Source organism: Sphingomonas mali NBRC 15500 (assembly GCF_001598415.1).
In the GTDB taxonomy this organism is placed as follows: Bacteria; Pseudomonadota; Alphaproteobacteria; order Sphingomonadales; family Sphingomonadaceae; genus Sphingomonas; species Sphingomonas mali.
Genome location: NZ_BCYX01000013.1, coordinates 1 through 54,297, shown reverse-complemented (window position 1 = coordinate 54,297; position 54,297 = coordinate 1). Strand labels below are relative to the sequence as shown.

Genomic DNA, 54,297 nt, shown 5'->3' with positions numbered 1-54,297 from the left:
GGTACCGCCAATGAAAGCGCCCAGGAACAAGCCATCGGGTTTGAGCGCGTGGCGGATCTGCGCCAGCGCGCCGGGCACGTCGTTGACGCTGTCGAGAACGCCCGCCGAGACGACCAGGTCGAAGCTCTCCGGATCGACCGGCAACAGGTCTTCGTCCGCCTGAATGCCGCTCGCTTGCGCGGCGAACAGGCGCCCGGCGTCGATCCGCGTTACCGCGCTGTTCGGTGGCGGTACGAATGCTCCGTCGAAGCAGCCGAGATCGAGCACGTCGGCAAAGCTGCGCTTCACCCCATCCAACCGCTCGGCGATGCCGTCGAGCATCGCCGCGCGCAGGAAATCGTGATTGGCATAGACCGGCGCGGCGCGATCCCGGCGGTAGCGCCGTGCATTGCGGTCGAAGATTTCGGGGGAGTCCATCGAGCGGCTTGTGCCGCCGCGGCGCGCGCGCGACAAGAGCGTGATGGGGGTGAAAGAGGTCTTCGCCGACACGCTGTCGCTGGCACTGCCGCCGCGCTGTCCGGGCTGCGGCGCGGTGGTAAGGGGCGACCACAATTTTTGCGCGGCGTGCTGGGATTCGCTCGATTTCCTGGGTGCGCCCTGGTGCGCGACATGTTGCGCACCGTTCGAGACCGATCGCGGGCCCGATGCGCAATGCGGTGCTTGCCTTGCCAATCCGCCGGCGCATGCCGGCGCGCGTGCTGCGGTTGCTTATGGCCCGGTCGCGAAGACGGTCGCGCTGCGGCTCAAATATGGCGGCCGACTCGCCTTTGCGACGACGGCGGCGCGGTTGATGGCGCGGCATTTGCCGACGGACGCCCGTTTGCTGGTGCCGGTTCCGCTTTATCGCTGGCGGTTATGGGGCAGGGGATTCAATCAGGCCGCGCTGATCGCCGATTCATTGTCGGCGGCGAGCGGCATTGCCCACGATCCGTTGCTGTTGCACCGCACGAAGCGGACGCCAGCGCTGCGCGGAATGAATCCGCGCCAGCGGCGCGATGCGGTTCGCGCCGCGTTCACCGTCGGACGCCGGATAGAGGAGGGACATGTCGTATTGGTCGACGATGTCTATACCAGCGGTGCCACGGCCGACGCCTGCACGCGCGCGCTGCTCAAGGCGGGTGCGGACAAGGTCACCGTCCTGTGCTGGGCACGAGTCGTTGGCGACACGTCCGATTGACAAGCCGCGCGACGCTCTCCACCTCTCTCACACTATGGCCAAGGTAGAAATCTACACCAAGGCGTGGTGCCCTTATTGCGTGCGAGCGATGAAATTGCTCGAGTCAAAGGGCATCGAGCCGATCGAATATGATGTCACGATGGGCGGTCCCAAAAAGGCCGAGATGGTCGATCGCTCGGGCGGTCGCATGACGATGCCCCAGGTGTTCATTGACGGAAAGCATATCGGCGGGTCGGACGATCTCGCCGCGCTCGATGCGCGGGGAGGGCTCGATCCGCTGCTTGCGGTATGACTCCTGCTGGAAAAATCGCCGTCCTTCAGATGACGAGCGGGATCGATCCCGCCGCCAATCGGGCGACGATGGTCGATGCGGTCGCGGCCGCGGCGGCGGGTGGCGCGAAAATGCTGTTCACGCCGGAAGTGTCCGGGCTGGTCGACCGAAATCGTGAACGTGCGGCACCGAATTTGTTCAGCGAAGCGGACGATCCCGTATTGGCGGCGATGCGCGCCGCGGCTACCGATCACGGCCTTTGGATACATATCGGGTCGCTGCTCATCCGCCGCGATGATGGTAAGCTGGCCAATCGCGGTTTCGTGATCGACGCGGCGGGCGAGATTCGAGCCCGATACGACAAGCTTCATATGTTCGACGTCGATCTGCCGACGGGCGAAAGCTGGCGCGAATCCGCCTCCTATACGCCAGGCGAGGGTGCCGTGGTGGTGACGACGCCGGTCGGCCGGCTGGGCATGTCGATCTGCTACGATATGCGTTTTCCCGATCTCTATCGCGCGCTGACGAACGCGGGGGCAACGATTCTCGCGATGCCGGCGGCCTTCACACGGCCGACCGGCGCGGCGCACTGGCATGTGCTGCTGCGGGCGCGCGCGATCGAGGGCGCCTGTTTCGTCGTCGCCGCCGCGCAGACCGGCGTGCACGAGGATGGTCGCGCGACCTATGGCCATTCACTGGTGATCGATCCCTGGGGAGAGGTGTTGCTCGACATGGGGGAGGCGCCTGGACTGGGCTTTGCCGAGATCGATCCGGCCCTGCAGGAAGACGTGCGGGCGCGCGTCCCCGCGCTCAAGCACCGGCGTTCGATTCCCGAGGTGGTGCGGGCATGATCGTGTTCGACCTCAAATGTGGCGGCGGCCATGTGTTCGAAGCCTGGTTCGGCTCGTCGTCGGACTATGACGACCAGCGCGGGCGCGGGCTGGTCAGCTGTCCAATGTGCGGCAATAGCGCGATCGAAAAGGCCGTGATGGCGCCCAATGTCGCTGCCAAGGGCAATCGCCAGGCTGACGTCACGCCGGCCGCAGTGAAGGCCGCGATGGCGACGTTGGCCAAGGTGCAGCAGCAGGCGCTGGCCAATTCCGAATGGGTCGGCACCGCCTTCGCGTCGCGTGCCCGGGCGATGCATTCGGGTGAAGAAGATCATGCGCCGATTCACGGTCAGGCCTCGATCGAGGAGGCCAAGGCGCTGGTCGAGGAGGGCGTCCCGGTCGCGCCCTTGCCCTTTCCGGTCGTCCCGCCTGAAGCCTGCAATTGACCGGTTCACTTGCGCCCGGTACCAGACCCGGCGTGGTTCCGTAGCTCAGCCGGATAGAGCGCCACTTTCCTAAAGTGGGCGTCGGGGGTTCGAGTCCCTCCGGGACCACCATCCAGCCCTCGCTACGGTCGATGCCGCTGCGCAAGCCCGCGTTTCCAGCGCGATCGCAATTCGCCGGGACGCGCGGGATAATGTTCGTCGAGAAACTGGGCGGCGACGATGCGGTCGGTGCGGAAGTGGCGGAAATCCTGACGCAGTTCGCACCAGGCGGCGATCATTCGCGCCTGGTCGAAAAAGCCGACGATTACCGGCCAGATCACGCGATCGCTGACCTGCCCGTGCTCGTCGCGATAATCGATGCGGATCTTGCGCCCCTCCCGGATCCAGGTGCGGGCAATTCCCAGATCGATCGCGTCGGGTGGGACCTTTGATCGGGGCGGCGTGCCGATCGAGGGATCGGCGATGAACGGCCGCAGTCGCTCGGGCACGACCGAGGTGATCTTGGCGATCAGGTCGCGCGCGGCTGCCGCCAGTGCCGGGTCGCCGCGTCCGGCCACCCATTGCGCGCCGAGCACGGCGGCCTCGATTTCGTCGGGCGTGAGCATCAGCGGCGGCATGTCGAACGCATCGTCGAGGATGTAGCCGAAACCCGCTTCGCCGCGGATCGGCACACGCTGGCCGATCAGGTCGGCGACGTCGCGATAGATCGTTCGGGCAGAGACTTCGATCTCCGCCGCGATATCCTGCGCCGTGATCGGGCGCGACGACCGCCGCAGGATCTGGATGATCTGGAACAGCCGATCGGCGCGGCGCATGGTTAGGTCTATGCTCCCAACTTCCTACTGACAGGATGCTGTCAGTAGGGTCGGCTTACAAGCCTTTTCATCGGGCGCGGCGATTGGCCGCCGCCTCGAAGCGAAGGAGCCGCCACTATGATTACTCTCTACCACGCCCCGCAATCGCGATCGTCGCGCATGATCTGGCTGCTCGAGGAATTGGCGGTGCCTTATGAAATCCGCCCGGTGTCGATCTTCCGGCCGATGACCGGCGAGGGCGCTCCCGATCCCGCCAATCCACACCCCGACAAGCGCGTGCCGGCGATCGAACATGACGGTGCGTTGGTCGCCGAATCGGTCGCGATCCTCCTTTATCTCACCGACGCTTTTCCGAACGCCGGGCTGGGGCCGCGCGTCGGGGCCCCGGAGCGCGGTACTTACCTCACCTGGCTCGCCTGGTATGCGGCAGAGATGGAGCCGGCGATGTTCGCCGCGATGATGGGTGAACTGGTCGGCGCACCACGCAAACAGCGCAATTATGATGCGGTCGTCGAAAGGCTGGAGCGGGCGCTGGCGGATGGCTCCTATGTGATGGGCGCCGATTTTTCGGGCGCAGATTTCCTGATCAGCAGCGCGCTGGCGTTCGCACGCCAAGCTTTCCCGCCGAGCGAACTTATCGATGCCTATATCGAACGGTGCCGGACCCGGCCGGCGGCAGTGCGCGGCGCGGCGTTGGACGACGCGTCGGGCATTCAGATCGTGCAGCCGGTGGAACCCGTCGCGGCCTGAACGCTTTTCCGAAAGCAAAAAGGGCGTCGCGCGGTCTCCCGTGCGGCGCCCTTTCCGGTTTGAGGTCTGGCTTACGCCTTGACGTGCTTGGAGATGTGCTTGTTCATCTCGAACATCGTGACCTTGTCGGTGCCGAAGACCTTCTTGAGCTTGTCGTCGGCCAGAATCTCGCGCTTGTTGGCGGGGTTCTGCAGATTGTTCTTCTTGATGTGGTCCCACACCTTGCTGATCACCTGGCTGCGCGGCAGCGGCGCCGTCCCCACGATCGCGCCCAGTTCAGGCGACGGGGTGACGGGCGCGTGAATTCCGCCGGTCTTGGGTGCAGTAGCCATTGCATTCCTTCCTGTTCATTTGGCCGGTGTTCCGGCCCCAGACTCGTTACGCCTCATGGAGCGCGCGCCTCTTGTGCGCTGCCTTTTTGCGCTTGTCACGCCTTAGGATAGGGCGCTGACCGACTTTTGACGCACAGATGACATGACTGCGACACGCGAGACGCCGATTTGCGTCAGCGCGGTGCCGGCGGTGGGCAGTGTCGATCCCTGCAGTCCGGAGCGTGCGACTGGCAGCATCCGACGCCATCTCCAGGCGCTCCTCCCGACGCTTCGACCATTCGTGAGCGGGCAGGCGCATGATTGTCGAATTAAGGGTATGCTGAGAGGTTGCCCCCGCCGCGCCAGTGATTAGAAGCGGGCGCGATAACCAGGGAGCCGATACCGATGAAGACCCGCGCCGCCGTCGCATTCGAAGCGAAGAAACCGCTGGAAATCGTCGAGGTCGACCTGGAAGGCCCCAAGGCGGGCGAGGTGCTGGTCGAAATCATGGCGACAGGCATTTGCCATACCGATGCCTACACGCTCGACGGCCTTGATTCAGAAGGGATTTTCCCGTCCATCCTGGGTCACGAAGGCGCCGGTATCGTTCGTGAGGTCGGCCCCGGCGTGACCAGCGTGAAGCCCGGCGACCATGTCATCCCGCTCTACACGCCCGAATGCCGGCAGTGCAAAAGCTGCCTGTCGGGCAAAACCAATCTGTGCACCGCGATCCGCGCGACGCAGGGCAAGGGGCTGATGCCCGACGGCACGACGCGCTTTTCGTACAAGGGGCAGCCGATCTTTCATTATATGGGTTGCTCGACCTTCTCGAACTTCACCGTCCTGCCCGAGATGGCTGTGGCAAAGATTCGCGAGGACGCGCCGTTCCAGACGAGTTGCTATATCGGCTGCGGCGTGACCACTGGTGTGGGTGCCGTGGTGAAGACGGCGAAGGTCCAGGCGGGCGACAATGTAATCGTGTTCGGATTGGGTGGAATCGGCCTCAACGTCATCCAGGGCGCCAAAATGGTCGGCGCGGACAAGATTATCGGCGTCGATCTCAACGATTCGAAGGAGGAATGGGGCCGGCGATTCGGCATGACCGACTTCGTCAATCCGAAGAAGGTGGAGGGCGACCTGGTCGCGCACCTGGTCGCGATGACCGATGGCGGCGCCGATTACACGTTCGACGCGACCGGCAATACCGACGTCATGCGCGTTGCGCTCGAGGCGTGCCATCGCGGCTGGGGCACCAGCATCATCATCGGCGTGGCTGAGGCGGGCAAGGAAATCTCGACGCGGCCGTTCCAGCTCGTCACCGGGCGCAACTGGCGCGGCACCGCGTTCGGCGGCGCCAAGGGCCGCACCGACGTGCCCAAGATCGTCGACTGGTACATGCAGGGCAAGATCGCGATCGATCCGATGATCACCCATGTCCTCAAGCTCGATGAGATCAACAAAGGGTTCGACCTGATGCATGCGGGCGAGAGTATCCGCAGCGTCGTGGTCTTCTAAAAAACGCAGTCATCTTGGGAGGATAAACCATGTTTTCACACATGATGGTCGGCAGCAACGACCTCGACCGATCGAAGAAATTCTACGACGCGCTGTTCGGCGCGGTCGGCGGGAAGGATGCCATCGTCGATCCCAAGGGACGGCTGATGTATTTGCACAATGGCGGCATCTTCATGGTCACCGCACCGATCGACGGTGCGCCCGCTTGCCACGCCAATGGCGGCACGATCGGCTTTGCGATGGACAGTCCGGCGCAGGCCGATGCCTGGCATGCCGCCGGCGTCGCCAATGGCGGCACCGCGATCGAGGAGGATCCGGGCGTTCGGGAAGGGGCGGGCATGAAATTGTACCTCGCCTATCTGCGCGATCCCGATGGCAACAAGCTGTGCGGGCTTCATCGGCTGGGCTGATCGCGTGTCGCTGACCGTCAAATCGAGCAATCGCGCCTTCGGTGGCGTCCAGGGCGTGTATGAACATGCCTCGGCCGCCACCGGCACGCCGATGACCTTTTCGGTGTTCGTGCCTGAGCACGAGGCGGGCACGCAGCTGCCGGTCCTCTGGTATCTGTCGGGGCTGACCTGCACGCACGCCAATGTCACCGAAAAGGGCGAGTTTCGTCGCGCCTGCGCCGAGCACGGCGTGATTTTCGTCGCCCCCGACACCAGCCCGCGCGGCGACGACGTGCCTGATGACGAAGCCTATGATTTCGGCAAGGGCGCGGGTTTCTATGTCGACGCGACCCAGGCGCCCTGGTCAGCCAATTTCAGGATGCGCTCCTATATCGAGGACGAACTCCCCGCGCTGATCGCGGCCGAGTTCGCCGCGGCCGACATGACGCGCCAGGGCATCACCGGGCATTCGATGGGCGGCCATGGTGCGCTGACGATCGCGTTGCGTAACGCGGGGCGCTTTCGCAGCGTCTCGGCCTTCTCGCCGATCGTTTCTCCGCTTCATTGCCCTTGGGGTGAGAAAGCGCTGGGCGGCTATCTCGGCGGGAATCGCGCCGATTGGCGGTCCTATGATGCCTGCGCGCTGATCGACGACGGCGCGCGGGTGCCCGACATTTTGGTCGATCAGGGCGACGCCGACGCGTTTCTCGCCGACCAGCTCAAGCCAGAATTGCTGGCGGACGCTTGCCATCGCGCCGGGATCGACCTGACGCTGCGGATGCAGCCGGGCTATGATCACAGTTATTATTTCATCTCGACCTTCATGGCGGACCATATCGCCTGGCACGCGGCGCGGCTGAACTAAGCCTTTCCGGCGAAGCAGAGCAGATTGCCGTCGGGGTCGGCGACGATGAAGGTGCGCGCTCCCCAGGGTTCGGTGCGGAGCGGCTGGTGGAACGTCACGCCGGCCTCCTCGAACTCGCGGAACAGCGCTGCGGCATCGTCGACGGTCAATGTTGCCGATAGCGCATCGGGCTCGTCGGCGCGAAAACCGATCGGGCCGTCCGACGCGCGCAGGTTGATCCGCGCGCCATCGCGGACGACCTGCGCATAGAAAGCGGGCTCGCCATGGGTAAAGGCGAGCGCGAAACCGAGCTGGCGAGCAAAGACATCGACCGCCGCCGCGATGTCCGTGACATAAAGCTGCGGCTCTGCCGCGATGATCGTGGCGCGGGGAAGACTGTCGATCATCGTATCCTCTCCTGGCGGCGGCCCTATGGGCGGTTCTTCCGCCACGGCATCGGCGAGAGCAAGAAAAAGGCTCCGGGGGGTAGACCCCGGAGCCTTTCAGAGTGCGAGGCTGGCGCCTCCCTTTTTAGAACTTGAAGCCGGCAGCAAGACCATAGCGGCGCGGTTCGAGCGTGAACGCGTTGGTGAACAGACCGGACGACTGGTCGGTCACGTAGAGGCCGGTGATCGCGTTGTTGTTGGCCACGTTCTGAATGAAGGCGCGGACATAGAATTTGTCGCTCGGCCCGTTCAGCTGGAGCTGGGCGTTGATCACCTCATAGCCCTGGATGCGGTTGACGTTCCCGTTGAAGATGCTGCCATAATAACCGCCGGTATAGGCCAGGTCGACGCGCGGGGTAATGTTCCAGTCATTGCCCAGCTGGCCAGTCCACTGAATGCCCGCCGAGAATTTGTAGTGCGGCGACTGCGGCAGTTCGTTGCCCTTGATGTTCACGGCGACACCCGAGCCCAGCACGGTTACCGGGGCAGCGGTGGCGGCGGCAAAGGCAGTCAAAAGATCGCAGACACCGAACGCGCCGGTCGTGTTGGTGCCCGGGATCGGCGTCGTGCCTTGGAGGTTGCCCGGTTGGGCCGGGATGCCTTGTGCCGCAAACGCCCCGGCGTTGATCGCGGCGTTCGCCGAGTTGACGAAGCCATTCGAGATCGCCGCGTTGCGCGAATTCGACACCACCGCACAGTTCGAACCGTTGGTGATATCCTTAATGATCACTGCATCGGCGCGGCCGCCCGACGGATCCTGCGGATTGCCAAGGAACTTGTCGCTGGCGACCTTGGTATGCAGATAGCTCGCGGTCAGATTGATCAGCACCGAATTGCTCGGCTTGATGATCGCCTCCGCCTCGGCGCCGTAGATGTCGGCATCGACGTTATCGTTGACCGAGGTGCGCGCGACGATACGGCTCAACTGGAGCTGCTTGTACTGGTAATAGAAGGCAGTGAGGTTGAGGCGCAGCGTGCCGCCCAGGAAGGTATTCTTCGAGCCGATCTCGAATGCATTGACCGTTTCCGGGCCGAAGGTCAGCGGGACGCTGAACCCAGCGGCCAGCGACGGATTGATGCCGCCCGATTTATAGCCGCGCGAATAGGATACGTAGAGCAGGTTGCGCGACGTGATCTGCCAATCGAGAACCGCGCGGCCAGTCAGGCGTCCGAAACTGACATTGTTGATTGCCAGCGGCTGGTTGCCCGAACGTGACGGATCGGCGTCGTAGCAGGCAAAACCCGGCGCCGCATAGGCATTGGCGGCGCCCACCGGAACCGGGCAGTTCAGCAGGTTGGTGCGCGACTGATAGTCCTTTTCGTCGTGGTTGTAGCGCAGACCGCCGGTCAGCTTCACCTTGTCGCTGAAGTTTACATAGGCTTCCCCGAAGAAGCCGTAGCTCTTCAGATGGTAGAATTCGGAGTCGTTGCGATAGAATGGCGTGCCGAGAACATTGCCGGCGCCCCCGCCGAGCAGGCCTGCTGCATAGTCGAGCGCGAACGAGTTCACATAATAACTATTGTCTTTGACCTTATAGTCGAGATAGCCCGCGCCGACCAGGAAGTTGAACGGTCCGTCGAGCTTCGACGAGATGATGCCTTCGCCGAACCACTGTTTGCCGCTCGCGGTCGAACGGTCGAAGTCGAGGCTGGTCGACGCGCAGACCTTGTGACCGCTATAGACGCCGGTGCCGGTCGGTTCGGCAAGCGACTGACAGAGGGTCGAGGTGTTGCCGTTGGGCAGCAGGATGTTGCGGATCGCCTGGTAACCCGGGCCCAGAAGGCCGGCGCCGGCAAGGGTGTTGAACAGGTTGAGGCCGGGGTTGGTTGCGTATGAGCGCTCGATGCCGACGTTATAGTCGACCGACGAGTCAGTCATGCCCTCGGTATAGCCACCGTCCAGCTTGAACAGCACTTTCCCGAAATCCTGCGAGAAGTTGACCAGGACCTGCTTCTCGTTGGTCTTGAACGTCGGCAGCGAGTCGATGTTGACCGTCCGCATGTCGGCCGGGTTGACGTAGCCGGTATAGCTGTCGCCATCGGTTCCATAGACGCTGCCGAGCGCGAAACCAGCGAGCGGCGCGGTCGAGGTGCGCAACCTGAGGAACTGGCTCGATGTCAGCACCGAGGCCAGCGTCGCGTCACCATTGACCTGCTCGAAGCCGAGACGGTCGGGCAAGCAGCCCAGCACGCCGGTCGGATCGCGATGGCAGAGCTGCTTCTGGATGCGCGAGCGATCGTCATTTTCTTTGAAATAGTGACCGACGATGTCGAGTGTGGTGTTCGAGGTCGGCTGGAAACGCAGCGACACGCGGACATCATACTGATCGCGGCCGTCGATGTTGCTGTTGGTGGACAGGTTCTTGGTGAAGCCATCGCGGTTCAGATAATAGCCCGCGACGCGAACGCCGAAGATGTCGCCCAAGGGTATGTTGAGCATGCCCTTGACGCGGACGCTGTTGTAATTGCCATATTCGACGTCGCCCGAGGCATGGATGCCCGACAGATCGGGCTTGGCGCTGATGAAGTTGATCACGCCGCCCGTCGCGTTGCGGCCGAACAGCGTGCCTTGCGGCCCGCGCAGCACTTCGATGCGCTCGACGTCGAAATATTCGTTCTGGAAGATCGGCGAACCGAGCACCGGCACATCGTTCACGTGGATCGCGGTCGCGGCGTCGCAGGTGACGCCGACGCAAAGGTCGCCGATGCCGCGAATGTTGAACGACGACGACGAGGTGAAGTTACCCTTGGTGAAGGTGATGTTCGGCAGCGTCAGCTGAAGATCGCTGGTCGTATTGATCTGCTGCTCTTTCAGCGTCTCGGCGCTGAACGCCGACACCGCGATCGGCACGGTCTGCAGCGTTTCGGACTGGCGCTGGGCGGTGATGACGATGTCGGCAATCTGGTCCTGATCGTCAGCCTGCGGTGCAACGGCCGGCGTCGCGGGCGCGGGTGCATTCTGCGCCATCGCGGGCGTGGCCGCGATCAGCGCGATAGCCGACGCGGCAAGCAGTTCGAATTTCTTCATGGTACATCCCCTCATGCATGCGCCCCCGATCTTGGTGCCGGTTGGCGTGGTTTCCGACGAACTGGCATCAGCCTAGGTAGCTTGGTCTTGCGGCGTCAATGGGCTTCAGGCACGGAAAACAGCGGGTTTCCTAGCCTGTTGCTTAAAAGAAACAGTATGGACCATACCCAAGGCTCGATTTTATGGCCCTGCCGTAACGTCAGCAAGGTTTGAAAGGCCGGATCGACAACCATGAATGACCATGACGATGATTTGAATGACGGCGATCTGGTGGCCCCCGCGCCGAAAATTCCGGTGCCTGACGAGGTAGCCGACGCGGTTCGCACACTGATTCGCTGGGCCGGCGACAAACCCGATCGCGAAGGGCTGGTCGATACCCCCTTGCGCGTGGCGCGTGCGTGGAAGGAGTATTGCGCGGGCTATCAGGACGACCCGGCAATGCATTTGAAGCGGGTGTTCGAGGAAGTCGGCGGCTATGACGACATCGTGCTGCTGAAGGACATTCCGTTCCAGTCGCACTGCGAACATCACATGGCGCCGATCATCGGCAAGGCGCACATCGCTTATCTGCCCAAGGATCGCGTGGTCGGGATCTCCAAACTGGCGCGCGTACTCCACGGCTTCGCCCGGCGCCTGCAGGTTCAGGAACGGCTGACCGCGGAAGTCGCCGATTGCATCTGGGATAATCTGAAGCCCCAGGGTGTCGCGGTGGTGATCGAGGCGACGCATGCCTGCATGACCGCGCGCGGGGTTCGCACGCCGGGCGTGTCGATGGTGACGAGCCGCATGATGGGCGTATTCCGCGACGACGAACGCAGCCGGCGCGAGATTCTGGCGCTGATGGACATGCAGGGCAGGGCGTGACGCGCACGCGCACTGTCCTGGTCACCGGCGGATCGCGACGGATCGGTGCGGCGATCGTCCGCGCGCTGGCCGGGGCGGGGCATCGCGTGGTGATCCATCACCACCATCCGTATGACGAAGATGCCGTATCGCTGGCGCAAGAGCTCGATCCATCCGGCGATCGCGTCGCGACGGTGGTCGGCGACCTCGCCGCGCCCGATGCCGCGTCCGCGATCCTGCGCGCGGCGCGCAATGCGATGGATGGTCCAATTGATGGCCTGGTCAATTGCGCGTCGGCCTTCGAGTTCGACCGGCCGCCGCACTTCGATCCTGCCTTGCTGGCCCGGCTGACCAATGTGAACTTGGCGGCACCGGTGGCATTGGCCTGTGCGCTGTCCGAGCAGGACGGACTGCAGGATGGCGCCGTGGTCAATCTGCTCGACCAGAAGGTGGCCAATCTCAACCCGGATTTCTTCAGCTACACGCTGACCAAGATCGCGCTCGAAGGCGCGACGACCATGCTGGCCCAGGCGCTGGCACCGCGCATCCGGGTCAACGCCATCTCGCCCGGCCTGACCTTGCCGAGCGGCGATCAGAGCGATGCGGAATTCCGGAGCGTTGCGGACGAGAATCTGCTGCGCCGACCGGTGCCGATCGGGGAGATCGCGCGGGCGGTCGATTATCTGCTAACCACGCCGGCGGTGACGGGGCACAATCTGTTCCTCGATAATGGCCAACGGTTCCTCAAGCGCGAGGGCGACGTGATGTTCTCCACGCCCGGACGCCGGGATGGCTGAGGCGACCTATACGATCCGTCTCGATGGGCTCGAGGTGTGGATGGGGCTCGGTATCCATGAGGTCGAACTTGCCGGCCCGCAGCGCGTGCTGGTGTCGGTGGCGATGACCTGCGCCTATCCGGCGGTGCCCGAGGATCGCATCGAGGCGGTGGTCGATTACGATCCTATCCGCGAGGGCGTCCGCGAGATCGCGGCGGGCGGGCATGTCATGTTGCAGGAAATATTGTGCGAGCGCATCGCGACCCTGTGTCTGGCCGATCCGCGCGTGGTCGCGGTGACGGTGCGATCGGTCAAGCCAGACATCTATCCCGACGCGCAGATCGGCTGCGAGGTTGTTCGCACGCGAGATTGACGTTCCCTGTCGTTTACGACGCAAATCCAGTAGGGAAAATGATATGACGCTGTCGCTCTATTCCGCCGTCGTTCCCAATTACGTTCAGATCCTCGGCGCCGTGCGGCGCCTGCTGGACAAGGCGGAGGCGCATTGCGCCGAGACCGGCTGCGATCCCGCAGATCTCCACAAGGCGCGGCTCGCCGACGACATGCTGCCCTTCGGTTATCAGGTGAAATCGTGCTCGGCACATTCGATCGGGGCGATCGACGGCGTGCGGGCCGGAGTCTTTTCGCCCGACATGAATCCGTGGCCGACGACCTTCGACGGGCTGCGCGAGGCGATCGATCATGCGCTTGCCGCTGTCGAAGCGCTCGATCCCGACGAGATCAACGGCTTTGTCGGCCGCGACATGAAGTTCACGATGGGCGAGATGACGATGCCGTTCATCGCCGAAGACTTCCTGCTCTCCTTCTCGCAGCCCAATTTCTATTTCCATGCGACAACGGCGTACGACATCCTGCGCTGGAAAGGCGTCAAGCTAGGCAAGCGCGACTTCATGGGTCGCCCGCGGTTGAAGGCATGACGGCCCTTTGCGGCGGCGGGGAGGCGGTCAACCGCGTTGGTCGGGCGGCGTGCCGGCTCGGTTCGCCGCACTGAGCACGGCGCGGACGCTGGCGGTCGCGACGTCCTCGTCGATCCCGACGCCCCACACCGTCTGGCCGTCCGCTGCGCGACACTCCACATAAGCCGCTGCCTGCACGTTGCTGCCGTGGCCGATCGCATGTTCGACATAGTCCACGACATCGAGTTCGATCCCGAAGCCGTCGCGGATTCCCGCGAGCACGCTCGAGATCAGCCCATTGCCGCGTCCGCTCACCGATTTGACGCTGCCCGTCTCGGCGATGCTGCCAGCGAAGATGCGTTCGCCATTGGGCGCGCGCGTCTCGTCATAGGCCTGGAGCTGCAGCCGCTCGCCGCCATAGGGCAAATAGGTGCGCTGGAAGAGTTGCCAGATATCCTCGGCGTCGAGTTCGCGGCTGGTCTGGTCGGCCAGGGCCTGGACGTGCTTCGAGAAATCGGCCTGCAGGCGCTTGGGCAGTTTCAGCCCCTTGTCCTGCTCCAGAATCCAGGCAACGCCGCCCTTGCCCGACTGCGAGTTGACCCGGATCACCGCTTCATAGCTGCGGCCCAGGTCGGCCGGGTCGATCGGGAGGTAAGGAACCTCCCAATAATCGTCATTCTGGCGTTCGCGCGCACCGAAGCCCTTCTTGATCGCATCCTGATGCGACCCCGAGAAGGACGTATAGACCAGCTCGCCGGCATAAGCGTGACGCGGATGAACGGGCAGGTTGGTGCAATAGGTCACGGTATTGATGATCTGATCGATGTCGGAAAAATCCAACCTAGGATCAACGCCTTGTGTATACATGTTGAGCGCGACTGTCACCAGATCGCAATTGCCGGTACGCTCGCCGTTGCCGAGCAGACAGCCCTCGACGCGGTCGGCGCCGGCCATCAGACCCAATTCGGCGGCCGCGACGCCGGTGCCGCGGTCGTTATGCGTGTGCAGGCTGATGATCACGCTGTCGCGGTTGGGAATGGTGCGCCCGAACAGCTCGATCTGATCGGCATAGACATTCGGCGTCGCGCATTCGACCGTCGCGGGCAGGTTGAAGATGATCGGCTTGTCGGGCGTCGGCTGGAGCACGTCCATCACCGCCGCGCACACCTCGACCGAGAAATCGACCTCGGCAGTGGAGAAGGTCTCCGGGCTGTATTCGAACCGCCAATCGGTGCTGGGCCGCGCGGCGGCGCAGTCGCGCAGCATCTTCGCACCCTCGACCGCGATCGCCTTGATCTCGTCCTTGGTCATGCCGAACACGATCTTGCGCCAGGCGGGCGAGACGGCGTTGTACAGATGGACGATCGCGGTCGGTGCGCCGATCAGGCTGTCGAAAGTGGTCTCGATCAGGTCGCGGCGCGCCTGGGTCAGCACCTGGAGCGTGACATCGTCGGGTACGCGGCCCGACCGGACCAGATTCTGGATATAGTCGAAATCGGTCGCGCCGCTCGCCGGGAAACCGACTTCGATCTCCTTGATCCCGGTCTTGACGATCAGATCGAAGAAGCGGGTCTTCTTTTCGGCGTCCATCGGGTCGATCAGCGCCTGGTTACCGTCGCGCATGTCGGTCGACAGCCAGATCGGCGCCTTGGTGATCGTCCGCGACGGCCATTGACGGTCGGGCAGGTTGATGGTCGGGAAGGGGCGGTATTTGGTCGATGGATCGCGCAACATGGCTATGGCTCTTCTCGTCGTCAGGAGCGGCGGGGAGGGTCAGGCCCTTAGGCGCGGTGCGCGCCGTCACCGGCACGCGGGATGAAGTACGCGCCTAAGGGCGCGTAAGTCGAAGCAGGGTAAGGCCGAGCCCGATCGTCATCTCAGGTTCAGCCCTAGCCGCCGATGGTTAAGAAAGTCCAGCCCGAAACAACATTGATCCACGGCAATGAGGCGCCGGACGCGTTGTGGCAGTCATGCTGCCCTGTAAGGAGTAGCCTGTGCGTCAGATCATCTATCGCAGCATTACCACATCGGAAAGCGGCCGCGCGGCTGACGACATCCCGGACATCGTTCGCGAAGCAACGGCGCGCAACGGGTTGGATGGAATTACCGGACTGCTCTACGCCGAGGAGGACGCGTTCCTGCAGGCGATCGAGGGACCTGCCGATAGCATGTCCGACCTGATGGAGCGGTTGGAGAACGACGCTCGGCATCGCGATCTGACTATTCTCGTCGACCGTTCGATCACGGAACGCGAATTCGGGGACTGGACGATGATCTATCGCGACCGCCGTGAATCGATCGACGCATTCGACGATCGTCTGCGCGTATTGCTCGCCGGCGTTTCGGACGAGACCGTACGTCATTTCAGAGCATTGCAGCCGGCTTAACGTTCGTTTTCGACAACCGAGGTGTTCCAACCGCGACGCGGGATCGGGCGAGACGTCAATCGCCGAACAGTGCGTCGAACGGACTCTTGGGCAAGCACCAGAGGAACGCAACGAGCGCCGCAGCGGCGATGCCGAGCCACGGCGACAAGAAGGTGAGCGCTGCGCCGGCGAGGTAGATCAGCACCGCAGCGACGCCCTTGCGCGATGTCTGGCGGTGATAAGTCTCCGCCTCCGGCCCGTGGACACCGGTACGCCGGATTTCGCCCTGAAGCGGGACGTAGAACACGCCCGGCAGGACCATCGACGCAAGGTAAACCAGCGTCGCGTCGCGGCTGAAATGCTGCTCGCCGAGATAGGCGGCGGTGAACGGGATCAGCGACAGCGTGAACAGCAGGCCGAGGTTCAGCCAGATCAACAGGTTGGTCACCCGCGTCGCATGGCTGAACAAGCGGTGATGGTTCGCCCAATAGATGCCGACATAGGCGAAGCTCAGCACATAGGCGAGGAAGACCGGCCAGAGATGGACGAGCTTGTCGAGCCCGGGCGCCTCAGGGGCGTGCAACTCGAGCACCATGATGGTGACGATGATCGCGATTACGCCGTCGGAAAACGCCTCGACACGCCCGATCCCCGGCCTGCCTTCCCCACCTTCGCTCATTCTGTGTCGGACCCCGCCTTGACGACGAGGCCGACATTACCAGAAACCGGCGGCACGTCAGTTCTTTTCCTTGTCCACCAGCTTGTTGGCACCGATCCACGGCATCATCGCGCGCAGTTCGCTGCCGATCTTCTCGATCGGGTGCGCAGCCGCCGCCTTGCGCGCTGCCTTGAGTTCTGGCTGCCCGGCGCGATTGTCGAGGACGAAATTCTTGACGAAGCGACCCGACTGGATGTCGGCCAGCACGCGCTTCATCTCGGCCTTGGTCTCGTCGGTGATGATCCGCGGGCCGGTGGTGATGTCGCCATATTCCGCGGTGTTCGAGATCGAATAGCGCATGTTGGCGATGCCGCCTTCATAGAGCAGGTCGACGATCAGCTTGGTTTCGTGGAGGCATTCGAAATAGGCCATCTCGGGAGCGTAGCCTGCCTCGACGAGCGTCTCGAACCCGGCCTGGATCAGGTGAGTGATGCCGCCGCACAGCACAGCCTGTTCGCCGAACAGGTCGGTTTCGCACTCTTCCTTGAAATTGGTTTCGATGATGCCCGACCGGCCGCCGCCGACGCCTGAAGCGTAAGCGAGCGCGATCTCATGTGCGTTGCCGCTCGCGTCCTGATGGATCGCGATCAGGCAGGGAACGCCACCGCCGCGGACATATTCGCTGCGTACGGTGTGGCCGGGGCCCTTGGGCGCGATCATGATTACGTCGATATCCGACGGCGCCTCGATCAGACCGAAATGCACGTTGAGGCCGTGCGCGAAGGCGATCGCCGAGCCGGGGCGCATATTGCCCTTGAGGTCGTTGTCCCAGATCGCGGCCTGATGCTCGTCGGGGGCGAGGATCATCAGGATGTCGGCCCAGGCGGCCGCATCCTTGTTCGACATGACCTTGAACCCGGCGCCCTCGGCCTTCTTTGCCGTGGCGGAACCCTCGCGCAGCGCGATCGCGACGTGCTTGACGCCCGAATCGCGCAAATTCTGGGCATGGGCATGGCCCTGCGAACCATAACCGACGATGGCGATCTTCTTGTCGGTGATCAGGTTCAGATCGGCGTCGCGATCGTAATAGACACGCATTCGAATAGCTCCCTTTGATTTCAGTCGTCATGCCGGACTTGTTCCGGCATCCAACTTTCCTCGGGCGATACCGCTTGAGGTGCGTTGGACCCCGGCACGAGGCCGGGGTGACGGTTGGTATTTCGGGTCGGATCCGGCTTTACGCCGCGTCCTTCCCCCGCGAAATGGCGACGATACCGGTGCGCGCGACCTCGATCAGGCCGACCTCGTTCATCAGTTCGACGAATTTGTCGATCTTCTCGGTCCCGCCGGTCACCTCGAACACGAAGCTCGCTATCGTCGCATCGACCACGCGGGCACGGTACACCTCGGCCAGGCGCAGGGCTTCGATCCGCGCTTCACCAGTGCCGCGCACCTTGACCAGCGCGAGCTCGCGCTCGACATGCGCGCCCTCCGTGGTGAGGTCGCGGACCTTGTGCACCGGCACCAGCCGATCGAGCTGCGCGACGATCTGTTCGAGGACATGGCTGCTCGCCGACGTCACGATGGTGATCCGGCTGACTTGCTTGTCCTCGGTGATCTCGCTCACCGTCAGGCTCTCGATATTATAGCCCCGCGCGGTGAACAGTCCGGCGATGCGTGCCAGGATACCCGGCTCGTTATCGACGATCACCGCGAGCGTGTGACGCTCGGCTTTCTCTTCTTTTATATGCATGGGATCAGACCAGCGCCTTGGCTTCGTCGTCGAGCGTGCCCGCCACCTGATCCGTTTGCAGGATCATTTCGACGTGCGATGCGCCCGAGGGGATCATCGGGAAACAATTCGCCAGCTTGGCGACGCGGCAGTCGACGATCACCGGGCCGTCATGCGCGAGCATGTCGGCGATACCGCCATCGAGCTGCGACATCTCCTCGATCAGGATGCCCTTCCAGCCATAGGCTTCGCCGAGCTTCACGAAATCGGGCAGGCTGTCCGAATAGCTTTCGGCATAGCGCCCTTCATAGGTCAGTTCCTGCCACTGCCGGACCATGCCCATATATTCGTTGTTCAGGATGAAGATCTTGACCGGCAGCCGGTATTGCGTCGCCGTCGCCAGCTCCTGGATATTCATCTGGATCGACGCTTCGCCGGCAATGTCGATGACCAAAGCCTTCGGATTGCCGAGCTGCGCGCCGATCGCGGCGGGCAAGCCATAGCCCATCGTGCCGAGCCCGCCCGAGGTCAGCCATTTGTTCGGCGCCTCGAAATCGAAATGCTGCGCCGCCCACATCTGATGCTGGCCGACTTCGGTGGTGATGATCGGCGCTCGGTCGTGAGTTGCTTCCCACAAGGCGCGGATCGCGCGCTGCGGCATGATTTCCTTGCCATTGCCTTCGGGGAAATCGAGGCTCTTGACCGCGCGCCAGCCCTCGATCCGGCGCCACCATTCGCTGGTGTCGGGCTTGGGATGCTGGCGCGCTTTCCACACGCGGACCATGTCCTCGAGCACGTGGCCGACATCGGCGACGATGCCGAGGTCGATGCGCACGGTCTTGTTGATACTCGAGCGGTCGATATCGACATGGACCTTGCGCGCATTGGGGGCGAAGGCGTCCAGCCGCCCGGTGACGCGGTCGTCGAACCGCGAGCCCAGAGCAAGGATCAGATCGGCCTGGTTCATTGCCCAGTTCGCCTCGTAGGTCCCGTGCATGCCGAGCATGCCGAGCCATTGCGGGCTGGACGCCGGGAAGGCTCCGAGACCCATCAAGGTCGACGTGACCGGCGCGCCGGTGATCTTCGCGAGTTCGCGCAGCAACAGCGACGCCGCGGGTCCCGAATTGATGATCCCGCCGCCAGTATAGAGGATCGGGCGCTCGGCTGCCGCCAGCATATCGACCAATTGCTCGATCACTGCAGGATCGGCCTTGATCTGCGGGCGATAGGTCTTGTGCTGGATCGGTCCGGGCCGGGTGTATTTGGCGGTCGCGACCTGGACGTCCTTGGGAATGTCGATGACGACCGGTCCAGGGCGGCCCGACGTGGCGATATGGAATGCCTCGTGGACGGTCGCGCCGAGCCGGGCAGGGTCCTTCACCAGATAATTATGCTTGGTGCAGTGCCGCGTGATGCCGACGGTATCGGCTTCCTGGAATGCGTCCGATCCGATCAGGTGCGTCGCGACCTGGCCGGTGATGACGACCATCGGGATCGAATCCATCAGCGCATCGGTGATCCCGGTAACTGCGTTGGTCGCACCCGGGCCGGAGGTGACGAGCACGACGCCGGGCTTGCCCGTCGAGCGCGCATAACCTTCCGCCGCATGGGTCGCTGCCTGTTCGTGGCGAACCAGAATATGCCGCAGCCGCTTCTGCTTGAAGATCGCGTCATAGATCGGGAGCACCGCGCCGCCGGGATAGCCGAACACGACTTCCACGCCGAGATCGCACAGCGCCTCGACCAGGATATCGGCTCCACTTTTTTCGGCCACGACAACGTCCTCCTTCTTCGCATGCGCAACATGATTGCAGACGGGCGGCTCTACGTGCATGAAAACTACGCGTCAACCGTCAATGTTATAATCTTATTGCTATTTCACTAATTAGATTGAAACTATCTGTCTCTTCGGTGTGTGTCCAGTCCGCCGGGGGCTGATTGCGGAACCATGTGTATTGGCGTTTGGCATATTGGCGCGTGGCAAGGCTGGCGCGCTCGATCGCTTCATCGAGCGTGATGTCGCCCAGCGCGGCGGCGGCGAGTTCCGGCATGCCGATCGCGCGGCGGATGGGTGCGTCGAGGGGGACGTCCTCGCGGGCGATCAGCGTCGCCACTTCGGTCATCGCGCCGGCATCGACCATCGCGGCGAAGCGGCGATCGATCCGCTCGTTGAGCCAATCGCGCGGCGGCAGCAGGATCGTCGCGATAAGGTCGATGCGCTCGCCGATCCCGCCGATGCGCTCGCGCCGCCACTCGGCGATTGGGCGTCCGGTGGAGCGGACGACTTCCAGCGCGCGGCAGATGCGCGTGGTGTCGGCCGGGTTGAGCCTTGCCGCTTCCGCCCGGTCGACAATAGTTAGTGCCGCATAGGCTTCAGGGAGGTTCATTGCTCGCACCCCGGCGCGAATGCCGGGATCGATCTCGGGCACCGGCGCGATCCCGTCGATCAGCGTACGGAGATAGAGGCCGGTGCCGCCGACCAGGATCGGCAAGCTGCCAGCCGCCACCGCGCGATCAATCTCGACCCGCGCTTCCGCCGCCCAGCGCGCGGCGGAATAGCCGGTGTCGGCGGCGTCGACATGGCCGAACAGGCGATGCGGCGCGCGCTCTTCCTCCTCGGGCGAGGGACGGGCTGTGACGATGCGCAACTCGCGATAGACCTGCGCGCTGTCGGCGTTGATGATCGTGCCGTCAAACCTTTCGGCGAGCGCGAGCGCGAGAGCGGACTTGCCGCTCGCGGTCGGCCCTGCGATGAGCGCCACTTTCGGACGAGCGGCCAACCCTACCACCGCTCGCCCTGAACCTGTCGAAGGGCGTGCCTACGTGCTTCGACAAGCTTAGCACGAACGGAGGGAAAAGACGGCAATCGGAGGTCCAGTTTGTTCATCGCCACCCTGATAGCTCCGACGCTGCCAAAGGGCGAGGTCGCCGCCGCGCTCGACCGGCTCGACGCCGCGGGTTGCCTGCCCGTGGCGCATGTCTGGGTCGAGCAAGGCGAAGCGATGGACCTCCAGTTCGGTCGCGATCCCGACGCCGCGCGCGGCGCGCTGGAAGGGCAGGGCTATGACGTCGTCGTCCAACCTGCCGAGCATCGCCGCAAGAAGCTGATCGTCGCTGACATGGATTCGACGATGATCACGGTCGAATGCATCGACGAGCTGGCCGATTATGCCGGGATAAAAGCGCAGATCGCGGCCGTGACCGAGGCGGCGATGCGCGGCGAGCTCGATTTCGGCGAGGCGCTCGATGCGCGCGTCGCGTTGCTCAAGGGGCTCGACGAAAACGTGATCGCACGCTGCCTTGCCGAACGCGTCAAGATCATGCCGGGCGCGCGCGAGCTCGTCCGCACGATGCGCGGCTGGGGTGCGACCGCGATCCTGGTATCGGGCGGCTTCACCCGCTTCGCCGAACCGGTCGCCGCCGAGATCGGCTTCACCCGCGCGATCGCCAATGTGCTCGAAATCGCCGACGGCAAGCTCGCCGGCACCGTCACCAAGCCGATCGTCGACGCCTCGACCAAGCTCGCCACCCTGTCCGAGGCGGTGCTCGACCTCGGCCTGTCGCGCGCCGAAACCCTCGCGGTCGGCGATGGCGCCAACGACCTCGCGATGATCACCCAGGCCGGGCTGGGCGTCGCCTATCACGCCAAGCCCGTGGTCGCCGCAGCGGCGGGCGCGCGGATCGATCATGGCGACTTGTCAGCGCTCTTGTTCGCACAGGGTGTTGCGCGGAAGGACTGGATTAGCGAATAGTGAGCGTTAACAAGGCTTGAGGGAGGGGGCGATGGACCGACGTAGTGCACTTGCGGTGATGGCGTCGGGGCTGGCCTTGCCGGCATTCGCGGCCAAGCGTCGTCTTTCTCCCGCTACCGCCGGATTGGCAATCGATCGCAACCGCATCGATGCCACGCTCAGGCAGATGGTATCGGCCAACCGCGCCGCCGGTGCCTCTTGCCTGATCTGGCAGCGCGGCGCGGAACGTTATTTCGGAGCCTTCGGCTTTGCCGATCGCGAGGCGAAGCGGGCGATGGCGCGCGATACGCTGGTGCAGATCTTCTCGATGACCAAGCCGGTCACGGGCGTCGCGCTGATGCAGCTCTGGGAGCAGGGTAAGTTCGGGCTCGACGATCCGCTGGCGAATTATCTTCCGGCGTTCGGCAAAGTGAAGGTGCTGGCGGGTGGCACTGGCGCCGACAGCAAGCCGTTGCTACGCGATCCGGCGCGACCGATCATTGTCCGCGACATCATGCGGCACACCGCCGGCTTTTCCTACGGGATGCGCGATACCGCTGCCGACAAGATCTTCCACGAGGTGGATCCTCTGGCGCTTACCAACACGCTCGACGAGTTCGGCGACAAGCTTGCGAGCGTCCCGTTGCTGTTCGATCCGGGTGCCGAGTGGAGCTACAGCGCTGCGGTCGATGTCCAGGCATTGCTGGTCGAGCGTCTGACCGGCGAGAAATTCGAGCCTTATGTTCGCCGCACGATCCTCGAGCCCTTGGGGATGAAGGACACCGCCTGGACCCAACCGCCGGAACGCCTTGCGCGGTTCGCAGCTACTTATACCCAGGCCGCGGGTGGCAAGCTGGATCGCGTTCCCGACGACAAGGCGCGTGCGCTCAATTTCGGTCCGCGCAAGCTGACGATGGGCGGTGCGGGGCTCGCTTCGACGCTTGACGATTATATGCGGTTCGCGCGGATGCTGCTTGGGCGCGGCACGCTCGACGGAACCCGTATCCTTTCGCCCGACACGATTCGCGTGATGTCGACCGACCAGCTCGACCCTCGGATCACCAAGCGCTTCTTCCTGCCCGGCAAGGGTTCGGTCGGGTTCGGTATCGATTTCGCGGTGCGGATTGCGCCGCCCAAAGATGCGAAGGAGAATCGAGGAGCTGTCGGCGAGTTCTTCTGGGACGGCGCGGAAACGACCTTATTCTGGGTCGACCCTCTCAACGATCTTGCCGCGGTGTTCTTCGTCCAGGTGCTTCCGTTCGACGGGACATTGCATCACGACATCCGCCAGGCGGTGTACGGGCCGGGCTATACCGGCCCGGCCGCCTGACGCCGTTACGGCCGGACGTTACGGTTTGACCGGCACGCACTCAGACCCGGCGCGCTTGACCGCGCCGCACAACCGCGCCGCATCGGCCTGCGAGCGGATCGGGCCGGCCTGAAGCTTGGTGATCGGACCGACGCGACGCAGATAAGGCTGCATGCCGGAAAGGCCGCCGACCTGGCCTTTGAGCCGCGCCCACAAGGCCTTGGCATTGCCCTCGTCACGGAAGGCGCCGAACTGGACGCGCCAGCCGCCACCGCTCGCAACTGCAACCGGTGCGGGTTCCGGCGCGGGCCGGACGGGCACCGGCTTCGGGCGCGGGGCAGGCGGGACTGCATAGGCGGGAGGCGGATTGTTGGCCGGCCCGGGATTATAGGCAGGCGCCGGAGTGTAGGTCTGCGGCGGATTGGCTGCGAGCACCGGCGGCTTGTTCTTGCCCGGCCTGGATCCCTTGCCGGGCGCGGGATAGCTAGTGCCGGGCTGGCCATAAACCGGCCCCGGCGTCGGCGAGGGCGGTACGTCGGTCGAGGTGATAGCGGGGCCATCGGGGCCGCCGCCGGTAATCTCGGATGCGTAATTGCCGTTGCTGGCGACCTGCGTATCCATCTTGCGCGCGAGCTCGATGCCGCGCTGGCGCTGGTCGGCGGGGATATATTTGTCCATCTCGGCCAGCGTCTGCGATCCCTGCGGCAGGCCGGCGCCCGACGAACGCGTCATCAGCGCATAAGCGCGCACCCAGTCGCGTTCGATCCCGTCGCCGTTGAACAGCATCGTGCCGAGCACGAGTTCGGCGCGGGGTTCGCTGCGGCCGACCGATTTTTCGAGCCACGGCACCGCCTCGGCGCGCTTGCCGTCCTGGAACAGCGCGAGGCCGTAATTGTCCTCGGCCTGGGCGTGACCCTGCAGCGCCGCCTTGCGATACCAGCTTTCCGCCATCGGCAAGTCGACCGGCACGCCGCGCCCGAGCTTATAGGCCTGACCTAGATTGAATTGCGCGTCGGCGTCGCCGGCGATCGCCGCCTTGCGCCATTCGTCGACCGCGGCTTTATAGTCGCCGCGGTTCCAGGCATCGACTCCCGCTTTGGTGTCGGCCATCGCCGGCGCGCCGATGGCGACGGTCGCCGCGATGGCGGCAAGGGAAAGCGCCGCAGCGCCGATCAGCGTTCGCATGTTATTCGTGTCCCGCCCAATACACTTCAGGGATAATATCGCGCTGTAACGGGCGAATGGCAAAGAAAAGGTTAGGCACGAGTGTGTTTGAAAACTCGCGAAAGAGCGAGTTTTGAGACCTGGTGTCGCGAAACGCGCCCCTCAGCCCGTTTTCAAACAGACCTCCACGATCGTTTCGCCTCCCAACTGAATATCACGGCGTTAACCTGTTCTTAGCTCGCCCCATGGCACCTCGCTTCCCGAATAGCGGGGAGTAACAGGATCAATGCGCGTTCTCGCGATGGCATCGCAGAAGGGCGGATCGGGCAAGACGACGCTGTCTGGGCACCTTGCGGTGCAGGCACAGCTTGCCGGAGCCGGCCCTGTCGTGCTGATCGACATCGACCCCCAGGGATCGCTGTCGGATTGGTGGAACGAGCGGGAAACGGAATTTCCCGCCTTTGCCCAGACCACCGTTGCGCGGCTTGCTGCCGATCTCGAAGTGCTGCGTCAGCAGGGCTTCAAGATGGCGGTGATCGATACGCCGCCAGCGATTACGATGGCGATCCAGAGCGTCATCCAGGTAGCCGAGCTGATCGTCATTCCGACGCGCCCGTCGCCGCATGACCTGCGCGCCGTCGGCGCCACGGTCGATTTGTGCGAGCGTGCCGGCAAGCCGCTGATCTTCGTGGTCAACGGCGCCACGCCTAAGGCCAAGATCACCTCGGAAGCCGCGGTCGCGCTGTCGCAGCACGGCACCGTGGCTCCGATCACGATCCACCACCGCACCGATTTTGCCGCGTCGATGATCGACGGCCGCACCGTGATGGAAGTCGATCCCAAGGGCCGCTCGGCCGCCGAAGTGACCGAGCTCTGGGCCTATATCTCCGACCGTCTCGAAAAGAATTTCCGTCGCACGGTCTTTTCCGCGCCGACCGCGATGCAGCATCCGGGTTTCGGTGCGCGTCCGCAGGCCGGCGGTGGTGGCTTCGGCCGCCGAGTGATGAGCTGAGGGTGGCGCGATGATGAGCGAGCCCAAGCCTTTCGCCTCCCTGTCCTCCGGCCTGCTCGCCCGCAAGGGTCAGGCGCGTCCGGCAATGCGTCCGCAGGGTTTCACCGGCGGTTATGCCTCGCTGGCCGGGATCGACGATCTCGGCTGGAACGACATGGGACATATCCCCGAGCCGGTCGCCGATATCCATCCTCTGCACGAGGACGACCAGATCCAGCCGCCGCCCGAGGGCGTGCCGCCGGTCCTGGCGCAGCGCCATGCGCTGAAACAGGAATTCGAGCCGCCGGTGCTCGACGAAACCGTCGAGGACGAGCCCGAAGGTCTGATCGAGGCGCCTGCGCCGCAGCCGGAGGTCGTCGTCAAGGCGGTTGCGGCGGATACGTTCGAACCCCGTCCGGTCTCGGTCGCAGCGGCTGGCCGGATCGCCCGCGCGACGCAGCACAAGCACAAGGCCGCGTTCACTCTGCGCCTCGACGAGGAGCGCCATTTGCGGCTGCGCCTCGCCAGCGCGGTCAGCGGCCGTTCGGCCCAACAGATTGTTACCGGGGCGCTCGACGCCTTTTTGGAATCGCTGCCCGAAGTCGGCGAGCTGGCTCGCCAGCTGCCGACGCGGGCCAAGGGGTGAATTGGGGGACGTTGCGATGAAGTCGAAGCGATTGACGATGGGCCTCTCGGCGGTCGCGCTTTGCGCCGCTTTGGGGGGCGTCTATCAGGGCGCCGCGCTCGCCGGCTCGAAGTCGAGCCAAGTCGATGACAATGCCGCGGCAACGGATATCGCCCGGGCGCGCAAGGCGCTCGCCGACCGCCAGGGCAACGACGCCGTGCGCTGGGCCGAAGCCGCGGTCGAACTCCGTCCGCAAATCGCCGACTATCGCACCGTGCTCGGGCAGGCCTATCTGCTGGCCGGTCGTTTCGCCTCGGCTCGCACCACCTTCAATGATGCGCTCACGCTGTCACCGGGTGACGGCAAGGTCGCGCTCAACCTGGCACTCGCCCAGATCGCCGAGGGCGACTGGACTGGCGCGCGCCAGACGCTCGACAGCAATTCGGGATCGATCTCGGTCAGTGATCGTGGCCTCGCCATGGCGCTCGCGGGCGATCCGATCAGCGCGGTCAACCTCCTGCTGCCGGTCGCGAAACAGCCGGGCGCCGATGCTAAGCTCCGCCAGAATCTGGCACTCAGCCTGGCGCTCGCCGGCCGTTGGCAGGATGCCCGCATGGTCGCGGGCATGGACCTGTCGCCGACCGATGCCGACAAGCGCATCACCGAATGGGCCGCATTCGCGCGCCCCGCATCGCGCTACGACCAGGTAGCGGCTTTGCTCGGCGTCACGCCGGCGGCCGATCCCGGCCAGCCGGTCGCGCTCGCGCTCAACGCCAGCACGCCGGTCGTCGCCAGCGCGCCTGCCCCGGTCGATGCCTATATGCCCAAGACGCCGGCCGAAGTCGCGGCGGCTTCCGCGCCGGTGGATGCCGGTACGATCACGCCCGCGCCGGTCGTCGCGGCCGCGCCGGCGGTCAGCACGGTGGTGTTCGGGCCGCGTGCCGAAGTGGTTCAGCCGCTGCCGGTCCAGCCGGCGGTCGGCAGCAAGGCGCCACTGATCAAGGCGCCGAAATCGGCCATCAAGGCCGCAGCATTCGTCAAACCCATGGTTGCTCCTACCACCCCGGGCGCCACCAAGGTCAGCGTGAGCAAGGGCAATTTCTATGTCCAGCTCGGTGCCTATGACAGCGCGGGCGTTGCCCGCGATGGATGGGCCCGGGCCTCACGCGCTTATTCGGGCTTCGCCGGCCATGCTCCCACGGGCATGTCGGTGACGATCAACGGCAAGAGCTTCTATCGCCTGTCGGTCGGCGGCTTCGACCGCGCGGGAGCGGCGCAGCTCTGCGCTAGCTATCGTGCCAAGGGCGGCACCTGCTTCGTCCGCGAGAATGCCGGCGATCAGGCGGTGAGCTGGAAGAAATAACGCATTTCCCTCTCCCGCGTGCGGGAGAGGGAGGGGCCCGCCGCGAAGCGGTGGGAAGGTGAGGGTCTTCTTACTTCTTTTTGGCCTCCAGTTGCCTGAAGAAGAAAGAAGACCCTCACCCGACCTCTCCCGCAAGCGGGAGAGGGGTTTCTGTTAAGCGCTAATCTCTTTCCCGCCCTTCCACAGGCGGAGCACTTTTCCTTGGGTCGGTAGCCCGTCGAAAGGCGTGTTGCCGGCCCTCGCTTTCATGGCCTCGCCGCGAATCTGCCAGGATGCTTGCGGATCGAGCAGCATCAGGTCGGCAGGCTGGCCGGGCATCAGCCTGCCCGTATCGACGCCCAGCACCCTGGCTGGATTGACCGCGAGCATCGCGAACAATCGCTCGATCGGCAAGTCGAGCCCCAGCCCGAGCGCGAGCAAGGTCTCCGCACTCGATGCTCCGGGAGACGCGTCGGCGAAAGGCAGGCGCTTTTCCTCGGGCCCGCGCGGGTCATGGCCCGAGCACAGCACGTCGATCGTACCGTCCGCCACCGCCGCCAGCGCTGCCTTGCGATCGTCTTCGGATCGCAGAGGTGGTGACAGATGCGCGAAGGTCCGGAAATCGCTCATCGCATTGTCGGACAACAGTAGGTGGGCAGGGGTGATCCCGCACGTCACCTGGACGCCGCGACGTTTGGCCGCCCGAACGAGCTCGAAACCCGCGGCCGTAGTGACCTGACGGAAATGCAGCCGCGCGCCGGTATCCTCGGCCAGCGCGATATCGCGCGCGACGGCCAAAGCCTCGGCCACCGCCGGCGCGGCGGGCAGGCCGAGCCGGGTTGCTGTCTCGCTTTCGGTCGCGACCGCATTGCCGGTCAGGCCGGCGTCCTCTGCATGCGCAATCACGGTCAGATCGAGGTCGCGCGCATAGGCCAGCGCCTTGCGCATCACGCCCGAGTCGGCGATCCAGTGCCGCCCGGTGCCGACCGCTTTCGCGCCGGCCCCCTTCATGATCGCCATTTCGGCCAAGTCGGTGCCGAGCAGGCCTTTGGTCGCCGCCGCGATCGGGTGGATCCATAATAATGGCTTGCCGACCAGCGACGAGCGCTGGACGATACCGGGGCCATCAAGCACCGGCGACTGATCGGGCATCAGCCCGACGCGGACGATGCCGCCGGCACGGAATGCCTCACGGTCGATCGCGAATACGCCGAGATCGACGATCCCCGGCGCGAGCAGCTTGCCGCCGCAATCCACGGTCTCAGCATCGGGCGCGTTGTCGACGATGCGGTCGCCGATGACGTGCAGTTCGCCTTCCGCAACCCCGCCGGGGCGCACGATCCGGGCGTTGACGAAGCGGAGCGCGGTCATGCCCAGCCCTCCACCTTGCGCGCTCGCCGGGTCAGCACATCCAGACAGGCCATCCGCACGGCGACCCCCATCTCGACTTGCTCGGTGATCGCCGAGCGCTCGATATGATCGGCGACGTTCGAATCGATCTCGACGCCGCGGTTCATCGGTCCGGGATGCATCACCAGCGCGTCAGGCTTGGCCAGCGCCAGCCGGTCGAGCGTCAGGCCGTAGCGCAAGTGGAACTCGCGAGTGGAGGGAATGAACGCGCCCGACATGCGCTCGTTCTGGAGACGCAGCATCATTACCACGTCGGCGCCGTCGAGCGCGGCGTCGAAATCGGCATAAGGCGTCACGCCCATCCGCTCGATCGCAGCCGGCATCAGCGTTGCCGGCGCCACCACGCGAACCTCTGCAGCGAGCGCCGTCAGAGTGAGAATGTTCGACCGCGCGACGCGGCTGTGCAGGATATCGCCGCAGATCACCACGCGCTGTCCCGCGATGCTGCCGCGCCGCCGCCGGATCGTCAACGCGTCGAGCAGCGCCTGGGTCGGATGCTCGTGGCTGCCATCGCCGGCGTTGAGCACCGGGCAGTCGACCTTGCCGGCGATCAACCGCACCGCGCCCGAGCTCGAATGACGGATGACGATGACATCGGCGCGCATAGCGTTGAGCGTCATCGCCGTGTCGATCAGCGTCTCGCCCTTCTTCACGCTCGATTGCGCGACCGCCATGTTGACGACATCGGCGCCCAGCCGCTTGCCGGCGATCTCGAACGACAGCAGCGTCCGTGTCGAATTCTCGAAGAACGCATTGATCAGGGTCAGGCCCGCGAGCCGCTTGTCGGGTTTGGCGCGATTGCGGTTCGCCTCGACCCATTGCTCCGCTTCGTCGAGCAGGAACGCAATCTCATGAGGTTGTAGGCCGGAAATACCGGTGAGGTGCCCATGCGGGAAGACGGCGCCGCCCTCGATAAGGGCTGCGGGACGATGATCGGAATGGTGCATTAAAGGCGTCGCCTAGACCCGCTGCGTCGGCGGTGCAAGTACGGAACTTACCTGATGGCGAGCGGAGCTTTTTGCGGCTCCCTTGCACGCTCCTTCCAAACCCTTTTGGACTCCGGAGCAGCATGTCCAACACTCAAGCGATCAGCGCTCAAGACGGTCCTGTCGACATCCGCGTCTACGCGCCCGCCGAAAACCTGCGCCCGCTCGTCTCGTCTTATTATTTTCTCGAATCGATGGGGCCGTCGGCAGACTTTGCGCCGCCCGAACAGGCCAACATCCGTTTCGCGATCAAGGGGACGTGGAGGCTCGCCGACAGCGACGGCAAGAACCCGGTCGAACCTTCCAATGCTTCCTTGTTCGGTCCCAGCGATCGCGGCCGTCGCTTCGCTACCGATGGGGGCCTGGTCATGGGAGTCGGGCTTACGGCGATAGGCTGGCTCACGCTCATCGGTGGGCAAGCTTCGGACTTTGCCAACCTCATCATCCCGTTGGGCAGGCAATTGGGTCCGTCCGGGCTCGAAATTCAGAAGCGCCTCGCGGATGCTTCCGACGATGCCGAACGCGTTGCGATCCTGGACGCGATCCTGCGCGACAGACCGACGCGACAGAACGCTTATTGTGCGATCGCGGCCCAGATTCAGGATGCCATCCTGTCGGGAAAAATAGAACATGTCGCCGATTTGGCCGAGAAAGTCGGCATCGAGCACCGCAGGCTCTTGCGCATTTGTACTTCGGCGTTCGGCTTCCCGCCGGTCCGCCTGTTGCGCCGCCAGCGCTTCTTGCGGACGCTTGACCGGATGCGGGATCGACGGGATCAGCCAATCGGCCAGCTGATCGATCCGAGTTATTACGATCAGGCGCATTTCAACCGCGACTTCAAAGCATATATGGGAATGACGCCCCGCGCTTATTTCCGAACACCGCACGAGATTGTCGATCGCGTGATGGAAGAAAATGGCCGTGCGTACGGTCGTCGTCATCCCGTCGAGCTGTGCGAACCGTCCCAAGCGTCGAGTCGCGAGCGAATCTGACGCAGTCGCCCGCGATGCCCGTCCCCGTCTCCAGCAACGACGCTGGGGCCGGGCACTCAGCGGTTCGTGGGGAGTCAGCCTGATCTGCATCAATCCTTAGGGGCTTACCTCTTCGCTCGTTTTTGGACAAAACGGACGCAAGGGGAAGATATGACCGGTCCGACCATGACCGGGGCGCCGCGCGGCGCGCCGGAAATCCGCTTCTACCTGCCTTCCGAAGGCCTGCGTCCGCTCGTCACCTCCTATTATTTCCTCGAATCGGCCGGGCCGCTGGACGATTTCACGCATCCCGAATGGGCCAACATCCGATTCGCGCTGAACGGCAGGTGGAGGTTCGAGGATGGCGGCATCAAGGACGCGATCGAGCCGCCGCGGGCGACATTGTTCGGGCCGACCGATCGCGCGCGGCGCTTCACGACCGATGGCGGATTGGCACTCGGCGTGGGGCTCACTCCGATCGGATGGCTGACCTTCATCGGCAGCGATGCGTCGGACCTCGCCAATCTCATCGTGCCGCTTGACCGCCAATTGGGAATATCCGGCCCGGCCATCCACGCGCGACTGGTGGAAGCGGGCAGCGACGCCGAGCGGATCGCGATCCTCGATGCGATCCTGGGAGAGTGCCCGGCGTCGCAGAGCGCCTATCGCGAGATGGCGTTACAGGTGCAGCACGCATTGCTGTCGGGCACGGTCGATCATGTCGGCGATCTTGCCGAGCAACTCGGCATGGAACAGCGCACGCTGCACCGCGTCTGCACGTCCGTATTCGGATTCCCGCCGGTGCGATTGTTGCGCCGTCAACGCTTCCTGCGCACGCTCGCCAAGGTGCGTGACAAGCTAGACCAGCCGCTCGGGCAACTGATCGACTCCGGCTATTACGATCAGGCGCATTTCAACCGCGATTTCAAAGCCTATATGGGCATGACCCCGCTCGCTTATTTCCGCTTGCCGCGCGAAGCGTTGCGCCGGGCGCTGGAGGAGCGGAATCGCGTGATCGGTGCCCCGGTTCAGGGGCTGCACGTCCAGCGGGACGAGGCCGGGCAGGGCGATTAGGGCTGGGCCGCGACCAGTCCGTCGATCGCGCCCTGAAGGATGTAGCTCGCTGCCAGCTTGTCGACGCGTTCGGCGCGTTTGGCGCGGCTCAGATCCTCGGCGATCATCTGGCGTTCGACTGCCTGGGTCGACCAGCGCTCGTCCCATAGCAGGATCGGCAGGTCGAGATCGGCGATGTTGCGCGCAAATGCCCGGGTCGATTGCGTCCGCGGCGAATCGGTGCCGTCGAGGTTGAGCGGCAGGCCGACCACGATACCCTTGACCGATTGCGCCTTGGCCAACGCCGCGAGCGTCGCTTTGTCGGCGGTAAATTTGCTGCGCCTGATCAATTCGGCCGGGCTCGCGAAGCTCCAGCCGGCATCGCACAAGGCCGCGCCGATCGTCTTGGTGCCGACGTCGAGTCCGAGCAGGCGGCCGCCGTCCGGCAGGGCGTTGCGGAACTCGTTGCGATCCTCGGTGATCACCGGTCCTTCCTAACGCGCGATCGCGGCAGCGGGGGCGGGGTTGGCGCCCGAGAAGGACTTGAACCGCCGCGCGGCGTCATTCCTGACGTTCACCCAGAACATCGAATAATCGAACACATGGTAGTTGTTCCCGGGCAGGACATAGCCGCCCAGGTTGACCGGCGCCCCGATCGATAGGAAGCCGCGCCCGATGCATTTGGCGGGGACGCCAGGCACTCCCAGCGTTGCGCTGCCCAGATCCTTCGACGGGATCAAGGTTCCAAGATTCGCCTTCCCATTCGCCGCTGTGTCCGGCGTTCCGGTGATGGGATTGGTGCAGACCATGTCCGTGCCCTTGCGTGGCTTGCCGTCGAATCCGGTGGTCGCGTCGTAGACATCGGTGATCATCGACGGGTCGGCGGGCTCGGCAAAGCTCTGCCACGACAGGATGCAATTGGACTGTTCGGCTGTCTTGCACTCGGGCAACCCGAGGGCAGGGAGGTCGGTAGTCTTGGAGATCGGCCAGCCGACGACATAGGCCGCGACGATCCGCTTCGCGAGCGGCTGGCCCGCGACACGTTCGCGTAGCAGTCGCTCGAGATGAAGCGCGCCCTGGCTGTGGCCAGCGAGGATGATCGGGCGGTCGGGGCCGACTTCCTTCAGAAATTCGTCAAATGACGCGAGCACGTCGCGATAGGCGAAGTCGAGCGCCTTCTGGGCCTCGGACTTGCTGGTCAGAAATGCGCCGAAGGTCGCCTGGCGATAGCGCGGCGCCCAAACTTCGCCGATCCCGTTGAACGCGGATGCCTGGCCGCGGAGAAAGACCTCGGCGGTTTTATTGGCCTGGGCGTCATCGAGTGGCGCGTTCCAGTGCGCGCGGTCTATGTACGATGTGGGGTGGACGAAGAAAACGGCGACAGGCGGTTTCTCTCCCGGCTTGAAACTGGCGGGCGTCCACAAAGCTGGGTTGCCGGGGATATCGGGCCGCGAGAACCACAATTCGCGCTTCTCGTACGCCTGCATCGGCGTAGCCGGGCCACCGACGAACTTCTCGCTCGGGACGAGCGCCGCTTTCATCAACGCGCCCGGATATAGACGGAATGCGAACAGACCTGCGATCGCCACGAGGATGAGGAACAGGACTAGATAGACGAATTTGCGGGCCAAGAATGCGCTCCGATTGCGGTCGGGGTCCCGTGCCTCATCGTCGCGGCGGTTGCAATCGTAGCGGCCGCTCTGCTAGCCGCCCGGCCATGTCCGTAGACGCTGCAACCGTGAAGAAGATCGCGAGCCTCGCTCGCATCGCGATCACCGACGAGGAGGTCGCGAAGATCGCGCCCGAACTCGACAACATCCTGGGCTGGATCGAGCAATTGGGCGAAGTCGATACGTCGTCGGTCGAGCCGATGACCGCGGTCATCGCCAACACGCTCCGCCTGCGCGACGATGTCGTCACCGATGGCGGCAAGCGCGACGCGGTGCTGGCCAATGCTCCTCAGGCCGAGCACGGCTTCTTCACCGTGCCCAAGGTGATCGAATAATGACCGACATTACCGATCTCGGCGTCCGCGAGCTTCGCGACGGCGTCCGCGCGGGTACCTTTTCGGCGCGCGAGGTGGCGGATTCGTTCATCGTCGCAGTCAGCAAGGCGAAGCAGCTCAACGCGTTCCTGGTGGAAACGCCCGATCACGCGGTCGCGGCGGCCAAGGAAGCCGATGCCGCCCGGGCCGCGGGTGAGACGCTGAAGCCGCTCGCCGGCGTGCCGATCGGCATGAAGGACCTGTTCTGCACCAAGGGCGTGCAGTCGGCGGCAGCGAGCCATATTCTCGAAGGGTTCAAGCCCGAATACGAATCGACCGTCAGCCAGAAATTATGGGATGCGGGCGCGGGCATGTTGGGCAAGCTCAACATGGACCAGTTCGCGATGGGATCGTCGAACGAGACCAGCTATTTCGGCAACGTCATCTCGCCCTGGCGGCGCGCCGATGGCGGCAAAGCGCCGCTCGCGCCGGGCGGATCGTCGGGCGGCAGCTCGGCATCGATCGCGGCGCGGCTGTGCCCGGCGGCGACCGGCACCGACACCGGCGGCTCGATCCGCCAGCCGGCGGCCTTCACTGGCATCGCCGGCATCAAGCCGACCTATGGACGCTGCTCGCGCTGGGGCATCATCGCCTTCGCCTCGAGCCTGGATCAGGCCGGGCCGATGGCGCGCGACGTGCGCGATTGCGCGATCATGCTCGAGGCGATGAGCGGGTTCGACGCCAAGGATTCAACCAGCCTCCAGCTCGACGTGCCCAAATGGGAGGCCGGGCTCAACGCCAGCCTGGCGGGCAAGCGCATCGGCATTCCGAAGGAATATCGCGTCGACGGCATGCCCGCAGAGATCGAGGCGCTGTGGCAGCAGGGCATCGACTGGGTGAAGGATGCCGGTGCCGAAGTGGTCGAGGTGTCGCTACCGCACACCAAATATGCGCTGCCGGCTTATTACATCATCGCGCCGGCCGAAGCGTCGTCCAACCTCGCGCGCTATGACGGCGTTCGCTACGGCCTGCGCGAGCTGCCCGAGGGCGCGAACCTCCAGGAAATGTACGCCGCGACCCGCGCCGCGGGCTTCGGGGCAGAGGTAAAGCGCCGCATCCTGATCGGCACCTATGTGCTGTCGGCTGGCTTCTACGACGCTTATTACACCCAGGCGCAGAAGGTCCGCACCTTGATCGCACGCGACTTCGACGAGGCGTGGAAGACCTGCGACTTGCTGCTCACCCCGACTGCGCCCTCGGCGGCGTTCGCTTTGGGCGAGAAGTCGGCCGATCCGATCGCGATGTATCTGAACGACGTCTTCACCGTGCCGTCGAGCCTGGCCGGCCTGCCGGCGATGTCGGTGCCGGGTGGCCTCGACAAGGCCGGACTGCCGCTCGGACTTCAGGTGATCGGCAAGGCGCTCGACGAACAAGGCGTGCTCGACGCATGCCTCGCGATCGAGGAGCGCGCCGGGTTCAAGGCACGGCCAGAGGCTTGGTGGTAGACCGGCGCTGATCGATCCGCGTCAATATATCGTAATCTGCCAATGCCGGAGTTGAATTGATGCCGACGCCAGGCAAGCAGGCGCGACACTCTATCTCGGTGGATCCAACGCGATCGCTGGTGATCCTCCGGCTGGCAGGCTTTATGACTCTCGAGGACGTCCAGCGTATCGCCGCCGAGGAGCAGGCGGCCGTGCGGTCGCTTGGCGTGCCGTCGGGCGTCCACAACTTTCTGATCGACGCCCGCGCGCTGGATGCGCAGCTCGCCGACGTCGTTGCCATGGTCCAGCGTACGACAGATACGGTACCGCTCAAGCCTCGGCGGCTGGCGATCATCGCGCGCTATGGGCTGAACAAGATGCAGGTGCGGCGAATGATCGGCGACCGCGAGATCGGCCTATTCGACAGCGAAGACGAGGCTCTCGCCTACCTCCTGGGATAGTCTGCGGTTCGAACCGGTCAGTTCCGTTCGACCGAATCCAATATCCGCGCGCCGGCCATGAACACCGCGATCGGGCAGACCGAAAACAGCATCCAGCCGCCGAAACCGGGATATTGCTGGACATAATGGACCCCGCGCTCGACCGCGCCCAGGCCCAGGCCATAGATCACCATGAAGGCCTCGAACTTGGTCTTGATGACGAATAGGCGGGCGATCTTCGCGAACATGCGCATATTTAAGCATAACCCGTGCCAATGGCGGAAATGCGTCGTTTCGGATTAACGAAGATGGTTACCTGTAAATTTACCCGACATCGACGGGCGCTAGATTTCGGTCAACGCGGCGATCAGCCGATCGACTTCCTGGGCGGTATTGTAATGGCATAGACCGACGCGGAGGAGACCGCCCTTGTCGGCCAGGTCGAGCCGGGCGGCGACTTCGACCGCATAGAAATGGCCCGCCCAGGCAAAGAGGCCGCGGTTCGCCAGATGGTGCGCGATCGTCGGCGCGGCATGGCCGAAAAGCGTGAAGGAGAAGGTCGGGACGCGCCCCTCCATCGTCGGCGGACCCCAGAGCCGGAGGCCGGGGATCGTCGCGAACCCGGCGAGCAGACGGTTGCCGAGGTCGTGCTCATAGGCGGTGGCGGCGGTCATTGCCGCGACCAGCCGCGAGCGCCGGCTGTTCGCGCTGGGATCGGCGAGTTCGCCCAGCCATTCGAGATAGGAGACCGTACCCAGCACTCCGGCCTGGCCCTCGAACGACGGCGTCCCCGTCTCGAAGCGATGCGCGCCGTCATTCCCGGCAGGGCGGACCTTATAGGCGCGGACCAGCTCGTCGAGGCGCGGGTTCATCCACAGCACGCCCTGGTGCGGTCCGAAGAATTTGTACGGCGAGCAGGCGACGAAGTCGGCGTCCATCGCGGCCACGTCGGTGACCAAATGGGGAACCGATTGCACCGCGTCGACATAGACAAAAGTGTCGCTTCGCGCGCGAACCAGCTTCACTGCCTCAGCGATCGGATTAATCGTGCCGAGCGCGTTGCTGGCGACGCCTAGCGCCACCAGCCGAGTTTTCGGCCCCAGCAGCATGGCAAGGTCATCGAGCGTCCAGCGTCCGGTCGCCGGATCGAAATCGAGCCAGCGCACCGTCATCCCACGATCTTCGGCGACCTGCAGCCACGGCGCGACATTGGCGTCATGGTCGAGGCGCGTGACGACGAGTTCGTCGCCTTCACGCCAATCGCGGGCAAGCGCACGCGAGACAGCGAAGGTGAGGGACGTCATGTTGGGCCCGAACGCGATCTCCTCGGGCCGGGCGCCAAGCAGGTCGGCGATCGCCGCATGCGCGTCGTCGGACAGGCGGTCGGTCTCGACCGACGTCGCGAACGCGCCGCCGGCATTGGCGGTACCTTTACTGAGATGCGCGGCCATCGCACCGATCGCCGTGTCACAGGCCTGCGTGCCGCCGGGCGCGTCGAAATAGACCGCGGGCTGGCCCTCCACCTCCCGTGACAAAGCGGGAAAACGCGAGCGGACGGCGTCGATCGGGAAATTCTGCATCAAGCTGACCTTGGCTGGGTATCAAGAAATTGCGCGCTTCCATTCTCTCGGCTGGAGCCTAAAGAGCAAGCGCCGCCGGAGATGGCGAGCATGAAAATGGGATCGAAGTGATGGGTTACCGTGTGGTCGTCGCCGGCGCGACCGGCAATGTCGGGCGCGAGATGCTGAACATCCTGGCCGAACGCGAGTTTCCGGCCGACGAGATCGCGGTCGTCGCCTCCGCGCGCTCGACCGGCAACCAGGTCGAATATGGCGAAACCGGCCGTATGCTGACCATTAAAAACATCGAGCATTTCGACCCGACCGGCTGGGACATGGCGCTTTTTGCCATCGGCAGCGACGCGACCGCGATCCACGCTCCGCGCTTTGCCGCAGCGGGCTGCACCGTGATCGACAATTCGTCGCTCTATCGCATGGATCCGGACGTGCCGTTGATCGTGCCCGAGGTGAACCCCGACGCGATCCACAGCTATACGCGCAAGAACATCATCGCCAACCCGAACTGCTCGACCGCGCAGATGGTCGTCGCGCTCAAGCCGCTGCACGATGCCGCGACGATCAAGCGCGTCGTCGTCGCGACTTATCAATCAGTGTCGGGCGCGGGCAAAGCCGGGATGGACGAGCTGTTCGAGCAATCGCGCAACATCTTTGTCGGCGACCAGGCCGAGGCGCGCAAATTCACCAAGCAGATCGCCTTCAACGTCATTCCGCATATCGACAAGTTCCTCGAGGACGGGTCGACCAAGGAAGAGTGGAAGATGGTGGTCGAGACCAAGAAGATCCTCGATCCCAAGATCAAGGTCACCGCGACTTGCGTCCGCGTGCCGGTGTTCGTCGGCCATTCGGAAGCGATCAACATCGAGTTCGAGGACGAGATTTCGGCGGCCAAGGCCAAATCGATCCTGCGCGAGGCGCCCGGCATCATGCTGGTCGATAAGCATGAGGATGGCGGCTACGTCACCCCGGTCGAATGCGTCGGCGAATATGCCACCTTCGTCAGCCGTGTTCGCGAGGATTCGACCGTCGACAATGGCCTGTCGCTGTGGTGCGTGTCGGACAACCTTCGCAAGGGCGCCGCGCTCAACGCAGTGCAGATCGCCGAACTTCTCGGCCGGCGGTATCTCAAGAAGGCGGCTTGAAGCCCGGCGTCGCAGCGCTCAAACTCCTCCCGTCGCGGATGGGGAGGAATTGAATGTTGCGCGCCGACCTCTATTTCTCGTTTCGCAGCCCTTATAGTTATCTCGCGCTGCCGAAATGGCGCGCGATCGTGCGCGATTACGATCTGACGATCGACCTCAAGCCGGTCTATCCGCTCGCCATCCGCCAGCCCGACTTCTTCGAACGTAATCATCCCAACTGGCTGCGCTACACGATCCGCGATGCGATGAGAGTCGCGCAACATGGCGGTATTCCGTTCGGCCCGCCGCGCCCCGATCCGATCGTCCAGAATATCGCGACACGCGAGATCGCGGCCGAGCAGCCGCACATCCGCCGTCTGGTGCGAACCGGCCAAGTCGCCGCGCGACGGGGCAGGGGGTTCGCCTATGCCGATGAGGTGGCGCAACTCGTCTGGGGCGGTGCCGTGGATTGGCATCTGGGTAATCATCTCGCCGGTGCAGCGGCGCGAGCCGGGCTCGACATGGCCGATCTCGATGCCGAAGCCGAGCGCGATGCCGAGGCGCTCGACGCTGAGGTTGCGGCCAATCAGGCGGCGCTGGAGTCTTCCGGGCATTGGGGCGTGCCGACGCTGGTGTTCAACGACGAGCCGTTTTTCGGGCAGGATCGGATCGACCTCGCTGTCTGGCGGATGGAACAGGCGGGGCTGGAGAAAAGAGCATGACCTTTACCGGTGGCTGTCGCTGTGGCGCAGCGCGCTATGAACTGGCGGTCGACACCCTGACCGCGATCTATTGCTGCCATTGCACCGATTGCCAGCGTTGGTCGGGCAGCGCGTTCAGCGAGCAGGCGGTGGTGCCTGACACCGCGATCAGCGCTACCGGCCCGATCGTCGAGTTCACCATCACCAACGAGAGTGGCGCACTGTCGCACCAACGGGCGTGCGGCGTGTGTCACAACCGACTGTGGAACACGAACAGTTCGCGACCGGGAATCGCCGTCGTTCGCGCGGGCACGCTCGACCACAACCGCACGCTCGAGCCGCGCGTGCATATCTGGGTGAAGAGCAAGCAACCCTGGGTGATGATCGCCGAAGGTGTCCCGTGTTTCGAGGAAAGCGCGCCGGTGGCCGAGTTCGCCGCCATTCTGTCGCGGTGAACCGGCGCGCTTATTCGGCGTGCACCACCTCGACCTTGCCCTTGGGCTTCTGAAGCAGCAGGACTAGCGGTAGCACCGCGATGGTGAGCCACGACATCAGGTAGAAATCGTCGATATAGGCGATCATCGCGGCTTGCTGATTGACCATGTTGTCGACCATCCCGAACACGGCGTCGGACATTTCGCCGAGCTGGAAAAGCTGGCCGAGATTGAACCCCGGTACGACATGGTCGGTGATGTGCTGGGCAAGATCGGCATGGCTGGTCTGCTGGTTGCGCGCCAGAAACACCGTCACCATCGAAATGCCCGCCGATTGGCCGATCGACCGCATCAGGTTGAGCAGACTCGATCCGTCGGTGCGGTAATGCTGCTCCAGCGTCGCAAAGGCCAGGCTGTTGAGCGGCATGAACACCAAACCCATGCCGAGCCCCTGGATGAAGCCGGACGTGACCACCGGCCAGGAATCCATCTCGAGCGACCAGCTCGCCATCGTGTGCAGCGACCAGGCGAACAACACCAGCCCGACCGCGATGACGATCCGCGTATCGACCTTGCCGATCAACCGGCCGGCCAGCCACATCGTGAACAGCACGCCGACGCCACGCGGTGCCATCATCATGCCTGTCTGGACCACCGAATAGCCGAACAATTGCTGGAGCATCGGCGGCAGCAGGGCCATCGGCGCCATGGTCGAGACGCCGATGATGATCATGAAGAACATTGCCGTCACGAGATTGCGGTTCTTGAACAAATGCCGGTCGAACAACGGCTTCTTGGCCGTGGCGAGATGGATCAGCCCGACCCACGCCGCGGCGATCGCGATTAGGCCTTCGATGATGATTTCCCAGCTCGAGAACCAATCCTGGTTCTGGCCGCGATCGAGCATCAGCTGGAAACTCGCGACGGCCAGACCGACGAACGCAAAACCGGTGAAATCGAACGAGCGCGTTGCCTTCGGCCGCGACGGCAGCAGGAACCACAGGATAGCGAAGGTCAAAGCGCCGACTGGGACGTTGACGTAAAACACCCAGCGCCAGTTGAAATTGTCGGTCAGATAGCCGCCGAGCACTGGCCCAAGGATCGGGCCGACCATCACACCCATTCCCCAAACCGACATGGCCTGGGCCTGGCGCTCCTTGGGGTTGATGTCGATCATCGCGGTTTGCGACAATGGGTTGATGAAGGCGGCGAAAATGCCCTGGAAGGCGCGGAACACGACCATCTCGCTCAAGTTGACGGCGGTTCCGCACAAAGCCGAGGCGAGGACGAAGCCGGCGACGGCGATCAGGAACAGATTGCGGCTGCCCAGCCGGTCGCTCAGCCAACCGGTCGCGGGCAGGGCGATCGCGGTCGCGACGATGTAGCTGGTCAGCACCCAGGTGATCGTGTCGGTGGTCGCGCCCAGCGCCGCCGTCATGTGCGGCAGCGCGACGTTGGCGATCGTCGTGTCGAGGATCTGCATCACCATCGCGCCCATGACGCCGATGGTCAGAAGCGGGCGGTTGCTCGACTCCAGCAATGGCTTGCTAAGCGCGGGCTGCGCAGGCCTCGCCGCCGCCGGAGATGCAGGAACGGCCGCGCTAGCCATTGGGCTTGGTATCGACCGATACGTCGGTCGACAGCCCCGCGATCAGCGCGCGATCGGACTTGCAGGTGATGGCGATGCGGACGGGCACGCGCTGCGTCACCTTGACCCAATTACCGTTGGCGTTCTGCGCCGGCAGGATCGAGAATTCGGAACCGGTGCCGGCGCCGATGCTCTGCACCTTGCCGCACAATTTCACGCCCGGATAGGCGTCGAACTTGAGTTCGACCGGCTGTCCAACGCGCATATTGCCGAGCTGGGTTTCCTTGAAATTGGCGGTCACCCACGGCGTATCGCTGATCACCAGGCTGAGCGCGGGAACGCCCGACGGGGTGATGTTGCCGACCTGAAGGCGGCTGGTCTGGCTGACGATGCCGTCATGGGGTGCACGAACGACGGTGCGCTGCAGGTTCATCATCGCCTTGTCGCGCTCGGCCATTGCGGCCTGGACCGCTGCAGGAATGCCCGATCCGGCGACGCCGCTGCCGAGCTGGACCTTCGCCTTGCTGGCCGCAGCGCGCGCGGTGGCGAGACGTGCCTTGGCGGCCAGCACCTCATGTTGCGCGGCATCGAGCGCGGCCTTGGTGGTGAAGCCCTTCTTCCACAAGGCGTTCTGGCGATCATAGGTAGCCTGGGCGAGCGAGATGTCGGCGTCCGCGCTCTGGATATCGGCTGCGGCGCTGCCTGTGTCGGTCGCCTTGGTCGATACATCGACCCGGGCAGTGGCGATCGCGGCATTGGCCTGTTCGACCGCGATCCGATATGGCTCTGGATCGATCACGAACAGCACGTCGCCCGCTTTGACGCGCTGGTTCTCCTTGACGTTGACCTGGACGATCCGGCCCGACACGTCGGGACTGATCGAGATCATGTCCTGCGAGATATAGGCGTTGTCGGTGGTCTGGTAGCGGCCGCCGGTCAGGTAGAAATAGCCTGCCACTGCCGCGATCAACAGCGGCACGCTGACCATCAGCGCGATCCGCAGCCAGCTGCGCTTCTTGGCGCCAGGGGGCGGCGCCTCGACGGTTTCGATCACGTTGGCGGCGGCGATCTTTCCGCCCTTCGTTTCTATTTTCGGATCGGCATCAGCCATGGGCGGTCTCGGTGGTATGGGGAGAAGGGAGCGTCAGGAGGTTTGCGCGAATGTGCTCGAGCGATTTGCCGAGCGCGGCTCGCTCCGATTCGCCCATGCCTGACAGGACTTGAACGAAGAGGTCGTCGGCCATGCGACGCAGGTCGGCGAGGATCGGCTTGGACTTGTCGGTCAGGAACAATTGCCAGGCGCGGCGATCGGCGGGATCGCGACGGCGCTCGACCAGGCCCGATTCCTCGAGTCGGTCGATCATCCGGCACAACGTGATCGGCTCGACTTCGAGCAGGTCGGCCAGCGCGCCCTGGTTGAGGCCCTCGTTGCGGCTGAGGGTGGTCAGGGTGCGCCATTGCGCACGGGTCGCGCCGACTTCGCGCGCGCGCTCGTCGAAACGACGGCGCATCAGGCGCGAGACATCGCTAATCAGGAAGCCGAGTGAGTCGCTCATGGCGACGCATATAATGAGTATGCTTATATAAAATAGTAGCTGACGCAAAAATTTTTGCGCAGTGCAGCATAGGAGGAGATCGTGACGGACAGGATGACAGGCGGATGTCAGTGCGGCCGCATACGTTATGTCGCTGAGATCGATGGCGATGATGCCTATTTATGCCATTGCCGCATGTGCCAGCGCGCCACTGGCGGTGTGTCGATCGCGTTTAGAAACGTGCCCAAAGCCGGAGTGACGTGGGAAGTCGAACCGGACCGTTATCGCTCGTCGCCCTTCGCGCAGCGCGGCTTCTGCTCGGTCTGCGGAACGCCGCTCACGTTCGAATTCGACGACGGCAAGAACCTCGATTTGACCGTTGGCAGCTTCGACGATCCGGGACGATTCAAACCGACCAGCCATTTCGGCAAGGAGAGCTGGCACGAGGCATGGCTTGACACCAGCACGCTTCCCGCCAAGCGAACCGACGAGCATCAGCCTCTGGTCGACAAATGGATGAACAGCGTTGGCAAACTCCCCGATTGAGCCGCAATATTTCGACAGTTTCGACGGCCAGCGGATGGCCTGGCGAGAGGTTGGAGAGGGGCGCCCGGTCGTCCTGATCCACGGTTTCTTCTCCGACGCCGAGACCAACTGGATCCGCTACGGCCACGCCAACCTCATCGCCGCCAGGGGGTTCCGCGTGATCATGCCCGACTTGCGCGCCCATGGATCGAGCGCGCGGCCGCACGACCCCGCCGCCTATCCGCCGGACGCACTGACCAAGGACGGGCATGCGCTGATCGCGCATCTCGGCCTCACCGATTACGATCTTGGTGGCTATTCGCTCGGGGCGCGCACGACCAGCCGGATGCTGGCAACGGGCGCCGATCCACGCCGCGTGATCTTTTCGGGCATGGGGCTGGACGGCCTGACCGCGGCCGATCGGCGTGGCGGCCATTTTCGCAACATCCTGACCAATCTCGGCAAGCACGAGCGCAACAGCCCCGAATGGTTCGCCGAGGCGTTCCTGAAAACCACCGGCGGCGATCCGCAGGCCCTGCTCGGGGTGATCGACACGTTCGTGAGCACGCCGCTCGACCAGATCGAGCGGTTCGCCTGGCCGACGCTATGCGTTAACGGCGTGGACGACGATGACAATGGCAGCGCCGCCGCGCTCGCCGATGCCTTGCCCAATGCGCGTTATGTCGAAGTGCCGGGCAATCATATGAGCGCGGTGGTCAAGACCGAGCTCGGCCAGGCGATCGCCGATTTCCTCGCCGCTTGACCGCGGGCTCCCGGCGGGATCAGTGTCGCTCCGACAAGTTCTGGGAGTCGTTGAACATGATCCGTACCGCGATGGCGTCGGGCCTTGCGCTCGCGCTGGTTCTTTCTGGTGCCGTGGTTCTCGCGACCGCGCCCGACAAGAACGCCCCGGCGACCGCGGCAGATGCCGACAAATTCGTCGCCAGAGCCGAAAAGGATCTGGCCGACATCTCGATCGACTCCAATCGTGCCGGCTGGATCAACGCGACCTACATCACCGACGATACCGACGCGATGGCGGCCGAGGTTAGCGCCCGCCAGACCGAACTCGCTGTGAAATATGCCGGCGAAGCGGCCAAATATCTCGACGTCCAGGGTCTGTCGCCCGACACCAGGCGCAAGCTCGACCTGATCCGCAACGGCATCACCTTGCCAGCGCCCTCGCGTCCGGGCGCGGCCGACGAACTGTCGACGATCGCGACCCGACTCCAGTCGGAGTACGGCAAGGGCAAAGGCACGCTCGATGGCAAGCCGATCAACGGGTCGGATATCGAAGCGGCGATGGGCACGACCCGCGACCCGGCCAAACTCAAGGAGATGTGGGTCAGCTGGAACGACAATGTCGGCGTGCCGATGAAGGCCGACTACGCGCATATGGTCGACATCTCGAACCAGGGCGCCAAGGAACTGGGCTATGCCGATGTCGGCGCGATGTGGCGGTCGGGCTACGACATGTCGCCCGACGATTTCGCCAAGATGACCGATCGTCTGTGGAAACAGGTCGAGCCGCTTTACCTCTCGCTCCACACTTATGTCCGGTGGAAGCTCAACGAGAAGTATGGCGATGCCGTCCAGCCCAAGACCGGTCCGATCCGTGCCGACCTGCTCGGCAATATGTGGGCGCAGGAATGGGGTAATATCTACGACGTGGTCGCGCCCAAGGGATCGGGCGATATCGGCTACGATACCGAGGCGTTGCTCAAGGCCAAGGGATACGACCCGATCAAGATGGTGAAGACGGGGGAGGGCTTCTATTCCTCCCTGGGCTTCGCGCCGCTTCCCGACACGTTCTGGGCGCGATCGATGATCGTCAAGCCGGCCGATCGCGAGGTTGTGTGCCATGCCTCGGCCTGGGACATCGACAACAAGCAGGACGTGCGCATCAAGATGTGCACCAAGGTCAATGCCGACGACTTCGTGACGGTGCATCACGAGCTTGGGCATAACTATTATCAGCGCGCCTATATGAACCAGCCGTTCCTGTACGAGAACGGCGCCAATGACGGCTTCCACGAAGCGATAGGCGATTTCGTCGCCTTGTCGATCACGCCGAATTACCTCGTTCAGATCGGCCTGCTCGACAAATCCCGCGTGCCGAGCGCGGACAAGGATACCGGCCTGCTGCTGCGCCAGGCGATGGACAAGGTGGCATTCCTGCCGTTCGGGCTGTTGGTCGACAAATGGCGCTGGGGCGTGTTCAACGGCTCGATCAAGCCCGACCAATATCAGTCGGCCTGGGACGCGCTGCGGCTGCAATATCAGGGCATCAAGCCGCCGGTCGCGCGCGATGCGTCACGCTTCGACGCGGGCGCGAAATACCACATCCCGGCGAACACGCCGTATATGCGCTATTTCCTGGCGCGATTGCTTCAGTTCCAATTCTACCAGGCAGCGTGCAAGCAGGCTGGCTGGACCGGACCGCTCCATCGTTGCTCGTTCTACGGCAACAAGGAGGTCGGCGCGAAGCTGCAGAAGATGCTCGAAATGGGCCAGTCCAAGCCTTGGCCCGACGCGCTGCAGGCGTTCACCGGCAGCCGGGAGATTTCGGGTCAGGCGATGGTCGACTATTTCGCACCGCTCAAGAAGTGGCTCGACGAGCAGAACAAGGGGAAACCGAGCGGATGGTGAATTGTCATTGCCACGAGCGTAACCCCTCTCCCCTTGTGGAAGAGGGAGGGGCCCGCTCGGCGTAGCCGAGTGGGGGGGTGAGGGGGCGACCGCGCCGCGGTCGCGCGGCGCTGAAGCGCCGCTCCCCTCATCCAAGCTTCGCTAGGCAGCAAGCTGCCAAGCTACGCTATCCTTCTCCCACAAGGGGAGAAGGTTTGAACATGGCGTCGTACTTCAGGAATCCGAATCCTTCGGCTCGCTCTTCCGGCTGCTGCCGCGCAACGTGAACAGTGCCGCCACCGCACCGATCGCACCAGCGATGCCGGCTGCGATGCCGCCGCGCTTGGCGATTGTTGCCGCGCGGCTTGGCGCGGCGGGAGCAGGCGCCGGTTTGGGTGAAGCGGCTGTCGGTGCAGCAGGGGCAGGCTTTGGCGCGGCTGCCTTAGGCGCTGCGGGCGCTTTGGCTGGCGCCTTGGGCTTCGCCGGCGCTTTGGCTGCTGCCTTCTTGTCGGCGGCAACCTTGACGGAGGTTGCAGGGGTAGTCGCAGCGGCTGTCCCAGCTGCCTTGGCCACGGGCTTCGCGGTCGCCTTCGGCTTTGCCGCGGGCTTGGATTTGGCAGGCGCCTTGGCAGGCGCTTTCGCCGCAGCCGTCGCCGGCGCCTTCGCTGCCGCCTTGGCAGGAGCCTTAGACGCTGCCGCAGCCTTCACCTCGGGTTCGGGGGTTGGCGTCACGGTGGCCTTCGGCGCCGCAGCAGCCTTGGGCTTGGCCGCGGCCTTGGGTTTGGCGGCCGCTTTCGCAGCGGCGGGCTTCGCAGTTGTCTTTTTCGGCGTCGTGGCCATGAGAGCTGATCCCCTGTTCTCGTTGGTCGCTAACGTCCGCGCATACCAGATTGTTTCAGGGTCGTGATAGCCCCGTGACAGTTGGGGGTGGCATTAGCGGAATGGCGGCTCGTTGAACGCGCGCAATTTACGGCTGTGGAGCTTGGCGCCTTCCTGGCGAAGCTCCTCGCAGGTCTGGATGCCGATCCGCATGTGCTCGTTGATCGCGCGTTCGTAGAAGCGGTTGGCCTGGCCGGGCAGTTTGAGCTCGCCATGGAGCGGCTTGTCCGAGACGCAGAGCAGGGTGCCGTAGGGAACGCGGAAGCGGTAACCCTGCGCCGCGATCGTCGCCGATTCCATGTCGATCCCGACCGCGCGGCTGAGCGAGAAGCGCAGCGCCGACTTGGTATAGCGCAATTCCCAATTGCGATCGTCGGTGGTCACGATCGTGCCCGTGCGCAGGCGGCGCTTGAGCTCTTCGCCCGACTGGCCGCTGATCTTTTCGGCGGCGCGCGCCATCGCCACCTGGACCTCGGCGATCGCCGGCACCGGGATTTCGGGCGGTAGCACGTCGTCGAGGACATGGTCGTCGCGCAGATAAGCGTGCGCGAGGACATAGTCGCCGATCCGCTGACTGGGCCGGAGGCCGCCGCAATGGCCAATCATCAACCAGGCCTCGGGGCGCAGCACCGCGAGGTGATCGCAGATCGTCTTCGCGTTCGACGGACCGACGCCGATATTGACCAGGGTGATGCCGGTGCGGTCGTCGGCCATCAGGTGATAAGCCGGCATCTGGTGTCGCCGCCAAGCGCTGGTATCCGCCAATACCGCCTCGATATCGTCGCCTGCGCGCAGCAGCACGCCGCCGGCGCCCGAGACACCGGTGAATCGGCTATCCTCGCCAAGCTGGTCGAACGCCCAGCGCACGAATTCGTCGACATAGCGGTGATAGTTGGTGAACAGCACGTAGCGCTGAACATGCTCGGGCGGCGTGCCGGTATAATGCCGCAGCCGCGCCAGGCTGAAATCGGTGCGCAAGCCGTCGAACAAGGCGAGCGGTCGCGCTTCGCCCGGTGTCGGCAGCCCATCAGCGATCTCGTCGCCGATATGCGCGAGTTCGGTCGCCGGAAACCAGCGCGCCAATTCTACCGCCGACACTTCGTCGAGGTTGAGCGCGTGGCTCGGGTCGAGGACATAGGGAAAGGGAATTTCCTGCCGCCCGGCGACCGCCGAGACCTCGACGTCGTAATCCTCGATCAGCAGCGTGAGCTGTTCGGTCAGATAATCGGCATAGATGCGCGGCTTGGTAACGCTGATGCGATAATCGCCAGCTTCCGACAGCCGGCCGAACGAGCGCAACGGGGTCGGGCGATCATGTTCGCCGCGATAGATCAGGCGGATTTCGGGATAGGCGAACGAGCCGTCGGTGCGCGACTTGGGATCGGGCGTCTTGCCGGTGGTGAGATAAGCCGTCAGCGCGTCCTGGAGACGTTCGACCGAGGCGGAATAGAGCCGATCAAGTTCGGCGACGATATCGGAAGCCTGCGTCATCCGCTGCGGATAGGGCCTGCATTCGTTCCCGGCAATGGCCGTGATTGCCGTCACAAGCTCGTTGGCGAGGAGCGCAGCGCAGTCGCGTAGCCCGCGCTACGCGCAAGCAAGCGACGACGACCAGCGAGCTTGTGACGGCAACCGCGAAGCGGCGGGCGGATTTGGGCGCAGGGCAGCGTCACTCGTCGGTCACGATGCTCTTCGGCATCGCTCTCTCCTCGCTCCTAGCCCTGCGCCCAAATCCGCTCCGTCACGACCGTTGCCGGGAACGAATGCAGGCCCTCAGCAGTCGGATGACGCTGGCAAGTCGTGGCCGTTACGCGGGTGCGTCAGCTTTTCTTCTTGGCGCCCTTCGACCCAGCGCTCGTGTTAGTGTCATCCGACATCAGTTTCGACGCGCCGAATGCGGCGCCCGCCACCGCGGCAGCGGCACCGGCGGCGATTCCGGCAGCCGCGATCGGATGCTCCTTGGCCGCGGCGACCGCGCTTTCCGCCGCGCTGGTCAGCGTCTCCTGCGCCTTGGACAGGAACGATTTGGATTCGGTGATCGCGGTGTCGAGTGCGCTTTCCGCAGTATTGATCGCACTATCGATCAGCGACGGATCCGCAGCGGGTGCTGCAGTGTTGGTGGTGTCGTCGGCCATTGGTATCTCCACAAAAACAGGACGCCGCGAGAACGCGGGGCTATCCCCTAGCGTTCCGGCGGCAAGCCCGTTTGTTTCGATGACGCGACGATCAGAGCTGTTCGAGCAGATGTTCCGCCGAGCTGACCTTGAACTCGCCCGGTGCTTCGACGTTGAGCTCTTCGACGACGCCATCGTTGACGATCATCGAATAACGCTGGCTGCGCTCGCCCATGCCGAACTTGGAGCCATCGAACGTGAGACCGACGGACTTAGCGAAATCGGCATTGCCGTCGGCCAGCATGGTGATCTTACCGGCGGCGTCATTGGCCTTGCCCCAGGCGCCCATCACGAAAGCGTCGTTGACCGACGTGAAGGCGATTTCGTCGACGCCCTTGGCCTTGATGTCCGCGGCCTTTTCGAGAAAGCCAGGCAGGTGGCGCGCCGAGCAGGTTGGGGTGAACGCGCCCGGAACCGCGACCAACGCGACCTTGCGGCCGGCGAAGAAATCGTCCGAGCTGACCTGTTCGGGACCATTCTCGGTCGCCTTGACGATGGTGGTGGAAGGAAGCTTGTCGCCAACGGCAATGGTCATGTCGTTCTCTCCTCATAGGCGCATCAACGCGCCGCGCGCCCGGCACTTGGCATCGCTGCCGGGAAATTCAAGCCGTGACGGCAGCGGTCCGACCGGCTTACACTGCAGATGATGGAGTCGGCGGCGCCTTTTCTGACCGGACAGTTTCTTCTCGCATTGCCGGGCATCGGCGATCCGCGATTCGAGCATGCGGTGATCGCGATGTGCGGGCACGATGCCGAAGGCGCGATCGGCATCGGCATCGGCGCGACGATCGGCGGGCTCGGGCTGCACGACGTGCTCGACCAGTTCGATATCGAGCCGGGCGAGGCACCCGACGCGCCCGTCCATTTCGGCGGACCGGTCGAGCCGCGCCGCGGTTTCGTGCTCCACTCGATCGATTGGTCGGGGCAGGACACGATCGAGGTCGCCGGGCGCTGGGCATTGTCGGGCACGATCGACATATTGAAAGCGATCGCCGAGGGGCAGGGGCCAAGCCGTTGGCTGGTCGCGCTTGGCTATGCCGGCTGGGGCGCCGGGCAGCTCGATAGCGAGATGCTGCGCCATGGCTGGTTCAACATTGCGGGTGACGAGCGGCTGTTGTTCGACACCGAAGCGGACGACCGCTGGACCGAGGGGTTCGAACGCGCCGGGATCGATCCGCGCTTGCTCGCGAGCCAGACGGGAACTGCCTGACGGTCGTCCGCTCTTGGCGCCCGCCTGGAGGATGCCTAGCACGCACGATATGGGATATGAGCAACTCGACCGACCGGTCTGGAATGCGTTGACGACGCGCTGGGCGGCAATCGCGGAAGGCGACCCGCGCGCCCGGCGGATGGATCGCGATTATGGCGTGTTCGGTGCGGCCGCCGATCGCTCGCCCGAAAGCCTCGCCGCGCTTGCCGCGCTGGTGCCCGAACAAGGCGAATTGTGGATGGTCGAGCGCGAGGACTGGCCCGCGCCGCCCGACACGCGCTTCGTGCGGCAAGCCGAATGCGTGCAGATGATCTGCGAGAGACTGGCCCCCGGGAAGGACCCGGCGTTCGAGATCGTCGAGCTCGGCAAGGACGACGCGCCCGCAATGTATGATCTCGCGATGCTGACCCAGCCTGGCCCCTATGCTGCCCACACCAACCGGCTCGGCGATTTCATCGGCGTGAAGCAGGACGGCGCGCTGATCGCGATGGCAGGCGAGCGGATGAAGATGCCAGGGCTGAGCGAGGTCAGTGGCGTCTGCACGCATCCCGACCATCGCGGCCGCGGCTATGCCGGCGCGCTGATGCGTGTCGTGGCGGAGCGCATGCTGGCGAGGGGCGAGACGCCGTGGCTCCATGCTTATGCCAGCAATGTCGGCGCGATCGCGCTTTACGAGAGCCTGGGCTTTCGTCTCCATGGCACCGTCACCGCGAGCATTCTCGTTAGGGCCTAGTGCAGCGCGCCTTCCAGGTGGCGCAGCTTGTCGGGGTTGCGCATCACGTAGATCGCCTTGATCCTACCGCCGTCGATCAGCAGCGCGGTGGTCTGGAGCACGCCGTCGGCCTCGCGCGTGACGAAGCCGGGCAGGCCGTTGATCCAGGCGAAGCGGATCAGTTCGCCGAAACGGCCCTGGAGTAGACGCTTGATCGCTGCATAAGTTCGCGTGACCTCGTCCGACCCGAGCATGATGCGTGCCGCTGCCGGCCGCTTGCCGCCGCCATCCGAGTAGAGGCTCACATCGTCTGCCAGCATCGCGCCCAGCACGCCGATTTCGCCGCGCGTGGCCGCGAAGAAGGCTTGGGCGATTTCCAGGCCATGCTCGCGCTCGACCGGAAAACGCGGCTTTTCGGCCCGGACATGCTCGCGGGCCCGGCTGGCGAGCTGGCGGCAGGCCGCTGGGTCGCGGCCGAGGCTTTCCGCGACATCGTCGAAACTCTCGCCGAACACGTCGTGGAGCAGGAACGCCGCACGTTCGAGCGGCGACAGCCGCTCGAGCGCGAGCATGAGGGGGAGAGTGACGTCCTCCACTTCCTCGGCCTCGACCACCGGCTCGGGTAGCCAGGGACCGACATATTCCTCGCGCTGGGCACGCGCCGACTTGAGCTGATCGAGGCACAAGCGCGTGACGACGCGGCGCAGGAACGCCTCCGGCACGCGAACGGCGTCGCGATCGGTGTCGGCCCAGCGCAGCCAGGCATCCTGCACCACATCCTCGGCATCGGCGACCGAGCCGAGCATGCGGTAGGCGACGCGCGTCAGCTTGGGCCTCAGCGCGTCGAATTGGGCAGCCGCGTCGCTCACGCTTTCCACCCGAGGCTCGGTTCGAACAAGTGGAAAGCGACCGCCAGGCGGTTCCAGCCGTTGATCACGTTGATCATCATGGTGAGCTTGATCTGCTCCTCCTTGCTGAACTGCGCATCGAGCGCGGCATAGACGTCGTCCGGCGCGCCCTTGTCCGCGATCAGCGTCAGCGCCTCGGTCCAGCCCAGCGCCGCGCGCTCGCGGTCGGTATAGCACGGCGCCTCGCGCCATGCCGAGGTCAGATAGATGCGCTGCTCGGTCTCGCCGGCTTGGCGCGCCTCGAACGTGTGCATGTTGATGCAATTGGCGCAGCCATTGATCTGCGACGAGCGGATCTTGACCAGTTCGAGCAGCGGCTTTTCGAGCCCGCTTTCAGCGACCGCGTTCGAGAGCGTCAGGAACGCCTGAACCATGTCGGGAGCGGCGGTATAGGGATTGAGGCGAGGGGTCATGATCGGTCCTTTTCATCAGGGTTGCGCAGACCTGACGAGACAGCGCTGACGGATGTGACATGGGCCGGAAAAAAATGTTAGTTTCGGCGCACTAGCGCGGGTCACTGACTTACCGTATGCCCTACGAAATTGGGGAAAGCGCATCCGCGTGAGTAGCCGGGGAAGGCCGTGAGCGTTGACGATCGGCCCAAGACCGCGGGTGCGTACAGGCCGGAGATCGACGGGCTTCGCGCCGTCGCGGTGCTGTCGGTTATGCTTCATCACGCCGGCTTCTCGCTCTTTGCCGGTGGCTATGTCGGCGTCGATATCTTCTTCGTCATCAGTGGGTATCTGATCACCGGCATCGTCGTCCGCCAATGCAGCGAGGGACGCTTCAGTCTCGCGACGTTCTGGGAACGACGGGCACGCCGGATCATGCCGGCGTTGACGTTCATCCTGCTCGTCTGCCTGCCGTTCGCGTGGTGGTTCATGCCGCCGGTCGCGCTGGCCGCTTTCTCGAAGAGCCTGTTCGCCTCATCTTTATTCTCGGGCAATTTCTATTTCTGGCGGCTGGAGGGCGGGTATTTCGCCGACGATAGTGGGCAGATACCGCTGCTCCATTTGTGGAGTCTCGCCGTCGAAGAGCAATTCTACCTGCTCTTTCCCTCCTGCGTTTATCTCATCTTTCGGTTCGCACGGCGGGCGTTGCGACCGGCAATCATCGTCGCGCTGCTGGCCTCGCTCGTACTGTGCGCGGTGGCCGGGCATATCGCGCCTGCTGCCAATTTCTTCCTGATTCCGATGCGCGCATGGGAGTTGCTGGCGGGCGCGGCATTGAGTCTGTGGCCATCGCGACGCGATGCGTTCGCCGCTCGGGGCAGGGCCAGCGATCTGTTCGCTTTGATCGGCGCGGCTTTGGTGGTCGTACCGATCTTCCTGCTCGACGACACGAGCGGTTTTCCCTGGCCGTGGGCACTGCCGCCGGTTGTTGGGACGGTCCTGCTGCTCGCCTTCGCGACGCCGCGCACGGTGATTGGCTGGATATTGGCCTCGCGCCCGTTCGTCGCGATCGGATTGATCTCGTACAGCGCTTATCTCTGGCACCAGCCGGTGCTCGCGTTCGCGCGCCTGATCTCGTTGAATACGCCCGGAACGCCGGCGCTGATCGGGTTGCTGCTGTTGTCGCTGGCACTCGCCGCGCTGAGCTGGTGGTTCGTGGAGCGCCCCTTCCGGCGCCGGTCGTTCCTGACCCAGCGAGTCGTTCTCGCTTCCACGGTAGCGGCCGCGCTGGTCATGGCGACGATCGGAGCGATCGGCTGGCTCGGCGCGGGCTTTCCTGGCCGATTGCCCCCGCGCATCGCGGCGCTTGCCGAGGCCCGGCAGGCGGGGCTGGAGCGGCTGGAGGCGTGCAACGACGCTTCGGGCACACGACCGCCTTGCCATGTCGGAAAGCCCGGGCCGGTGACTGTTGCCCTGTTCGGCGATTCCCATGCCGAGGCGTTGGTGCCGGGCGTCGACGCGTTGATGACGATCGCCGGTCGCAGGGGTATCGTCCTGGCTCGACCCAATTGTCCGCCGGCGGACGGCGTGGGGGTCATGCCCAACCGCGATGCGGCGTGCGTGGGGTTCACGCATGCCGCGGTGAAATCGCTGATCGCCACGCCGGCTATCGACACCGTCATTCTCGCCGCGCGCTGGCCGCTGGCGCTCGAAGGCAGTTATTTCGATAATGGCGAGGGTGGTGTCGAATCCGGGCCGCGCATCACGGCACCGAGTGAGCAACAGCGGCAGCAACTGGCCAACGGCTATCGAACCACGGTCGCTCGGCTGCTGGCCGCGGGCAAGCGGGTGGTCGTGATCTATCCCATTCCCGAGGCCGGCTGGTCCACCCCGGACTATCTCGTGAAATTGGATCGGCTGGGCCTGCCGATCGTCGGTCCGACTACGAGCTATGCGCGGTACAAGAAGCGTCAGGCGACGGAGATCGCACTGCTGGACAGCCTGGGGCAGCATCCCGACTTGATCCGCGTGTACCCCGACCGAGCCCTTTGCGGGATCGCCCATGCCGGGCGATGCGAGACGATGATTGGCGGGACGTCGCTCTATATTGATGACGACCATCTATCGGCGGAAGGCGCGCGGATGGCGTTGTCCTCGTTGACACCGGAGATGCTCAAACGGCCTTGACCACCCCGCGGCGAAGGCCGTTCGGCGCATCATATAAAGAAATCTTTATATCGAGATTGCAATCGCGCCGCCGGTTGGCTAGGGGGAGCCGCATCAACCGACTTTTGCGGAGATTTTTGACG

General features: G+C 64.3%; 59 protein-coding genes and 1 tRNA gene (1 of these 60 only partly in view). 33 read left to right on the top strand and 27 right to left on the bottom strand.

What is annotated here, in order from left to right; all coding sequences use genetic code 11:
- Positions 1–417: the 5' end (the start) of a class I SAM-dependent methyltransferase gene (locus tag SMA01S_RS11500; RefSeq protein ID WP_066822011.1), read on the bottom strand. It extends 420 nt beyond the left edge of the window; only the first 417 of its 837 coding nucleotides appear in the window; its start codon is at positions 415–417; its stop codon lies beyond the left edge, outside the window.
- Positions 418–460: 43 nt separating this feature from the next.
- Here SMA01S_RS11500 and SMA01S_RS11495 point away from each other — a divergent pair, with 43 nt between their 5' ends.
- From SMA01S_RS11495 to SMA01S_RS11475, 5 genes are all read left to right on the top strand, one after another.
- A complete protein-coding gene (locus SMA01S_RS11495; RefSeq protein ID WP_066822013.1) occupies positions 461–1,177 on the top strand; it encodes a ComF family protein in 717 nt (238 codons plus the stop codon).
- Between the two features lie 34 nt (positions 1,178–1,211).
- Entirely contained in the window at positions 1,212–1,469 is a 258-nt protein-coding gene (grxC, locus tag SMA01S_RS11490) for a glutaredoxin 3 (protein WP_066821842.1), read from the top strand.
- Positions 1,466–2,299: a carbon-nitrogen hydrolase family protein gene (locus tag SMA01S_RS11485; protein WP_066821839.1), complete on the top strand. Its 834-nt coding sequence runs from the start codon at positions 1,466–1,468 to the stop codon at positions 2,297–2,299. Before grxC ends, SMA01S_RS11485 begins: the two co-directional genes overlap by 4 nt.
- The gene (locus tag SMA01S_RS11480; protein WP_066821836.1) at positions 2,296–2,724 is read left to right on the top strand and encodes a DUF1178 family protein; all 429 of its coding nucleotides are present in this window, start codon (positions 2,296–2,298) and stop codon (positions 2,722–2,724) included. The genes SMA01S_RS11485 and SMA01S_RS11480 overlap by 4 nt, the downstream gene beginning before the upstream one ends.
- A gap of 34 nt (positions 2,725–2,758) precedes the next feature.
- Positions 2,759–2,835 (top strand) — tRNA-Arg (locus SMA01S_RS11475).
- Positions 2,836–2,846: 11 nt separating this feature from the next.
- On the opposite strand, the gene SMA01S_RS11470 is transcribed toward SMA01S_RS11475, so the two are convergent.
- Entirely contained in the window at positions 2,847–3,539 is a 693-nt protein-coding gene (locus SMA01S_RS11470; RefSeq protein ID WP_066821832.1) for a helix-turn-helix transcriptional regulator, read from the bottom strand.
- Positions 3,540–3,656: 117 nt separating this feature from the next.
- On the opposite strand from SMA01S_RS11470, the gene SMA01S_RS11465 reads away from it, so the two are divergent.
- The gene (locus SMA01S_RS11465) at positions 3,657–4,289 is read left to right on the top strand and encodes a glutathione S-transferase family protein (protein ID WP_066821829.1); all 633 of its coding nucleotides are present in this window, start codon (positions 3,657–3,659) and stop codon (positions 4,287–4,289) included.
- Positions 4,290–4,360: 71 nt separating this feature from the next.
- Here SMA01S_RS11465 and SMA01S_RS11460 read toward each other — a convergent pair whose 3' ends face one another.
- A complete protein-coding gene (locus tag SMA01S_RS11460) occupies positions 4,361–4,621 on the bottom strand; it encodes an SWIB/MDM2 domain-containing protein (RefSeq protein ID WP_066590217.1) in 261 nt (86 codons plus the stop codon).
- A gap of 384 nt (positions 4,622–5,005) precedes the next feature.
- Between SMA01S_RS11460 and SMA01S_RS11455 the strand changes: the two genes are divergently transcribed.
- From SMA01S_RS11455 to fghA, 3 genes are read left to right on the top strand one after another with little or no spacing between them, the layout of a single operon-like run.
- Positions 5,006–6,115 (top strand): S-(hydroxymethyl)glutathione dehydrogenase/class III alcohol dehydrogenase, encoded by a 1,110-nt coding sequence (locus SMA01S_RS11455; RefSeq protein ID WP_066821826.1) that lies wholly within the window; start codon positions 5,006–5,008, stop codon positions 6,113–6,115.
- Positions 6,116–6,144: 29 nt separating this feature from the next.
- The gene (locus SMA01S_RS11450) at positions 6,145–6,525 is read left to right on the top strand and encodes a VOC family protein (protein ID WP_066821818.1); all 381 of its coding nucleotides are present in this window, start codon (positions 6,145–6,147) and stop codon (positions 6,523–6,525) included.
- Positions 6,488–7,369, top strand: coding sequence for an S-formylglutathione hydrolase (gene fghA, locus SMA01S_RS11445; RefSeq protein WP_174543120.1), 882 nt, complete (start codon positions 6,488–6,490; stop codon positions 7,367–7,369). Before SMA01S_RS11450 ends, fghA begins: the two co-directional genes overlap by 38 nt.
- On the opposite strand, the gene SMA01S_RS11440 is transcribed toward fghA, so the two are convergent.
- A complete protein-coding gene (locus tag SMA01S_RS11440; protein ID WP_066821812.1) occupies positions 7,366–7,755 on the bottom strand; it encodes a bleomycin resistance protein in 390 nt (129 codons plus the stop codon). The two genes, fghA and SMA01S_RS11440, sit on opposite strands and share 4 nt — an antisense overlap.
- A gap of 124 nt (positions 7,756–7,879) precedes the next feature.
- Positions 7,880–10,822 carry a TonB-dependent receptor gene (locus SMA01S_RS11435; protein WP_066821809.1) on the bottom strand — a complete coding sequence of 981 codons (2,943 nt, stop codon included), beginning with the start codon at positions 10,820–10,822 and terminating at the stop codon, positions 7,880–7,882.
- A gap of 231 nt (positions 10,823–11,053) precedes the next feature.
- On the opposite strand from SMA01S_RS11435, the gene folE reads away from it, so the two are divergent.
- The 4 genes from folE to SMA01S_RS11415 are packed head-to-tail and all read left to right on the top strand — an operon-like array spanning position 11,054 to position 13,379.
- Positions 11,054–11,686 carry a GTP cyclohydrolase I FolE gene (gene folE, locus SMA01S_RS11430; protein WP_066821806.1) on the top strand — a complete coding sequence of 211 codons (633 nt, stop codon included), beginning with the start codon at positions 11,054–11,056 and terminating at the stop codon, positions 11,684–11,686.
- Positions 11,683–12,462: an SDR family NAD(P)-dependent oxidoreductase gene (locus tag SMA01S_RS11425; RefSeq protein ID WP_066821800.1), complete on the top strand. Its 780-nt coding sequence runs from the start codon at positions 11,683–11,685 to the stop codon at positions 12,460–12,462. Before folE ends, SMA01S_RS11425 begins: the two co-directional genes overlap by 4 nt.
- Entirely contained in the window at positions 12,455–12,814 is a 360-nt protein-coding gene (locus tag SMA01S_RS11420) for a dihydroneopterin aldolase (protein WP_066821797.1), read from the top strand. The genes SMA01S_RS11425 and SMA01S_RS11420 overlap by 8 nt, the downstream gene beginning before the upstream one ends.
- Positions 12,815–12,857: 43 nt before the next feature.
- Complete coding sequence (locus tag SMA01S_RS11415) at positions 12,858–13,379, top strand: DUF1993 domain-containing protein (protein WP_066821794.1); 522 nt, start codon at positions 12,858–12,860, stop codon at positions 13,377–13,379.
- Positions 13,380–13,406: 27 nt separating this feature from the next.
- Here the strand turns inward: SMA01S_RS11415 and leuA are convergent, their stop codons facing one another.
- On the bottom strand, positions 13,407–15,092 hold the full coding sequence (gene leuA, locus SMA01S_RS11410) for a 2-isopropylmalate synthase (protein WP_066821791.1): 1,686 nt from the start codon (positions 15,090–15,092) through the stop codon (positions 13,407–13,409).
- Positions 15,093–15,352: 260 nt separating this feature from the next.
- On the opposite strand from leuA, the gene SMA01S_RS11405 reads away from it, so the two are divergent.
- Positions 15,353–15,745, top strand: a complete 393-nt coding sequence (locus SMA01S_RS11405) for a BLUF domain-containing protein (RefSeq protein ID WP_066821789.1) — start codon at positions 15,353–15,355, stop codon at positions 15,743–15,745.
- Between the two features lie 55 nt (positions 15,746–15,800).
- On the opposite strand, the gene SMA01S_RS11400 is transcribed toward SMA01S_RS11405, so the two are convergent.
- The 5 genes from SMA01S_RS11400 to miaA all read right to left on the bottom strand — a co-directional run bounded on the left by SMA01S_RS11400 (position 15,801) and on the right by miaA (position 20,876).
- The gene (locus SMA01S_RS11400; protein WP_066821787.1) at positions 15,801–16,403 is read right to left on the bottom strand and encodes a TMEM175 family protein; all 603 of its coding nucleotides are present in this window, start codon (positions 16,401–16,403) and stop codon (positions 15,801–15,803) included.
- 57 nt (positions 16,404–16,460) lie between these two features.
- Complete coding sequence (gene ilvC / locus SMA01S_RS11395) at positions 16,461–17,480, bottom strand: ketol-acid reductoisomerase (RefSeq protein WP_066821785.1); 1,020 nt, start codon at positions 17,478–17,480, stop codon at positions 16,461–16,463.
- Between the two features lie 139 nt (positions 17,481–17,619).
- Positions 17,620–18,135, bottom strand: coding sequence for an acetolactate synthase small subunit (gene ilvN, locus SMA01S_RS11390; protein ID WP_066821773.1), 516 nt, complete (start codon positions 18,133–18,135; stop codon positions 17,620–17,622).
- Between the two features lie 4 nt (positions 18,136–18,139).
- Positions 18,140–19,888 carry an acetolactate synthase 3 large subunit gene (locus SMA01S_RS11385; RefSeq protein WP_066822008.1) on the bottom strand — a complete coding sequence of 583 codons (1,749 nt, stop codon included), beginning with the start codon at positions 19,886–19,888 and terminating at the stop codon, positions 18,140–18,142.
- Between the two features lie 85 nt (positions 19,889–19,973).
- Complete coding sequence (gene miaA, locus SMA01S_RS11380; RefSeq protein ID WP_084250257.1) at positions 19,974–20,876, bottom strand: tRNA (adenosine(37)-N6)-dimethylallyltransferase MiaA; 903 nt, start codon at positions 20,874–20,876, stop codon at positions 19,974–19,976.
- A 117-nt stretch (positions 20,877–20,993) separates the two neighbouring features.
- Between miaA and serB the strand changes: the two genes are divergently transcribed.
- Both serB and SMA01S_RS11370 read left to right on the top strand, forming a co-directional pair.
- Positions 20,994–21,866, top strand: coding sequence for a phosphoserine phosphatase SerB (gene serB, locus SMA01S_RS11375; protein ID WP_066821769.1), 873 nt, complete (start codon positions 20,994–20,996; stop codon positions 21,864–21,866).
- 31 nt (positions 21,867–21,897) lie between these two features.
- The gene (locus SMA01S_RS11370; protein ID WP_066821767.1) at positions 21,898–23,175 is read left to right on the top strand and encodes a serine hydrolase domain-containing protein; all 1,278 of its coding nucleotides are present in this window, start codon (positions 21,898–21,900) and stop codon (positions 23,173–23,175) included.
- Positions 23,176–23,193: 18 nt separating this feature from the next.
- Here the strand turns inward: SMA01S_RS11370 and SMA01S_RS11365 are convergent, their stop codons facing one another.
- Positions 23,194–24,339 carry an SPOR domain-containing protein gene (locus SMA01S_RS11365; RefSeq protein ID WP_084250250.1) on the bottom strand — a complete coding sequence of 382 codons (1,146 nt, stop codon included), beginning with the start codon at positions 24,337–24,339 and terminating at the stop codon, positions 23,194–23,196.
- A gap of 265 nt (positions 24,340–24,604) precedes the next feature.
- On the opposite strand from SMA01S_RS11365, the gene SMA01S_RS11360 reads away from it, so the two are divergent.
- From SMA01S_RS11360 to SMA01S_RS11350, 3 genes are read left to right on the top strand one after another with little or no spacing between them, the layout of a single operon-like run.
- On the top strand, positions 24,605–25,330 hold the full coding sequence (locus SMA01S_RS11360) for an AAA family ATPase (protein ID WP_066821764.1): 726 nt from the start codon (positions 24,605–24,607) through the stop codon (positions 25,328–25,330).
- A 13-nt stretch (positions 25,331–25,343) separates the two neighbouring features.
- Positions 25,344–25,955 carry a hypothetical protein gene (locus tag SMA01S_RS11355; RefSeq protein ID WP_084250256.1) on the top strand — a complete coding sequence of 204 codons (612 nt, stop codon included), beginning with the start codon at positions 25,344–25,346 and terminating at the stop codon, positions 25,953–25,955.
- Positions 25,956–25,971: 16 nt separating this feature from the next.
- Positions 25,972–27,297 (top strand): SPOR domain-containing protein, encoded by a 1,326-nt coding sequence (locus SMA01S_RS11350; protein WP_066821757.1) that lies wholly within the window; start codon positions 25,972–25,974, stop codon positions 27,295–27,297.
- 153 nt (positions 27,298–27,450) lie between these two features.
- On the opposite strand, the gene SMA01S_RS11345 is transcribed toward SMA01S_RS11350, so the two are convergent.
- Both SMA01S_RS11345 and SMA01S_RS11340 read right to left on the bottom strand, forming a co-directional pair.
- A complete protein-coding gene (locus tag SMA01S_RS11345; RefSeq protein ID WP_066821754.1) occupies positions 27,451–28,647 on the bottom strand; it encodes a dihydroorotase in 1,197 nt (398 codons plus the stop codon).
- Positions 28,644–29,633: an aspartate carbamoyltransferase catalytic subunit gene (locus SMA01S_RS11340; protein ID WP_066821751.1), complete on the bottom strand. Its 990-nt coding sequence runs from the start codon at positions 29,631–29,633 to the stop codon at positions 28,644–28,646. Before SMA01S_RS11340 ends, SMA01S_RS11345 begins: the two co-directional genes overlap by 4 nt.
- Before the next feature lie 122 nt (positions 29,634–29,755).
- Here SMA01S_RS11340 and SMA01S_RS11335 point away from each other — a divergent pair, with 122 nt between their 5' ends.
- Positions 29,756–30,664 (top strand): AraC family transcriptional regulator, encoded by a 909-nt coding sequence (locus SMA01S_RS11335; protein WP_066821748.1) that lies wholly within the window; start codon positions 29,756–29,758, stop codon positions 30,662–30,664.
- Positions 30,665–30,814: 150 nt separating this feature from the next.
- Complete coding sequence (locus SMA01S_RS11330) at positions 30,815–31,717, top strand: AraC family transcriptional regulator (RefSeq protein ID WP_066821745.1); 903 nt, start codon at positions 30,815–30,817, stop codon at positions 31,715–31,717.
- On the opposite strand, the gene ruvX is transcribed toward SMA01S_RS11330, so the two are convergent.
- Together ruvX and SMA01S_RS11320 are read right to left on the bottom strand one after the other, a co-directional pair.
- A complete protein-coding gene (gene ruvX, locus SMA01S_RS11325) occupies positions 31,714–32,181 on the bottom strand; it encodes a Holliday junction resolvase RuvX (protein ID WP_066821742.1) in 468 nt (155 codons plus the stop codon). The two genes, SMA01S_RS11330 and ruvX, sit on opposite strands and share 4 nt — an antisense overlap.
- Positions 32,182–32,190: 9 nt before the next feature.
- Entirely contained in the window at positions 32,191–33,327 is a 1,137-nt protein-coding gene (locus tag SMA01S_RS11320; protein WP_066821739.1) for a DUF3089 domain-containing protein, read from the bottom strand.
- 86 nt (positions 33,328–33,413) lie between these two features.
- Here SMA01S_RS11320 and gatC point away from each other — a divergent pair, with 86 nt between their 5' ends.
- From gatC to SMA01S_RS11305, 3 genes are all read left to right on the top strand, one after another.
- Positions 33,414–33,701 carry an Asp-tRNA(Asn)/Glu-tRNA(Gln) amidotransferase subunit GatC gene (gene gatC / locus SMA01S_RS11315; protein WP_066811101.1) on the top strand — a complete coding sequence of 96 codons (288 nt, stop codon included), beginning with the start codon at positions 33,414–33,416 and terminating at the stop codon, positions 33,699–33,701.
- The gene (gene gatA / locus SMA01S_RS11310; protein ID WP_066821736.1) at positions 33,701–35,185 is read left to right on the top strand and encodes an Asp-tRNA(Asn)/Glu-tRNA(Gln) amidotransferase subunit GatA; all 1,485 of its coding nucleotides are present in this window, start codon (positions 33,701–33,703) and stop codon (positions 35,183–35,185) included. The genes gatC and gatA overlap by 1 nt, the downstream gene beginning before the upstream one ends.
- Before the next feature lie 143 nt (positions 35,186–35,328).
- Positions 35,329–35,625, top strand: coding sequence for a hypothetical protein (locus SMA01S_RS11305; protein ID WP_157093907.1), 297 nt, complete (start codon positions 35,329–35,331; stop codon positions 35,623–35,625).
- A gap of 17 nt (positions 35,626–35,642) precedes the next feature.
- Here the strand turns inward: SMA01S_RS11305 and SMA01S_RS11300 are convergent, their stop codons facing one another.
- A complete protein-coding gene (locus SMA01S_RS11300; RefSeq protein WP_066590278.1) occupies positions 35,643–35,852 on the bottom strand; it encodes a hypothetical protein in 210 nt (69 codons plus the stop codon).
- A 96-nt stretch (positions 35,853–35,948) separates the two neighbouring features.
- Positions 35,949–37,184: a cysteine desulfurase-like protein gene (locus SMA01S_RS11295; RefSeq protein ID WP_066821730.1), complete on the bottom strand. Its 1,236-nt coding sequence runs from the start codon at positions 37,182–37,184 to the stop codon at positions 35,949–35,951.
- 110 nt (positions 37,185–37,294) lie between these two features.
- Between SMA01S_RS11295 and SMA01S_RS11290 the strand changes: the two genes are divergently transcribed.
- Genes SMA01S_RS11290 through SMA01S_RS11280 form a run of 3 tightly spaced genes read left to right on the top strand, consistent with a single transcriptional unit; the run spans position 37,295 to position 39,458 of the window.
- The gene (locus SMA01S_RS11290) at positions 37,295–38,323 is read left to right on the top strand and encodes an aspartate-semialdehyde dehydrogenase (protein WP_066821727.1); all 1,029 of its coding nucleotides are present in this window, start codon (positions 37,295–37,297) and stop codon (positions 38,321–38,323) included.
- A gap of 53 nt (positions 38,324–38,376) precedes the next feature.
- On the top strand, positions 38,377–39,024 hold the full coding sequence (locus SMA01S_RS11285) for a 2-hydroxychromene-2-carboxylate isomerase (RefSeq protein ID WP_066821724.1): 648 nt from the start codon (positions 38,377–38,379) through the stop codon (positions 39,022–39,024).
- Positions 39,021–39,458, top strand: a complete 438-nt coding sequence (locus tag SMA01S_RS11280) for a GFA family protein (RefSeq protein WP_066821721.1) — start codon at positions 39,021–39,023, stop codon at positions 39,456–39,458. The genes SMA01S_RS11285 and SMA01S_RS11280 overlap by 4 nt, the downstream gene beginning before the upstream one ends.
- Before the next feature lie 10 nt (positions 39,459–39,468).
- Here the strand turns inward: SMA01S_RS11280 and SMA01S_RS11275 are convergent, their stop codons facing one another.
- Genes SMA01S_RS11275 through SMA01S_RS11265 form a run of 3 tightly spaced genes read right to left on the bottom strand, consistent with a single transcriptional unit; the run spans position 39,469 to position 42,581 of the window.
- Entirely contained in the window at positions 39,469–41,046 is a 1,578-nt protein-coding gene (locus SMA01S_RS11275; RefSeq protein WP_066821718.1) for a DHA2 family efflux MFS transporter permease subunit, read from the bottom strand.
- On the bottom strand, positions 41,039–42,136 hold the full coding sequence (locus SMA01S_RS11270) for an HlyD family secretion protein (RefSeq protein WP_066821716.1): 1,098 nt from the start codon (positions 42,134–42,136) through the stop codon (positions 41,039–41,041). Before SMA01S_RS11270 ends, SMA01S_RS11275 begins: the two co-directional genes overlap by 8 nt.
- Positions 42,129–42,581 carry a MarR family winged helix-turn-helix transcriptional regulator gene (locus tag SMA01S_RS11265; protein ID WP_066821714.1) on the bottom strand — a complete coding sequence of 151 codons (453 nt, stop codon included), beginning with the start codon at positions 42,579–42,581 and terminating at the stop codon, positions 42,129–42,131. The genes SMA01S_RS11270 and SMA01S_RS11265 overlap by 8 nt, the downstream gene beginning before the upstream one ends.
- 81 nt (positions 42,582–42,662) lie before the next feature.
- Between SMA01S_RS11265 and SMA01S_RS11260 the strand changes: the two genes are divergently transcribed.
- The 3 genes from SMA01S_RS11260 to SMA01S_RS11250 are packed head-to-tail and all read left to right on the top strand — an operon-like array spanning position 42,663 to position 45,734.
- On the top strand, positions 42,663–43,106 hold the full coding sequence (locus SMA01S_RS11260; protein ID WP_066821712.1) for a GFA family protein: 444 nt from the start codon (positions 42,663–42,665) through the stop codon (positions 43,104–43,106).
- Entirely contained in the window at positions 43,087–43,848 is a 762-nt protein-coding gene (locus tag SMA01S_RS11255; protein ID WP_066821710.1) for an alpha/beta fold hydrolase, read from the top strand. The genes SMA01S_RS11260 and SMA01S_RS11255 overlap by 20 nt, the downstream gene beginning before the upstream one ends.
- A gap of 56 nt (positions 43,849–43,904) precedes the next feature.
- On the top strand, positions 43,905–45,734 hold the full coding sequence (locus SMA01S_RS11250; protein WP_066821707.1) for a M2 family metallopeptidase: 1,830 nt from the start codon (positions 43,905–43,907) through the stop codon (positions 45,732–45,734).
- Between the two features lie 213 nt (positions 45,735–45,947).
- Here the strand turns inward: SMA01S_RS11250 and SMA01S_RS24930 are convergent, their stop codons facing one another.
- From SMA01S_RS24930 to SMA01S_RS11230, 4 genes are all read right to left on the bottom strand, one after another.
- A complete protein-coding gene (locus SMA01S_RS24930) occupies positions 45,948–46,553 on the bottom strand; it encodes a hypothetical protein (protein WP_174543118.1) in 606 nt (201 codons plus the stop codon).
- 93 nt (positions 46,554–46,646) lie between these two features.
- Positions 46,647–48,083 carry an AMP nucleosidase gene (locus SMA01S_RS11240; protein WP_066821701.1) on the bottom strand — a complete coding sequence of 479 codons (1,437 nt, stop codon included), beginning with the start codon at positions 48,081–48,083 and terminating at the stop codon, positions 46,647–46,649.
- 329 nt (positions 48,084–48,412) lie between these two features.
- On the bottom strand, positions 48,413–48,727 hold the full coding sequence (locus SMA01S_RS11235; protein ID WP_084250249.1) for a hypothetical protein: 315 nt from the start codon (positions 48,725–48,727) through the stop codon (positions 48,413–48,415).
- 91 nt (positions 48,728–48,818) lie between these two features.
- Positions 48,819–49,301, bottom strand: a complete 483-nt coding sequence (locus SMA01S_RS11230) for a peroxiredoxin (RefSeq protein ID WP_066821699.1) — start codon at positions 49,299–49,301, stop codon at positions 48,819–48,821.
- 111 nt (positions 49,302–49,412) lie between these two features.
- Here SMA01S_RS11230 and SMA01S_RS11225 point away from each other — a divergent pair, with 111 nt between their 5' ends.
- Positions 49,413–49,976: a YqgE/AlgH family protein gene (locus tag SMA01S_RS11225; protein WP_066821697.1), complete on the top strand. Its 564-nt coding sequence runs from the start codon at positions 49,413–49,415 to the stop codon at positions 49,974–49,976.
- A 49-nt stretch (positions 49,977–50,025) separates the two neighbouring features.
- Positions 50,026–50,709, top strand: a complete 684-nt coding sequence (locus SMA01S_RS11220) for a GNAT family N-acetyltransferase (protein ID WP_066821695.1) — start codon at positions 50,026–50,028, stop codon at positions 50,707–50,709.
- Here the strand turns inward: SMA01S_RS11220 and SMA01S_RS11215 are convergent.
- Both SMA01S_RS11215 and SMA01S_RS25000 read right to left on the bottom strand, forming a co-directional pair.
- The gene (locus SMA01S_RS11215) at positions 50,706–51,557 is read right to left on the bottom strand and encodes a sigma-70 family RNA polymerase sigma factor (protein WP_218016880.1); all 852 of its coding nucleotides are present in this window, start codon (positions 51,555–51,557) and stop codon (positions 50,706–50,708) included. The two genes, SMA01S_RS11220 and SMA01S_RS11215, sit on opposite strands and share 4 nt — an antisense overlap.
- Positions 51,554–52,009, bottom strand: a complete 456-nt coding sequence (locus tag SMA01S_RS25000; RefSeq protein WP_066821690.1) for a carboxymuconolactone decarboxylase family protein — start codon at positions 52,007–52,009, stop codon at positions 51,554–51,556. The genes SMA01S_RS11215 and SMA01S_RS25000 overlap by 4 nt, the downstream gene beginning before the upstream one ends.
- Positions 52,010–52,177: 168 nt before the next feature.
- Between SMA01S_RS25000 and SMA01S_RS11205 the strand changes: the two genes are divergently transcribed.
- Entirely contained in the window at positions 52,178–54,175 is a 1,998-nt protein-coding gene (locus tag SMA01S_RS11205; protein WP_066821687.1) for an acyltransferase family protein, read from the top strand.
- Positions 54,176–54,297: the final 122 nt, after the last annotated feature.

Coding starts and splice junctions, on each gene's coding strand:
- gatA (WP_066821736.1), top strand. CDS start 33,701: ATGACCGACATTACCGATCTCGGCGTCCGCGAGCTTCGCGACGGCGTC.
- SMA01S_RS11225 (WP_066821697.1), top strand. CDS start 49,413: ATGGAGTCGGCGGCGCCTTTTCTGACCGGACAGTTTCTTCTCGCATTG.
- SMA01S_RS11300 (WP_066590278.1), bottom strand. CDS start 35,852: ATGTTCGCGAAGATCGCCCGCCTATTCGTCATCAAGACCAAGTTCGAG.
- SMA01S_RS24930 (WP_174543118.1), bottom strand. CDS start 46,553: ATGGCCACGACGCCGAAAAAGACAACTGCGAAGCCCGCCGCTGCGAAA.
- SMA01S_RS11345 (WP_066821754.1), bottom strand. CDS start 28,647: ATGACCGCGCTCCGCTTCGTCAACGCCCGGATCGTGCGCCCCGGCGGG.
- fghA (WP_174543120.1), top strand. CDS start 6,488: ATGGCAACAAGCTGTGCGGGCTTCATCGGCTGGGCTGATCGCGTGTCG.
- SMA01S_RS11460 (WP_066590217.1), bottom strand. CDS start 4,621: ATGGCTACTGCACCCAAGACCGGCGGAATTCACGCGCCCGTCACCCCG.
- SMA01S_RS11250 (WP_066821707.1), top strand. CDS start 43,905: ATGATCCGTACCGCGATGGCGTCGGGCCTTGCGCTCGCGCTGGTTCTT.
- SMA01S_RS11240 (WP_066821701.1), bottom strand. CDS start 48,083: ATGACGCAGGCTTCCGATATCGTCGCCGAACTTGATCGGCTCTATTCC.
- SMA01S_RS11230 (WP_066821699.1), bottom strand. CDS start 49,301: ATGACCATTGCCGTTGGCGACAAGCTTCCTTCCACCACCATCGTCAAG.
- SMA01S_RS11455 (WP_066821826.1), top strand. CDS start 5,006: ATGAAGACCCGCGCCGCCGTCGCATTCGAAGCGAAGAAACCGCTGGAA.
- SMA01S_RS11465 (WP_066821829.1), top strand. CDS start 3,657: ATGATTACTCTCTACCACGCCCCGCAATCGCGATCGTCGCGCATGATC.
- folE (WP_066821806.1), top strand. CDS start 11,054: ATGAATGACCATGACGATGATTTGAATGACGGCGATCTGGTGGCCCCC.
- SMA01S_RS11470 (WP_066821832.1), bottom strand. CDS start 3,539: ATGCGCCGCGCCGATCGGCTGTTCCAGATCATCCAGATCCTGCGGCGG.
- SMA01S_RS11270 (WP_066821716.1), bottom strand. CDS start 42,136: ATGGCTGATGCCGATCCGAAAATAGAAACGAAGGGCGGAAAGATCGCC.
- SMA01S_RS11275 (WP_066821718.1), bottom strand. CDS start 41,046: ATGGCTAGCGCGGCCGTTCCTGCATCTCCGGCGGCGGCGAGGCCTGCG.
- gatC (WP_066811101.1), top strand. CDS start 33,414: ATGTCCGTAGACGCTGCAACCGTGAAGAAGATCGCGAGCCTCGCTCGC.
- SMA01S_RS11440 (WP_066821812.1), bottom strand. CDS start 7,755: ATGATCGACAGTCTTCCCCGCGCCACGATCATCGCGGCAGAGCCGCAG.
- SMA01S_RS11365 (WP_084250250.1), bottom strand. CDS start 24,339: ATGCGAACGCTGATCGGCGCTGCGGCGCTTTCCCTTGCCGCCATCGCG.
- SMA01S_RS11330 (WP_066821745.1), top strand. CDS start 30,815: ATGACCGGTCCGACCATGACCGGGGCGCCGCGCGGCGCGCCGGAAATC.
- SMA01S_RS11485 (WP_066821839.1), top strand. CDS start 1,466: ATGACTCCTGCTGGAAAAATCGCCGTCCTTCAGATGACGAGCGGGATC.
- SMA01S_RS11280 (WP_066821721.1), top strand. CDS start 39,021: ATGACCTTTACCGGTGGCTGTCGCTGTGGCGCAGCGCGCTATGAACTG.
- grxC (WP_066821842.1), top strand. CDS start 1,212: ATGGCCAAGGTAGAAATCTACACCAAGGCGTGGTGCCCTTATTGCGTG.
- leuA (WP_066821791.1), bottom strand. CDS start 15,092: ATGTTGCGCGATCCATCGACCAAATACCGCCCCTTCCCGACCATCAAC.
- SMA01S_RS11290 (WP_066821727.1), top strand. CDS start 37,295: ATGGGTTACCGTGTGGTCGTCGCCGGCGCGACCGGCAATGTCGGGCGC.
- SMA01S_RS11335 (WP_066821748.1), top strand. CDS start 29,756: ATGTCCAACACTCAAGCGATCAGCGCTCAAGACGGTCCTGTCGACATC.
- SMA01S_RS11420 (WP_066821797.1), top strand. CDS start 12,455: ATGGCTGAGGCGACCTATACGATCCGTCTCGATGGGCTCGAGGTGTGG.
- SMA01S_RS11360 (WP_066821764.1), top strand. CDS start 24,605: ATGCGCGTTCTCGCGATGGCATCGCAGAAGGGCGGATCGGGCAAGACG.
- SMA01S_RS11355 (WP_084250256.1), top strand. CDS start 25,344: ATGAGCGAGCCCAAGCCTTTCGCCTCCCTGTCCTCCGGCCTGCTCGCC.
- SMA01S_RS11350 (WP_066821757.1), top strand. CDS start 25,972: ATGAAGTCGAAGCGATTGACGATGGGCCTCTCGGCGGTCGCGCTTTGC.
- SMA01S_RS25000 (WP_066821690.1), bottom strand. CDS start 52,009: ATGACCCCTCGCCTCAATCCCTATACCGCCGCTCCCGACATGGTTCAG.
- SMA01S_RS11220 (WP_066821695.1), top strand. CDS start 50,026: ATGGGATATGAGCAACTCGACCGACCGGTCTGGAATGCGTTGACGACG.
- SMA01S_RS11480 (WP_066821836.1), top strand. CDS start 2,296: ATGATCGTGTTCGACCTCAAATGTGGCGGCGGCCATGTGTTCGAAGCC.
- SMA01S_RS11400 (WP_066821787.1), bottom strand. CDS start 16,403: ATGAGCGAAGGTGGGGAAGGCAGGCCGGGGATCGGGCGTGTCGAGGCG.
- SMA01S_RS11265 (WP_066821714.1), bottom strand. CDS start 42,581: ATGAGCGACTCACTCGGCTTCCTGATTAGCGATGTCTCGCGCCTGATG.
- ilvC (WP_066821785.1), bottom strand. CDS start 17,480: ATGCGTGTCTATTACGATCGCGACGCCGATCTGAACCTGATCACCGAC.
- SMA01S_RS11435 (WP_066821809.1), bottom strand. CDS start 10,822: ATGAAGAAATTCGAACTGCTTGCCGCGTCGGCTATCGCGCTGATCGCG.
- SMA01S_RS11340 (WP_066821751.1), bottom strand. CDS start 29,633: ATGCACCATTCCGATCATCGTCCCGCAGCCCTTATCGAGGGCGGCGCC.
- SMA01S_RS11495 (WP_066822013.1), top strand. CDS start 461: ATGGGGGTGAAAGAGGTCTTCGCCGACACGCTGTCGCTGGCACTGCCG.
- ilvN (WP_066821773.1), bottom strand. CDS start 18,135: ATGCATATAAAAGAAGAGAAAGCCGAGCGTCACACGCTCGCGGTGATC.
- SMA01S_RS11285 (WP_066821724.1), top strand. CDS start 38,377: ATGTTGCGCGCCGACCTCTATTTCTCGTTTCGCAGCCCTTATAGTTAT.
- SMA01S_RS11450 (WP_066821818.1), top strand. CDS start 6,145: ATGTTTTCACACATGATGGTCGGCAGCAACGACCTCGACCGATCGAAG.
- SMA01S_RS11415 (WP_066821794.1), top strand. CDS start 12,858: ATGACGCTGTCGCTCTATTCCGCCGTCGTTCCCAATTACGTTCAGATC.
- SMA01S_RS11305 (WP_157093907.1), top strand. CDS start 35,329: ATGACTCTCGAGGACGTCCAGCGTATCGCCGCCGAGGAGCAGGCGGCC.
- SMA01S_RS11235 (WP_084250249.1), bottom strand. CDS start 48,727: ATGGCCGACGACACCACCAACACTGCAGCACCCGCTGCGGATCCGTCG.
- SMA01S_RS11370 (WP_066821767.1), top strand. CDS start 21,898: ATGGACCGACGTAGTGCACTTGCGGTGATGGCGTCGGGGCTGGCCTTG.
- SMA01S_RS11295 (WP_066821730.1), bottom strand. CDS start 37,184: ATGCAGAATTTCCCGATCGACGCCGTCCGCTCGCGTTTTCCCGCTTTG.